The 54,516-nt window shown below is 66.0% G+C and carries 61 protein-coding genes and 1 pseudogene (1 of these 62 only partly in view); 26 read left to right on the top strand and 36 right to left on the bottom strand.

What is annotated here, in order from left to right:
- Positions 1-493: tripartite tricarboxylate transporter permease (locus AC1DN0_RS18860; protein ID WP_477145901.1), on the top strand; the 493-nt coding region annotated here is incomplete at its 5' end.
- A gap of 362 nt (positions 494-855) precedes the next feature.
- Here the strand turns inward: AC1DN0_RS18860 and AC1DN0_RS18865 are convergent.
- Together AC1DN0_RS18865 and AC1DN0_RS18870 are read right to left on the bottom strand one after the other, a co-directional pair.
- Positions 856-1,077 carry a hypothetical protein gene (locus AC1DN0_RS18865; protein ID WP_035860877.1) on the bottom strand — a complete coding sequence of 74 codons (222 nt, stop codon included), beginning with the start codon at positions 1,075-1,077 and terminating at the stop codon, positions 856-858.
- Positions 1,078-1,251: 174 nt separating this feature from the next.
- Positions 1,252-1,443, bottom strand: coding sequence for a hypothetical protein (locus AC1DN0_RS18870; protein ID WP_441635058.1), 192 nt, complete (start codon positions 1,441-1,443; stop codon positions 1,252-1,254).
- A 177-nt stretch (positions 1,444-1,620) separates the two neighbouring features.
- On the opposite strand from AC1DN0_RS18870, the gene AC1DN0_RS18875 reads away from it, so the two are divergent.
- Complete coding sequence (locus AC1DN0_RS18875; protein ID WP_035860875.1) at positions 1,621-1,890, top strand: hypothetical protein; 270 nt, start codon at positions 1,621-1,623, stop codon at positions 1,888-1,890.
- 207 nt (positions 1,891-2,097) lie between these two features.
- Positions 2,098-2,340, top strand: coding sequence for a hypothetical protein (locus tag AC1DN0_RS18880; RefSeq protein ID WP_276288522.1), 243 nt, complete (start codon positions 2,098-2,100; stop codon positions 2,338-2,340).
- 58 nt (positions 2,341-2,398) lie between these two features.
- Here AC1DN0_RS18880 and AC1DN0_RS18885 read toward each other — a convergent pair whose 3' ends face one another.
- Positions 2,399-2,599, bottom strand: coding sequence for a hypothetical protein (locus AC1DN0_RS18885; protein ID WP_035860872.1), 201 nt, complete (start codon positions 2,597-2,599; stop codon positions 2,399-2,401).
- A gap of 485 nt (positions 2,600-3,084) precedes the next feature.
- Between AC1DN0_RS18885 and AC1DN0_RS18890 the strand changes: the two genes are divergently transcribed.
- The 3 genes from AC1DN0_RS18890 (at position 3,085) to AC1DN0_RS18900 (ending at position 4,014) form a co-directional block, all read left to right on the top strand.
- Positions 3,085-3,384: an isochorismatase gene (locus AC1DN0_RS18890; RefSeq protein WP_477111686.1), complete on the top strand. Its 300-nt coding sequence runs from the start codon at positions 3,085-3,087 to the stop codon at positions 3,382-3,384.
- Positions 3,385-3,457: 73 nt separating this feature from the next.
- Entirely contained in the window at positions 3,458-3,679 is a 222-nt protein-coding gene (gene infA, locus AC1DN0_RS18895) for a translation initiation factor IF-1 (RefSeq protein ID WP_006157957.1), read from the top strand.
- A gap of 80 nt (positions 3,680-3,759) precedes the next feature.
- Positions 3,760-4,014, top strand: a complete 255-nt coding sequence (locus AC1DN0_RS18900; protein WP_035860870.1) for a hypothetical protein — start codon at positions 3,760-3,762, stop codon at positions 4,012-4,014.
- Positions 4,015-4,077: 63 nt separating this feature from the next.
- Here the strand turns inward: AC1DN0_RS18900 and AC1DN0_RS18905 are convergent, their stop codons facing one another.
- The 6 genes from AC1DN0_RS18905 to AC1DN0_RS18930 all read right to left on the bottom strand — a co-directional run bounded on the left by AC1DN0_RS18905 (position 4,078) and on the right by AC1DN0_RS18930 (position 6,910).
- On the bottom strand, positions 4,078-4,452 hold the full coding sequence (locus AC1DN0_RS18905) for a hypothetical protein (RefSeq protein ID WP_441635063.1): 375 nt from the start codon (positions 4,450-4,452) through the stop codon (positions 4,078-4,080).
- A 134-nt stretch (positions 4,453-4,586) separates the two neighbouring features.
- Complete coding sequence (locus tag AC1DN0_RS18910) at positions 4,587-4,871, bottom strand: hypothetical protein (RefSeq protein ID WP_035860866.1); 285 nt, start codon at positions 4,869-4,871, stop codon at positions 4,587-4,589.
- A 99-nt stretch (positions 4,872-4,970) separates the two neighbouring features.
- Positions 4,971-5,312 (bottom strand): hypothetical protein, encoded by a 342-nt coding sequence (locus AC1DN0_RS18915; RefSeq protein WP_441635065.1) that lies wholly within the window; start codon positions 5,310-5,312, stop codon positions 4,971-4,973.
- Positions 5,313-5,411: 99 nt separating this feature from the next.
- Positions 5,412-5,696, bottom strand: coding sequence for a hypothetical protein (locus tag AC1DN0_RS18920; RefSeq protein ID WP_035860860.1), 285 nt, complete (start codon positions 5,694-5,696; stop codon positions 5,412-5,414).
- 60 nt (positions 5,697-5,756) lie between these two features.
- Complete coding sequence (locus AC1DN0_RS18925) at positions 5,757-6,608, bottom strand: trypsin-like peptidase domain-containing protein (protein WP_441635096.1); 852 nt, start codon at positions 6,606-6,608, stop codon at positions 5,757-5,759.
- 98 nt (positions 6,609-6,706) lie between these two features.
- Positions 6,707-6,910: a cold-shock protein gene (locus AC1DN0_RS18930; RefSeq protein WP_006157950.1), complete on the bottom strand. Its 204-nt coding sequence runs from the start codon at positions 6,908-6,910 to the stop codon at positions 6,707-6,709.
- Between the two features lie 309 nt (positions 6,911-7,219).
- On the opposite strand from AC1DN0_RS18930, the gene AC1DN0_RS18935 reads away from it, so the two are divergent.
- Positions 7,220-7,459, top strand: a complete 240-nt coding sequence (locus tag AC1DN0_RS18935; RefSeq protein ID WP_441635067.1) for a hypothetical protein — start codon at positions 7,220-7,222, stop codon at positions 7,457-7,459.
- Positions 7,460-7,617: 158 nt separating this feature from the next.
- Positions 7,618-8,496 (top strand): lipid A biosynthesis lauroyl acyltransferase, encoded by an 879-nt coding sequence (locus AC1DN0_RS18940; RefSeq protein WP_441635069.1) that lies wholly within the window; start codon positions 7,618-7,620, stop codon positions 8,494-8,496.
- A 35-nt stretch (positions 8,497-8,531) separates the two neighbouring features.
- On the opposite strand, the gene AC1DN0_RS18945 is transcribed toward AC1DN0_RS18940, so the two are convergent.
- On the bottom strand, positions 8,532-8,726 hold the full coding sequence (locus tag AC1DN0_RS18945; protein WP_441635071.1) for a hypothetical protein: 195 nt from the start codon (positions 8,724-8,726) through the stop codon (positions 8,532-8,534).
- A 168-nt stretch (positions 8,727-8,894) separates the two neighbouring features.
- Positions 8,895-9,248: a hypothetical protein gene (locus tag AC1DN0_RS18950; protein ID WP_441635073.1), complete on the bottom strand. Its 354-nt coding sequence runs from the start codon at positions 9,246-9,248 to the stop codon at positions 8,895-8,897.
- A 317-nt stretch (positions 9,249-9,565) separates the two neighbouring features.
- On the opposite strand from AC1DN0_RS18950, the pseudogene ligD reads away from it, so the two are divergent.
- Positions 9,566-11,901: pseudogene (gene ligD / locus AC1DN0_RS18955) on the top strand (DNA ligase D).
- Between the two features lie 137 nt (positions 11,902-12,038).
- Here ligD and AC1DN0_RS18960 read toward each other — a convergent pair.
- The 3 genes from AC1DN0_RS18960 to AC1DN0_RS18970 all read right to left on the bottom strand — a co-directional run bounded on the left by AC1DN0_RS18960 (position 12,039) and on the right by AC1DN0_RS18970 (position 15,197).
- Positions 12,039-13,076, bottom strand: a complete 1,038-nt coding sequence (locus AC1DN0_RS18960) for an alpha/beta fold hydrolase (RefSeq protein ID WP_477143749.1) — start codon at positions 13,074-13,076, stop codon at positions 12,039-12,041.
- A 109-nt stretch (positions 13,077-13,185) separates the two neighbouring features.
- On the bottom strand, positions 13,186-14,169 hold the full coding sequence (locus tag AC1DN0_RS18965; RefSeq protein ID WP_441635079.1) for a glutathione S-transferase family protein: 984 nt from the start codon (positions 14,167-14,169) through the stop codon (positions 13,186-13,188).
- Between the two features lie 38 nt (positions 14,170-14,207).
- Positions 14,208-15,197, bottom strand: a complete 990-nt coding sequence (locus AC1DN0_RS18970) for an alpha/beta fold hydrolase (RefSeq protein ID WP_477145902.1) — start codon at positions 15,195-15,197, stop codon at positions 14,208-14,210.
- A gap of 165 nt (positions 15,198-15,362) precedes the next feature.
- Between AC1DN0_RS18970 and AC1DN0_RS18975 the strand changes: the two genes are divergently transcribed.
- Complete coding sequence (locus AC1DN0_RS18975) at positions 15,363-16,280, top strand: LysR family transcriptional regulator (RefSeq protein WP_441635083.1); 918 nt, start codon at positions 15,363-15,365, stop codon at positions 16,278-16,280.
- Between the two features lie 155 nt (positions 16,281-16,435).
- On the opposite strand, the gene sodB is transcribed toward AC1DN0_RS18975, so the two are convergent.
- Complete coding sequence (gene sodB / locus AC1DN0_RS18980) at positions 16,436-17,017, bottom strand: superoxide dismutase [Fe] (protein WP_006157940.1); 582 nt, start codon at positions 17,015-17,017, stop codon at positions 16,436-16,438.
- Positions 17,018-17,171: 154 nt separating this feature from the next.
- Positions 17,172-18,557 (bottom strand): exodeoxyribonuclease VII large subunit, encoded by a 1,386-nt coding sequence (gene xseA, locus AC1DN0_RS18985; RefSeq protein WP_441635086.1) that lies wholly within the window; start codon positions 18,555-18,557, stop codon positions 17,172-17,174.
- Positions 18,558-19,610: 1,053 nt separating this feature from the next.
- Between xseA and AC1DN0_RS18990 the strand changes: the two genes are divergently transcribed.
- The 7 genes from AC1DN0_RS18990 (at position 19,611) to AC1DN0_RS19020 (ending at position 24,916) form a co-directional block, all read left to right on the top strand.
- A complete protein-coding gene (locus AC1DN0_RS18990) occupies positions 19,611-20,231 on the top strand; it encodes a MotA/TolQ/ExbB proton channel family protein (protein ID WP_477145903.1) in 621 nt (206 codons plus the stop codon).
- Positions 20,232-20,237: 6 nt separating this feature from the next.
- Entirely contained in the window at positions 20,238-20,666 is a 429-nt protein-coding gene (locus AC1DN0_RS18995; RefSeq protein WP_035860827.1) for an ExbD/TolR family protein, read from the top strand.
- 178 nt (positions 20,667-20,844) lie between these two features.
- Positions 20,845-21,954: a tetraacyldisaccharide 4'-kinase gene (gene lpxK / locus AC1DN0_RS19000; protein WP_441635089.1), complete on the top strand. Its 1,110-nt coding sequence runs from the start codon at positions 20,845-20,847 to the stop codon at positions 21,952-21,954.
- Entirely contained in the window at positions 21,935-22,123 is a 189-nt protein-coding gene (locus AC1DN0_RS19005) for a Trm112 family protein (RefSeq protein ID WP_043344047.1), read from the top strand. The genes lpxK and AC1DN0_RS19005 overlap by 20 nt, the downstream gene beginning before the upstream one ends.
- 12 nt (positions 22,124-22,135) lie before the next feature.
- Entirely contained in the window at positions 22,136-22,945 is an 810-nt protein-coding gene (kdsB, locus tag AC1DN0_RS19010) for a 3-deoxy-manno-octulosonate cytidylyltransferase (RefSeq protein ID WP_035860822.1), read from the top strand.
- Between the two features lie 358 nt (positions 22,946-23,303).
- A complete protein-coding gene (gene adk, locus AC1DN0_RS19015; protein WP_035860819.1) occupies positions 23,304-23,969 on the top strand; it encodes an adenylate kinase in 666 nt (221 codons plus the stop codon).
- A gap of 188 nt (positions 23,970-24,157) precedes the next feature.
- Positions 24,158-24,916, top strand: coding sequence for a 3-hydroxyacyl-CoA dehydrogenase (locus AC1DN0_RS19020; protein WP_441635092.1), 759 nt, complete (start codon positions 24,158-24,160; stop codon positions 24,914-24,916).
- A 6-nt stretch (positions 24,917-24,922) separates the two neighbouring features.
- Here AC1DN0_RS19020 and AC1DN0_RS19025 read toward each other — a convergent pair whose 3' ends face one another.
- Positions 24,923-25,786, bottom strand: coding sequence for an MmyB family transcriptional regulator (locus tag AC1DN0_RS19025; RefSeq protein ID WP_477103370.1), 864 nt, complete (start codon positions 25,784-25,786; stop codon positions 24,923-24,925).
- A gap of 203 nt (positions 25,787-25,989) precedes the next feature.
- Between AC1DN0_RS19025 and AC1DN0_RS19030 the strand changes: the two genes are divergently transcribed.
- Entirely contained in the window at positions 25,990-26,748 is a 759-nt protein-coding gene (locus tag AC1DN0_RS19030) for a class I SAM-dependent methyltransferase (RefSeq protein WP_441637400.1), read from the top strand.
- 19 nt (positions 26,749-26,767) lie between these two features.
- On the opposite strand, the gene AC1DN0_RS19035 is transcribed toward AC1DN0_RS19030, so the two are convergent.
- Positions 26,768-27,673: a LysR family transcriptional regulator gene (locus AC1DN0_RS19035; protein WP_035860810.1), complete on the bottom strand. Its 906-nt coding sequence runs from the start codon at positions 27,671-27,673 to the stop codon at positions 26,768-26,770.
- A 95-nt stretch (positions 27,674-27,768) separates the two neighbouring features.
- On the opposite strand from AC1DN0_RS19035, the gene AC1DN0_RS19040 reads away from it, so the two are divergent.
- Positions 27,769-28,791: a bile acid:sodium symporter family protein gene (locus AC1DN0_RS19040; protein WP_477145904.1), complete on the top strand. Its 1,023-nt coding sequence runs from the start codon at positions 27,769-27,771 to the stop codon at positions 28,789-28,791.
- A 73-nt stretch (positions 28,792-28,864) separates the two neighbouring features.
- Here the strand turns inward: AC1DN0_RS19040 and AC1DN0_RS19045 are convergent, their stop codons facing one another.
- Both AC1DN0_RS19045 and tsaE read right to left on the bottom strand, forming a co-directional pair.
- A complete protein-coding gene (locus AC1DN0_RS19045) occupies positions 28,865-30,364 on the bottom strand; it encodes an N-acetylmuramoyl-L-alanine amidase (protein ID WP_441637403.1) in 1,500 nt (499 codons plus the stop codon).
- Positions 30,358-30,870 carry a tRNA (adenosine(37)-N6)-threonylcarbamoyltransferase complex ATPase subunit type 1 TsaE gene (tsaE, locus tag AC1DN0_RS19050; protein ID WP_477145905.1) on the bottom strand — a complete coding sequence of 171 codons (513 nt, stop codon included), beginning with the start codon at positions 30,868-30,870 and terminating at the stop codon, positions 30,358-30,360. Before tsaE ends, AC1DN0_RS19045 begins: the two co-directional genes overlap by 7 nt.
- Positions 30,871-30,886: 16 nt before the next feature.
- On the opposite strand from tsaE, the gene queG reads away from it, so the two are divergent.
- Positions 30,887-32,110 carry a tRNA epoxyqueuosine(34) reductase QueG gene (queG, locus tag AC1DN0_RS19055; protein WP_477111687.1) on the top strand — a complete coding sequence of 408 codons (1,224 nt, stop codon included), beginning with the start codon at positions 30,887-30,889 and terminating at the stop codon, positions 32,108-32,110.
- On the opposite strand, the gene AC1DN0_RS19060 is transcribed toward queG, so the two are convergent.
- Positions 32,103-32,996, bottom strand: coding sequence for an AEC family transporter (locus AC1DN0_RS19060; protein WP_441635249.1), 894 nt, complete (start codon positions 32,994-32,996; stop codon positions 32,103-32,105). The two genes, queG and AC1DN0_RS19060, sit on opposite strands and share 8 nt — an antisense overlap.
- A gap of 123 nt (positions 32,997-33,119) precedes the next feature.
- Here AC1DN0_RS19060 and AC1DN0_RS19065 point away from each other — a divergent pair, with 123 nt between their 5' ends.
- Both AC1DN0_RS19065 and AC1DN0_RS19070 read left to right on the top strand, forming a co-directional pair.
- A complete protein-coding gene (locus tag AC1DN0_RS19065; protein ID WP_441635251.1) occupies positions 33,120-33,746 on the top strand; it encodes a chalcone isomerase family protein in 627 nt (208 codons plus the stop codon).
- Between the two features lie 139 nt (positions 33,747-33,885).
- On the top strand, positions 33,886-34,854 hold the full coding sequence (locus tag AC1DN0_RS19070) for a tripartite tricarboxylate transporter substrate binding protein BugE (RefSeq protein ID WP_477103373.1): 969 nt from the start codon (positions 33,886-33,888) through the stop codon (positions 34,852-34,854).
- A gap of 97 nt (positions 34,855-34,951) precedes the next feature.
- Here the strand turns inward: AC1DN0_RS19070 and AC1DN0_RS19075 are convergent, their stop codons facing one another.
- From AC1DN0_RS19075 to AC1DN0_RS19130, 12 genes are all read right to left on the bottom strand, one after another.
- Positions 34,952-35,953 (bottom strand): Bug family tripartite tricarboxylate transporter substrate binding protein, encoded by a 1,002-nt coding sequence (locus tag AC1DN0_RS19075; RefSeq protein WP_441635255.1) that lies wholly within the window; start codon positions 35,951-35,953, stop codon positions 34,952-34,954.
- A gap of 76 nt (positions 35,954-36,029) precedes the next feature.
- Positions 36,030-36,731: an AroM family protein gene (locus tag AC1DN0_RS19080; protein ID WP_441635287.1), complete on the bottom strand. Its 702-nt coding sequence runs from the start codon at positions 36,729-36,731 to the stop codon at positions 36,030-36,032.
- The gene (locus tag AC1DN0_RS19085; RefSeq protein WP_441635257.1) at positions 36,731-37,654 is read right to left on the bottom strand and encodes a DUF1177 domain-containing protein; all 924 of its coding nucleotides are present in this window, start codon (positions 37,652-37,654) and stop codon (positions 36,731-36,733) included. The genes AC1DN0_RS19080 and AC1DN0_RS19085 overlap by 1 nt, the downstream gene beginning before the upstream one ends.
- A gap of 53 nt (positions 37,655-37,707) precedes the next feature.
- A complete protein-coding gene (gene pepE, locus AC1DN0_RS19090; protein WP_477111688.1) occupies positions 37,708-38,412 on the bottom strand; it encodes a dipeptidase PepE in 705 nt (234 codons plus the stop codon).
- Between the two features lie 22 nt (positions 38,413-38,434).
- Positions 38,435-39,223 (bottom strand): IclR family transcriptional regulator, encoded by a 789-nt coding sequence (locus AC1DN0_RS19095; protein WP_441635261.1) that lies wholly within the window; start codon positions 39,221-39,223, stop codon positions 38,435-38,437.
- Between the two features lie 172 nt (positions 39,224-39,395).
- A complete protein-coding gene (locus AC1DN0_RS19100) occupies positions 39,396-40,325 on the bottom strand; it encodes a carbohydrate kinase family protein (protein ID WP_441635263.1) in 930 nt (309 codons plus the stop codon).
- Between the two features lie 41 nt (positions 40,326-40,366).
- Positions 40,367-41,998, bottom strand: coding sequence for a glucose-6-phosphate isomerase (gene pgi, locus AC1DN0_RS19105; protein WP_477103384.1), 1,632 nt, complete (start codon positions 41,996-41,998; stop codon positions 40,367-40,369).
- A 76-nt stretch (positions 41,999-42,074) separates the two neighbouring features.
- Positions 42,075-43,565 carry a glucose-6-phosphate dehydrogenase gene (gene zwf / locus AC1DN0_RS19110; RefSeq protein WP_441635291.1) on the bottom strand — a complete coding sequence of 497 codons (1,491 nt, stop codon included), beginning with the start codon at positions 43,563-43,565 and terminating at the stop codon, positions 42,075-42,077.
- A 67-nt stretch (positions 43,566-43,632) separates the two neighbouring features.
- Positions 43,633-44,610 carry an ABC transporter substrate-binding protein gene (locus AC1DN0_RS19115; RefSeq protein ID WP_441635265.1) on the bottom strand — a complete coding sequence of 326 codons (978 nt, stop codon included), beginning with the start codon at positions 44,608-44,610 and terminating at the stop codon, positions 43,633-43,635.
- A gap of 39 nt (positions 44,611-44,649) precedes the next feature.
- A complete protein-coding gene (locus AC1DN0_RS19120) occupies positions 44,650-45,663 on the bottom strand; it encodes an ABC transporter permease subunit (protein WP_441635267.1) in 1,014 nt (337 codons plus the stop codon).
- A gap of 84 nt (positions 45,664-45,747) precedes the next feature.
- Positions 45,748-47,391: a sugar ABC transporter ATP-binding protein gene (locus AC1DN0_RS19125; protein WP_477145906.1), complete on the bottom strand. Its 1,644-nt coding sequence runs from the start codon at positions 47,389-47,391 to the stop codon at positions 45,748-45,750.
- On the bottom strand, positions 47,378-48,637 hold the full coding sequence (locus tag AC1DN0_RS19130; protein ID WP_477145907.1) for an ROK family protein: 1,260 nt from the start codon (positions 48,635-48,637) through the stop codon (positions 47,378-47,380). Before AC1DN0_RS19130 ends, AC1DN0_RS19125 begins: the two co-directional genes overlap by 14 nt.
- A 237-nt stretch (positions 48,638-48,874) precedes the next feature.
- On the opposite strand from AC1DN0_RS19130, the gene AC1DN0_RS19135 reads away from it, so the two are divergent.
- The 4 genes from AC1DN0_RS19135 (at position 48,875) to plsY (ending at position 52,550) form a co-directional block, all read left to right on the top strand.
- The gene (locus AC1DN0_RS19135) at positions 48,875-49,354 is read left to right on the top strand and encodes a methylated-DNA--[protein]-cysteine S-methyltransferase (RefSeq protein WP_276286799.1); all 480 of its coding nucleotides are present in this window, start codon (positions 48,875-48,877) and stop codon (positions 49,352-49,354) included.
- Positions 49,351-50,301 (top strand): site-specific tyrosine recombinase XerD, encoded by a 951-nt coding sequence (gene xerD, locus AC1DN0_RS19140; protein ID WP_477111689.1) that lies wholly within the window; start codon positions 49,351-49,353, stop codon positions 50,299-50,301. Before AC1DN0_RS19135 ends, xerD begins: the two co-directional genes overlap by 4 nt.
- A gap of 37 nt (positions 50,302-50,338) precedes the next feature.
- Positions 50,339-50,830 carry an aminoacyl-tRNA deacylase gene (locus AC1DN0_RS19145; RefSeq protein ID WP_441635275.1) on the top strand — a complete coding sequence of 164 codons (492 nt, stop codon included), beginning with the start codon at positions 50,339-50,341 and terminating at the stop codon, positions 50,828-50,830.
- Between the two features lie 1,102 nt (positions 50,831-51,932).
- Positions 51,933-52,550 (top strand): glycerol-3-phosphate 1-O-acyltransferase PlsY, encoded by a 618-nt coding sequence (gene plsY / locus AC1DN0_RS19150; RefSeq protein ID WP_441635277.1) that lies wholly within the window; start codon positions 51,933-51,935, stop codon positions 52,548-52,550.
- Positions 52,551-52,630: 80 nt separating this feature from the next.
- Here plsY and AC1DN0_RS19155 read toward each other — a convergent pair whose 3' ends face one another.
- The 3 genes from AC1DN0_RS19155 to AC1DN0_RS19165 all read right to left on the bottom strand — a co-directional run.
- Positions 52,631-52,924, bottom strand: a complete 294-nt coding sequence (locus AC1DN0_RS19155; RefSeq protein ID WP_441635279.1) for a GYD domain-containing protein — start codon at positions 52,922-52,924, stop codon at positions 52,631-52,633.
- 230 nt (positions 52,925-53,154) lie between these two features.
- Complete coding sequence (locus AC1DN0_RS19160) at positions 53,155-54,432, bottom strand: ATP-binding protein (RefSeq protein WP_441635281.1); 1,278 nt, start codon at positions 54,430-54,432, stop codon at positions 53,155-53,157.
- Positions 54,429-54,516 carry the final stretch of a response regulator gene (locus AC1DN0_RS19165; protein ID WP_441635283.1) on the bottom strand. Its footprint extends 644 nt past the window's final position, so 88 of the gene's 732 nt are visible here — the last part of the coding sequence; the start codon falls outside the window, past its right edge; the stop codon is at positions 54,429-54,431. The genes AC1DN0_RS19160 and AC1DN0_RS19165 overlap by 4 nt, the downstream gene beginning before the upstream one ends.

Raw genomic sequence — 54,516 nt, forward strand, 5'->3', positions numbered from 1 at the left:
CATCCACAACATCCAGCCGGGCCCGCAGGTCATGACCAGCAACCCCGCGCTGTTCTGGGGCCTGATCGCCTCGATGTGGATCGGCAACTTCATGCTGATCATCCTGAACCTGCCGCTGATCGGGATCTGGGTCAAGCTGTTGCAGGTGCCCTACCGCTTCCTGTACCCGGCCATCCTGACCTTCTGCTGCATCGGCGTGTACTCGGTCAACAACCAGACCTTCGACGTATTCACGGCGGCTGGCTTCGGTGTGATCGGCTACCTGTTCATCAAGCTCAAGTGCGAGCCCGCGCCGCTGCTGCTGGGGTTCGTGCTGGGGCCGATGATGGAGGAGAATTTCCGCAGGGCGCTATTGCTTTCACGTGGCGAATTCACAGTGTTCGTGACCCRTCCGCTGTCGCTGGGATTGCTGATTGCCGCGGCGCTGCTGGTCTGCATTGTGGCGCTGCCGTCGATCAAGGCCAAGCGCGAGGAAGCATTCCAGGAGGAATGACACGGGCCGGCGGGTGCCTGACTGGTAACAGCGCTAGGGAAAGCACAGGCACGCGCCTACACTGAAGAGGTGCCGGTCCGGCACTGTCGGTCACCGAGGGGGTACTTCATGAATTATTGTCCCAGGCCGCCTGGTCAGCGGAAAACGCCGGCCACGCCCTGGAAGACGCACTTCCAGCAACCCGGCGAGAAAGGCCGGACCTCCCAGCCCGGCCAGTTCGATCCGCGAACCGAGCAACCCGCCGACAAGAAATAGCATCAGCGATGCGATAGCGTTTTCAGGCCCGTGCCGCCATGGCTGCGGGCCTTGTCGTTTTATCGCGCGCAATATGCTCTCCGGCGGCACGGCCGGTCATGTTCCCGCTACGACGCACTGTGCGCTTCCGCGCGGTCATGTCCCGCCCAGGTCAGGCGCCATCCGGAGGTGGCCGTCTTGGCCACCAGGCCCGAATCCTGAAGCAGCAGCAAATGGTGACTTAGCTTGGATGCCTCGGCATTGCCCAGCGCCTTGGCGAGTTGAAGATCCGTCATCATCGCCTGGCTGTCGGACCGCAGTGCTGACAGCACCCGGTCCGCGAAGGACATGTCACGCCTCATCTTGCACTCCCGCTATTTTTGAACGCCCTGACAGCTGACTAGCGAACGTCGCTTCATCAAGCAATGCCAGGCGCTGGGCGCGCGCATAGCGGCAGCACCCGGGCCTCCCGCCAAGGGGCAGGAATGGCAAGGTCCGGCCGAACCGCTTCAGTCCCGTCCAGATTACTTCTTCTTGCCCGTTGCGCCATCATTGCCGACGCGCGACTGGACTGCACCGAACGGGGCGGCAGGGGCGACCGGCTTCTTGGGTTGCTTGGGCTTCTTGGTTTCGCGATTGCCGCGTAATTGACCTTTGGCCATGGTGATGCTCCACGAGTGGTTACTGCATTGCTTGCCAGGCGGCAGATCCAGCATACCCGCTTACTCCCGCATTCAGGGAATTATCACGCGCACCGGGAAGCGTTTCGCACCATGAAAATCGCCATTCGTTATCGCTATCGCGCGATAACAGCATCGCCTTCCATTATGCGGAAAAGTAAATCGGACACCACCGGGCAAACAGCGTATGCTCGTTGAAGAAAGGAGATCAACATGTCTCAAAATCATGCGATCTACAAGGGGTTCAAGGTTTCGGCCAATGTGCGTCGCTCGTTCGACGACAGTCCCGATGCCGAACTCGCGCGGGCGAAATTTCTCGCGACAGTGACCATCACCCAGGTCAGCGGCGACAGCGGTTCGCTCAGGCTGGTGCCCCCGCTGCTCCAGCATATCGCGCAGACGCCGCACGATGCCATCGACCTGGCCGTGTCTTATGCCAGGACCGTCATCGACGATATGTCCACCTTCGTCAAACGAAAGTAATCCCGCCCCGCGCTTGTTTCTCCCGTCCGATGCCCGCGCGCTCCAGCGATGCCCCACCGGCGTCTTTCCACGACGCGGCATCCACGCACGGACTTCGCCCCGGCCCCTCGATTCGCCCGGAATTGCAGTCCATCGCGCGGCCGCCCTGACCGGCACAGCCGCAGCCACGCCCGGCAACACTTCCCCACGAAAACACAGGAGACGACCATGGAAAGACAAATCAAGAACAAGGCGGAGTTGCGCGCGATGATCCGCGCAGAGCAGCAAAAATGGACGGAGTGCAACGGTGCCTGCTTTGGCGACGTATGCTGGCAGGCGCCGGATGCAGGCGGATGCAACTGGGACCTCTCGACCATGGAAGGCGGCGACAGCGCCGCCTGCCTGGAGAAGATCCGGCCTTTCACGACCGCGCTGCGCGAGCAGTACAACATTCCCAACGAAGGGAAATAAGGCGGGCGAGCGCCTGGCGTGCTGAATCCGGAATGCGTTGCAGACGGGATTCAGGACTTTATTCGACCAGGCGCTCGATCCGTGCCTTGGCGTTTTCCAGCGCGTCGGCCTTGGCCAGTTCGCGGGTGCCGAATGCGCTGCCCTGGTTTTCGAAGCGGCCGTGCGTGTCCAGGGTGTAGATCCAGTGCCATTGACCGAAGGTGCGCTGCGTCAGCTCGAAGTTGACGTAGTGCCCCTTATAGAAAAAACTCTCCGGCATCGTCCACCTCGCGCTGTTGCGGCCTGCCCGGCGCCCGGCCCCGGCATCCCTGGGATACGATTGGCGGCGCTTCGCCACGAAAGTGCCGCAAGCGGCGCCACGCGCAACGCCTTGCCTATCGTACGCCCAAATCCGGACGCAAGCGCCGATAGACGGAAAATGGTATCATTGCCAGTCTTGGCCGTTTGCCGACCGCATCTAGTCATCGGCGCCAACGTGCCGGTCGCCGTACATCATCAGAACATTAACGGCGGCCTGTCGGGCGTACACCCGATTCGTTCAGGGCGGCAACCGCCCATCACCCTTCCGACCCGGCGGCATGTCCGCTCCGCAACCTGTGCGCATGTACCTGGCGCATCAGCCTGCGCAAGCACGGTCCACTCATCACCAGCCACCTTCCTAGCGCAACAGCGCCGGGCCTGACGCGGCTGGCAACTCAATCACGGCGACCGATCGCCCCAAGAGAGCACGCGGCGCATCATGAGATGCGCTCAACGTTGCCTCAGATCGTCCGCCCGCACAAGGGCAGCACTTTGAATCAAAGCTTCAATCAAGGCATCAACCGCAGCAACAGCGGCAATCCGTACACCGTATCGGTGTACCCAATCCAACAAGAGCCAGGCGTGTGGTTTGCGACCTACCTGATCGCCGAATACAAGAACGGCTCCGAATGCATCGTTGCCAACGTTTCGATGCGCCATGCCACGCATGGCACCGAAGCCCAGGCAAAACAGGCCGCCCGACGCGCGGCCGAGAGCGTCGCTGCCGGCATGCGCCTGCAATAAGCCGGCCACATAAAAGCAACCCGCATGCGTCTAAACCTAATGTGCAGCAGCACTTGCTGCAAAAGGATCATCCTTGGCTAAAGAAGAACTGGTGGAATTTGGTGGACAAGTATCGGAAGTATTGCCGGACAACCGCTTCCGCGTCATTCTGGAAAATGGTTTCCAGGTGTGGGCATATTCGTCCGGCCGCCTGAAGAAGAATCGCATTCGTATCCTGGCCGGCGATCGCGTGACGCTGGAAATGTCGCCCTACGACCTGACCAAGGGCCGCATCAATTACCGTCACAAGTATTGAGACCAAGGCCAGACACGCTGCCGCGCCGTCAGGCTGTAGACCCGCGGCCCCCTCCCAACTCTCTTATGAAAGGAAGAAACATGTCGATCAGCGAAGAATGGGAAGAGATGCACCTGACGCCGGGCGGCTGGGTAGGCGGAAGCTACCGCCACGTGCCYGGGCCCGAGGTCACGGTGGAACGCCCGGCCGATGAAGTGCTTACCGTACGCAGGCATGTCGCCGCCACCTACTGCGGCCCGTCGCGCGCAACCGAAGACAGGACGCCGCGCACGGAAGACATGGCACTGATCGAAACGCTGCTGGCACGCTTCGGCAGCCCGGCGTTCGGGGTCTAAGCTCCGATTACGCCTGGCCACGGCGCGCAACGCGCCCGTGCCTTCGCCGTGAGCGGCGGAAGCTCAGCCGGGAAAACGCATGCGTGGGACGCTGGCACCAACGCGAGAGCCGACCGGGCGCAATTCGCCCTCCCAGGGTTCCGCGTCCAGGTCCAGCACGAAGTCTCCCTCGCCGGCCTTGTCATACAAATTGTCACGAATCGCCTGCCCGATCGCCAGCCGGCACAACGCCTCGAAGCTGTCGACGGCCGTGCCGGCCAGGGCTGCCTCCCTGGCCTGAACCCCGAACGAGCGCCTGCCGTCGCCGACGAAGCTGGTGAAACGCACGCCTGTCGGATGGCTGGAGTCCAGAAAGCTGACAGCCACGTGGTAGGCGATGCCTTTGCCTTGCCCCGGTAGCGTGCAGAGGAAATTGGATGGTGTGGCAACCTTGTTCATGACGTATGCGCCCTCGGGCCGGCGCGATGCGCACGGCAATATTTGACAGGTAGACCCGACGCCACGGGCATCGCACCGGACGTCGCGCTGGGCAACGCCGCGCCGCTGCGCCGGAATCATCTCCGGCACAACCCTTAGAGCGTGGTCACCGACTCACCGGGTATCAGCCCGTTGATAATATCTTCGCCGAACTTCACGGCCCCCCTGCGCGCCGTACCGATATTCTCCCACGGCGTGCTTTCCAGGCGAAACACGCGAGTGCGTTCGCTGCCGGGCCGATGACCCTCGATGCAAATGACCACCGACGCAGTAAAGCTGCGGTCAGGCTTGGTCCTGGGCCACGATTGCGCGGGTTGAATCTTGTACACCAGGGGATAGAGGTCGAATCCCTTGTAGCTGGCGGAAGGCGTATTGTTCATGTAGTGCTCCAGGCGGCTGGATGCCGCCGATGCGGGCCTCGTAAAAATTCGCACACACTGGACAATGCCGGGACCCATTGCGCGGCCGCGCGGGGCAAGCTAGGGAGCCATCAGGCGATCGACGACAATCGCGATCGCTTTCCCTGGCCTGTCCTGCTTGCAATGGACACCAAGGCGTGCGCGCAAAAACCGGTCAAGGCTGCGTTGCAGTTGATATAAGGCGCGCTGGTCGGCACTGCTCAGCTGTTCCGCGACTTCCTGCGCCATCTCGATTTCAAGCGTCCTGGCGGACCAGGCAAGGCTTCCGGCATCAGGGATCTGCCAGTTCGCGGTGACTACGCGCTGTCCTGTCATCCAGGTCCTGACATCTTGCCCGGTGATCTCATCAAGCACGGGCTTCACGAAGGCAACGAGATCTATCATGGCACCGGCCAGGCGCATAAGCGGCCCGTCGCCTGGCCGATGGGCGATACAGCCGCGGCGGGCGAACCCGCTCCACCCTCGCACCACAGCGGACCCTGCCGCATATCGCGACAGGCGTCAGAGCGATACGACGGATTGCCCGGGGATCGCGCCGTTGATGATGTCCTCGGCGTATCGGACGACACCACGGCGCGCGGCACCGATATTGTCCCAAGGCACTGTATCCAGGCGGAAAGTACGGGCTTTCTCGCCCTCGGGTTCACCACCTTCCCGGCAGATCACAACGGCGGCATCGAAGGTCCTGTCGGGCCTGCGCTCCGGCCACGTGCGCACCACCGCATGCTTGAATACGAGGGGGTACAAATCGAACCCTTTGTAGCTGGCAATCGGATTGGCGTCCATGATGCGCTCCGCAGTTACATTGATCCCCACTCTACTCCTATAGGCGCAGCATCATCACCTTTATTTTGGCGGCTCTGGAGATATGGAAGGCGCCGGGGAAGGCGACCCGGCGGACGGCGTGGCTGGCGTGGCGGCAACAGGTGCGGCCGCGCCCGGAGCCGTCCTTGCTGGCGCCGCCTTCGCCGGCTCGGTCAGGGTCAGCAGCATGTCCGCATACCAGGCCGAATTCAGTCCGAGCACCTCGTCCTCCGCCAGGTCGCGCGAACCCACGTCGAAGCGGGCAGAGTGAATACCCAGCAGCATCCACGGCAGGTCCAGTTTCTCGCCCCGGCCATCGCGCATGCGCGAGACCACCAGCGCACCGCTCGTGCCGCGATGGGTCCTTGCATCCGTGAGGAAAAAACCCTGGCCCTGGAAACGCAATCCGTAAGCGGATGCGACCACCGCCTGGCGCGCCACCGGCAGATGATGAAGCGCATCATGAAAACCCAGCGGGAATCCCACGATCAACAGCGAATCGCCCACCTCGACGTGGTCCGACGGCCGCGCCAGGTGCTCCGGCGTGAAAGCCCTGTAGACAAGCTTCGGCGGCAGCGCCTTGCGCTCCAGCTCCACCACCCCGACGTCGACCGGACCGCCGCCATCCTCGCCTTCCCGCCAGACCGCAAGGCCATCGCGGTACAGCGGAATCGAAAAGCCGATCGAGTCGGCCATGTTCTCCGGCTGGCTATGCAGTTCGATCTCGATGCGGTCGGGGTGATGTTTGCTCGGCTCGTCGAGCAGCACATGGCGGCTGGTCACCACGAAGAGCCGCCCGTCGCGCTCGAAAAAAAAGCCACTCGCATTGGTGAGCGGTTGCTGGCCGTCGAAAGACGAGACCCGGACGGCGGCAAGAAGGATGGATTCGACCACAGGCATGATGATTTGGCGCAGGCGCCTCGCTGATTCCCGGTCGGTAAAAAAAAGCCCCGCTAGGCGGGGCTTTTTCTAGGCGATTCGATTCGGCTCGATCAGATCGGCTCGATCTTGGTCGCTGCGGGGCCCTTTTGGCCAACGCCTGCGACGTAACGCACCTTCTGRCCTTCTTGCAGCGACTTGAAACCGCCGCCTTGAATTTCCGAGAAATGCGCGAACAGGTCGTTGCCGCCTGCGTCAGGGGTGATGAAGCCGAAGCCCTTGGAGTCGTTGAACCACTTGACGGTACCGGTTTCCATGCTGGATATCCTTTAAACCTTAAAAGTTCTGGATGAGCCTGTTGCTCACCAGGCATGACGATCAAGGAAGGAACATGGAGCAAACGAACCGCCGCTTGGAGGGACGATCCATAACATCTGAGTAACCGCTTGAAAGATCCTGCATCAACAACAATACAGGCATGGAAGGGGCATGTCAACGTGCCCGCAAAGAAAGTGCGCCAAGGATGGCGGGTGGGCCCGATTTAGCGTCCGGGCACCCCTCGCCCACGACGGTTTGTGGCCACATGAACGTGCTACAGTCACCCACCTACCGCTGCCGGATTCCGCATGTCGCCTTGCCCAGCCTGCCTCGCCATCGAAGCCAACCGCGGTGGTTCGCCGGGGCATGCCATGCTCAGGATCACCGACACGCAGCGCATCAAGGTGCCACGCCGCCCCGCGAGCACTATCAGCACTTTCGTGTGCCAGGCTTGCGCCACCAGCTGGATCTACCGCGACGAAAAGAACGTCGATACGCAGGGCTGGCAACTTGCCCTGCAACAAACGCTGGCTCAGGACCTGCGGTGACATAGGCCGGCAGGGCCATTTCCCATCGTCGTCGGCACGCTGCTCCCGCTGGCCCTCACCACTCACTGCCGCGATCTCACTGAGACCGTGCCGCACGCCCGCGCAAACCGCGCTGCGGCGGCGCGAAGCACGCGGCGCGGTAATCTTTCAGGACCTGGATGATCCAGCGCATCGGACTCTTTTTCACCATCAGCCTGCTGCGTTTGCTCGCCGCACTACCCTACAGCGTGTGCGCACGTATCGGCATGGGCCTTGGCGCCCTGCTCTATCGCATTCCGAGCCGGCGCCGCAGCGTCGTGCAGACCAACCTGCGGCTGTGCTTTCCGGATGCTAGCGAGTCGCACCGGCATGCTTTGGGCGAGGCACATTTCAGCCATGTGATTCGGAGCTACCTGGAACGCGGCGTGCAATGGTATGGCGACGCCGGCAGGCTGAACGACCTCGTCGAACTGGACTCCGCCATCGAACTCGGCAATGCCGACGCCGGCCCGACCATTTTCCTGGGGTTCCATTTCGTGGCGATCGAGGCCGGCTGCATGTTCTATTCGACCAGGCACCCGGTGGCCTCGCTCTACTCCAAGATGTCCAACCCCTTGCTGGAACAGTTGGCTAGGCAGCAGCGCGGCAGGTTCGGCACCGAGATGATCCCGCGCAACGGCAGCGTGCGGCAGGCACTGCGGGCGCTTAAATCCGGCACGCCGCTGATGCTCGCCGCGGACATGGACTTTGGCTTGCGCGACTCGGTATTCGTGCCGTTCTTCAACGTCCAGGCCTGCACGCTTACMTCGGTATCCCGCCTCGCCGCGCTTAGCGGTGCGCGTGTCATACCGTTCACAACCTCGGTCCTGCCCGGCTACCGCGGCTACAAGCTGAAGATATTCGATGCGATGGCGGGCTATCCCTCGGGCGACGAGAAGGCCGACGCGCTGCGCATGAACGCATTCCTGGAAACCCAGGTGCGCGCCATGCCGGAGCAATACTACTGGGTGCACCGCCGCTTCAAGCACCGCCCGGATGGCGAGGCCCCCGTCTATTGAGACGGCACCGCTCCACCAGTGCGAGCAGCCGCCGTTTAGTCCTGGTGGCCGTCCATGCTCACGCGATAGAGCGTGGCGCCCACCTTTTCCAGCAGCGCCCGCGCCGCGTCGGAAAACGCCTCGCTGGCTAGCAGCGCTGCCAGCCCCGCCACGGCGTCGTCCACCGATAGCTCGACCGTCTCGTCATTGGCAATGCGTTCGAAGGTGCTGATCACTACTGTCGGATCCATCCAGATTCCCCTGCAAAGGTCGAAGTCCGCCGCCTGGGCATGATGCCTACGCTGGCAAGCAGCGCGAATGGTAGCACCGCCACGCCCTCTGCCGGCATCTGGCTAGCCGCCATGGCAATGCGGCACCGCCCGGGCCGCAGCGCAACAGCTTGTCGTGGACAGGATTTGTCAGTGCCTTGCGGGCAACGCGCGCAGCCGGCGATTCACCTCGAGCAATGTCTCGCAATCGTCGCTGCCGGCGGCAGTGCGCTGCTGGATATACGTCGTGATGGCAAGCAGGGGACGCTTGCGCTCGCTGCACGACGAAGCGCCGGAACGGGCACAAGACACCGCCACCTCCCTATCCAGGCTATCCCGCACGATCGCGATCAGATCCCCGCACTGCGCCGCCTCCACGGAAGACGCCGGCTCGGCCACCTCGGCGCAGGCGACGCCTGCCCGCAGGCCGAGTGCGACGGCGGCAATGCCGAGCGCCACCTGCCATGCCTGGCGGGCCGATGGCTTCCTGGCTATCGTGGACATTATCAAAGCGGCGGCAGCGTGGCATATATTGCAAACCGTGGCCCGCGGTGGTTGTAGAAAATACAAACTGGGGGATCCTTGTCCGGTAAGTGCCTGCCAGCGGCCTGGCAGGCGGGGCCGCTCGCGCGCCCTGGGCGCGGCACAAGCGCAGGTGCCCCGTCTCCATGCAGGATTCATTCCCTTGGCTAACATCTTCAGATGTGCCGGGCACGATTGCTGCGACGCATTGCGCACAACCCTGGCGGCCGGGCTGATTCCCCCGCTCCCCCGGCCGCCTTGCTCGGACTATCGCTRACCTGCCTTCCAAGGTGTACGAGATGCCAGGACCATTGGAAAAATACCGCCAGAAACGCAACTTCAGCGTCACCAGCGAGCCCAGGGGGACAAAGGTCAAGCCTGCCGCCAGGCTGTCCTTCGTTGTGCAAAAACACGCGGCCCGGCGCCTGCACTACGACTTTCGCCTGGAACTCGACGGTACGCTGAAAAGCTGGGCGGTGCCCAGGGGGCCAAGCCTGGACCCCGCCGACAAGCGCATGGCTGTGCAGGTCGAGGACCATCCGCTCGACTACGGCTCCTTCGAGGGCGTGATTCCTGCGGGGCAATACGGCGCGGGTGAGGTCATCGTGTGGGATCGCGGCACCTGGGTGCCCACCGGCGACCCGCATGCGGGATACCGCGAAGGCAAGCTGAAGTTCTCCCTGCATGGAGAAAAACTGCACGGGCACTGGACGCTGGTACGCATGGACGCAAGGCGCGACCAGGATGCGGACAAGCCCGCCTGGCTGCTGATCAAGGAGCGCGACGAAGAAGCGCGCGCGGCGGCGTCATTTGACATCGTGCAAGCACTGCCCGACAGCGTGCTGCCCGGCCAGCGCAAAGCCAGCGCGAAGCCAGCGGGCAGATTGGCGCAAAACGCGGAACGCAAGGCCGCGCGTGCCGTCAGCCAGGCCACGGCCTCCCTGGGTCCCGACGATATGCCGTCCGCCGCCAGGTCGGCCGCCCTGCCTCTCATGCTGGCACCGCAACTGGCGACCCTGGTCGACAAACCACCGGCGGCCGATGACGAATGGCTATACGAGATCAAGTTCGACGGCTACCGCCTGCTCGCCCGCGTCGAAGGCAAGAAGGTACGCCTGTTCACGCGCAACGGCAACGACTGGACCAGCAAGCTGCGCGGACTGGCGCAGGCTGTCGCAGGCCTTGGCCGCCGGTTGCCTGCAAACTCCGGCTCGAAGGCGTGATCGGCAAGCGTGCCGATGCGCCCTACGTGTCGACACGCTCACGCGCCTGGATCAAACTGAAGTGCACGCAGCGCCAGGAGTTCGTGGTGGTCGGCTATACCGATCCCGCCGGCTCCCGCCAGGGGATCGRCGCGCTGCTGCTCGGCGTGCATGACGAGCGCGGGCGGCTGCGCTATGCCGGCAAGGTCGGGACTGGCTTCGATGCGGATACGTTGTCCAGCCTTTCGCGCAGGCTCGTTGCCCTGCGGCAGGATGCCTCGCCGCTGGATTCCGCTTACGCGGGCCAGCCGGCAGGCAGGATGCCATCGCACTGGGTGAAACCAAAGCTCGTGGCCGAGATTTCCTTCGGCAACTGGACGCAGGAAGGCCGTGTGCGCCATGCCGTATTCCACGGCCTGCGCACCGACAAGCCGGCCACCGCGGTCGCGGTGGAACGCGCTGCGCAGATCGGGCCGGATGGCAAGCGGAAGCACAAGAACAAGCCTGCGACACGCTCCACCGGGACAGCCAAGGCAACGCCCGAAGCATCTGCCGCACCGCGCGCGCGCATCAGCCATGCCGGGCGCGTCATCGATGCCTCGACCGGACTGACCAAAGGCGACCTCGTGGGGTACTACGAGGCCATCGCCCCGCTGCTGCTGCCGCATCTGCGCGGACGGCCCGTGGCGCTGGTGCGCGGCCCCAGCGGCATCGACGGCGAGCTGTTCTTCCAGAAGCATGGGGATGCATTGCGCATGCCCGGCATCAACACACTCGATCCCGCGCTATGGCCGGACCATCCGCCGTTGCTTGAAATTGCCACGGAAGCGGGCATCGTCGCGGCAGCCCGGTTCAACGTGATCGAGTTCCATACATGGAATGCCAACAAGCGCGCGCTTGGCAGGCCGGACCGGGTGGTCTTCGACCTGGATCCCGGCGAAGGGGTGCCGTGGAACCACGTACGCGAAGGCGCCGCGATGATGAAAACCGTGCTGGATGAGCTGGGCCTGCGCAGCTTCCTGAAGACCAGCGGTGGCAAGGGCCTCCACGTAGTAGTACCGATCTCCGCGCGCCACGACTGGGAGACCGTCAAGGAATTCGCCAGGCAAGTCGTGTTGCACATGACCAGCATCGTGCCGGAACGCTTCGTGGCCAGGAGCGGGCCCCGCAACCGCGTCGGCAAGACCTTTATCGACTACCTGCGCAACGGTTTCGGCGCCACCACGGCGGCCGCCTTTTCCGCGCGGGCGCGTCCCGGGCTTGGCGTTTCCGTGCCACTTGACTGGGACGAGCTGGACAGCATCGAATCCAGCGCGCGGTGGACCGTCACCAATCTGCACGAACGCCTCCGCGCGCGGCAGGAGGATCCCTGGGCCGGCTATGCCACCACCAGGCAGACACTGACCAAGCCGATCAAGCTGATGATGCTCTGAGCGGCCCTGCCGGTCCCTGCCTGATGGCCAGCAGCCGGAGCACGCTCCATGGATTGAGCAGGCATAGCCCGCGTGCCGCAAGCAGGCCGAGGCACTTTACCTGCCGGCGACTTGCCGGCGCTCTCCCGCGGTTCGCGCTACCGGCTCGCGGGCAATGCCGCAAGCCCATCGAGCAGCGCCTTGTGGAAGGCCTGGGGATCCTGCATCTGCGGCGCGTGGCCCAGGTCCGGAAACTCGACCAGTTTCGCATTCGGCAGCGCCTTCAGGGTGAGCTGCGCCAGCGCCGGATAGTTGCCGACTTTCGCGCGGACTTCGGGCGGTGCGGCGTCCTTGGCGATCGCCGTGGTGTCCTTGTCGCCGATCAGCAGAAGGGTCTGCGTCTTGAGCCCGCCCAGCTCGTATACGACGGGCTGCGTAAAGATCATGTCGTAGATCAGCGCGGAACTCCAGGCCACCTGCTGCTTGCCCGGACCGCGGTTCATGCCCGCCAGCATCTGCACCCACGGCTCGTACTCGGGACGCCACGTGCCCACATAGTAGGTTGCCTGCTCGTAGCCGCGAATCTTGTCGGCGCTGGTGGCCAGCTCGCGTGCGTACCATTGGTCGACCGACAGCGATGGCACGCCCTTCGCCTTCCAGTCTTCGAGGCCTATCGGGTTGACCAGCGCAAGCTGCTCCGTTTGCTGCGGGTACATCAGCGCATAGCGCATGGCCAGCATGCCGCCAGTCGAATGGCCGATCACCGTGGCCTGGCCCACGCCGGCCGATTCGAGCAAGGCGTGGGTATTGCGCGCGAGCTGCTGGAAGGAGTACTGATAGCGCGCCGGCTTGCTGGACTTGCAAAAACCGATCTGGTCAGGCGCGATAACACGATAGCCGGCCGCGCTGAGTACCTTGATGGTGCCGTCCCAGGTCGCCGCGCAGAAGTTCTTTCCGTGCAGCAAAACCGCGGTGCGGCCGTTGGCATGCTCCGGCTTGATGTCCATGTAGGCCATATGCATCGCCTCGCCCTGCGAGGTGAACGCGAACTGCCGGACCGGCGCCGGGTAGTCGAAGCCTTGCAGTTCCGGCCCGTATGCCGGGCCATCGTCGGCCGCGGCGGCCAGCACGGCCGGAGACGTGGCGGCGATGGCCGCGATGAGGATGGCGAACAAGGATTGGCGACGGAACATCATGGCGGCTGGACTCGCTGGCGAAGAGAAGGTCGGAAAGCGCAAGCACGCGGGCGAGCTCGCGAAGTATGAACGAGAGCGCTGTGCAACAGATGCCGCGCGCGCCGATGACTCATGACGCCAGCCGTGCGCGGTCCGGCGGCGAGGCGAAATCAAGCACAGGACCCGCCGGCACTACGCCTGACGGATTGATCGAGAGATGGCTCTCGTAATAGTGCCGCTTGATGTGCTCGATACTGACCGTCTCCGCGATGCCGGGAAGCTGGTAGATATCCCGCGTGTAAGCCGCGAGGTTCGTGTAGTCGGCGATGCGGCGCAGGTTGCATTTGAAGTGGCCGACATAGACCGCATCAAAGCGGACCAGCGTTGTAAACAGGCGGATATCGGCCTCCGTGAGAGCATCGCCGGTCAGGAAGCGTCGCGTCCCCAGGCGTTGCTCAAGCCAGTCGAGCGTCTCGAACAGCGGCGCGACCGCCTCTTCGTAGGCGCCTTGCGTGGTGGCGAATCCGGATTTATAGACACCGTTGTTCACGGTGTCGTACACCCTCGCATTGATCTCGTCGATCTCGGTGCGCAATGCCTCCGGATAGTAGTCGCCGGCCCTTGCGCCCAGCTGATCGAAGGCCGTGTTGAACATCCGGATGATCTCCGACGACTCGTTGCTGACGATGGTCGATTGCGTCTTGTCCCACAGCACGGGCACGGTAACGCGTCCGGTGTAGTCCGGGGCGGCCGCGGTATAGACCTGGTGCAGCATGCGCGCGTCGTTGACGGTGTCGGGGACCACGCCCGGGCCCTCGGCAAAGGTCCAGCCCTCGCCCCGCATCAGCCAGTGGACGGTGGAGATGCTGATCATGTCTTCGAGCCCTTTCAGGGCACGCATGATCAGCGTGCGGTGTGCCCACGGGCATGCCAGGCTCACGTAGAGATGATAGCGGCCGGCTTCGGCCCTGAAGCCGCCAACGCCGCTCGGGCCGGCCGCGCCGTCGGGCGTTACCCAGTTGCGGAAGGCCGCGTCCTTGCGGACGAAGCGGCCCCCGGTGGATGCGGTGTCATACCAGCGGTCTTGCCATTTTCCGTTGACGAGCAGTCCCATTTCGATACTCCAGGTGGCGCGATGATGCGCCAGATTTTTCAGTCGGCGCCAACTGCTTGCGACGGTGCATTGATAAAGCTCACGATGGCCGGGATGGTCTGCCCCGGCGCTTCTTCCATCAGCCAGTGTCCCGAGCCCTTGACGATCACGCCTTGCACATGGGTGGCGACAAGGCGTGCCTGGTCGATCAGGAAATTACCCGACGCCTYCTCGCCGGCCAGCACCAGCATGGGCATCGGCAGCGGCTGCTTCGCCAGGGCTGCGAAGTCCTCGGCATCCCGCGGGAACGCATGGAAGAATTCGAAGCCCGCGCGCATCCGGCCAGGCCGGGCGTAGGCCGCGGCGTAGCGCTGCCGGCTGGCTTCCGGCACCGAGTGCGCCGGGTCGGCGGCAAAGTCGTTCCAGAAATGCTCGAAGTACGTGCGCTCGCGTCCCTTCACCAGCTTCTCCGGCGTATCGCCGTAGAAATTGAAGTGCCACTTGTCGCGCAGCAGCCAGACCTTCTGCCAGTCGCCCACGCCGGGCAGGAACGCATCCATCAGCGTCACGCTCTCCACTTCGTCCGAGTATTGCGCCGCGTAGGCGTAGGCCACCATCAGGCCGATATCGTGGCCGACGATGTTGACCTTGCGGTAGCCAAGCGCCTGGACCATTGCGTGAATATCCTGCGCGAGGTTCTTCTTCTCATAGCCCGACGGCGTGACTTCCGACGCGCCGGCGCCGCGCAGGTCCGGTGCGATCACGACACGCTTGTCACCGAGCCGAGTCATCAGCGGCAGCCACATATGGCTGGTTTCCGCGTAGCCGTGCAGCAGCACGACGGGCGTGCCGCTGCCTTGCCCGGTTTCAAGATAGTGCAACGTGACGCCATTTGCGTGGATCGTATGTGGCCGGACCGCGCTGCTGCCGGCGCGCTCCGCCGCGCTGGCGGGCGCCGCAAAGGCGAACGCAGCGAATGTGAGCGCGGCTACGCCGGACATGAGTACCGCGACGCTGATACGGCGTGCCATGCAGTGGATGAGGGTCATGACGTTCTCCGGTGACAGCGCCGCCGCAGGACTGGTTGCCTGGCCGATGGCACCGCAAACAAAAGGGGTTTCGGGAATGCGATGAATTGCTGTGCATGAATACTGCCCCGGCGGCGCCGTTTTGCCGTACGATTTTCCCGATGAACTCGTTCGACGGAATTGAACATGTTGTCGGAAGACGAACTGGCGTTACTGGAAGCCATCAGGGAAAGTGGCAGCCTGTCCCGCGCGGCAGCCCGCCTTGGCAAAGCGCCATCGACCATCTCACATGCCGCGCGGCAACTCGAAGGCCGCTTTGACGCCCTGTTGTTCGACCGCCGCCGCTACCGGCTGCAGCTGACGCCGGCCGGACACCTGCTGGCCGACGAGGCCGCAAGGCTGATGCAGGACGTAGCCCGCATGACGCAGCGCGTGCGGCAGGTCGCCAGCGGCTGGGAAGACCGCTTGTGGATCGTCACCGACGAGGTGCTGGAGTTCGAATTGCTGATGCCGGTGATCCACAGCTTCGACACGTTGCAGTCCGGCGTGGCGATTCGCCTGACCCACGAAGTCCTTAGCGGCACCTGGGAAGCGCTGCGCGATGGCCGCGCGGATGTGATCGTGGGAGCGACCAACGAGCCGCCCGCCATTCCGGGACTGCGCTGGTTCGAACTGGGCGTGGTGGAGTGGGTATTCGCCGTGGCGCCGCGCCATCCGCTCGCCAGCGTGGAAGGACCGCTCACGCGGGAACGCATCTCGGCACACCGCGCGGTGGTGGTAGCCGATTCATCGCGCGGCACGGCGGGACGCGCCTACGGCCTGGTCGGCGGGCAAGCCTCGCTGGCGGTGCCGAGCATGCGCGCCAAAATTCTGGCGCAGCGCGAAGGGCTCGGTGTCGGCTGGCTGCCGCGGTACCGGGTGGCGTCGCTGCTCAAGCGTGGCGAACTGGTGGAAAAACGCACGGCCGATCCGCGCGAGCCCAATACGCTCTACGTCGCCTGGCGGGGCGACCATGAGGGCCGCGCGCTGCAATGGTGGCTGGATCAGTTGAAGCAGCCGCGCCTGGCGAAGCGCCTTGTGCAAGGCATGGACCTGTTCGCCTGAGCCGGCGGGACGGCTGAACGCGAACATCGCGGCGCAACAACGGAAAAGGGCCCCGATGGGCCCTTTTTCCGTTTGCCGTTTGCCGTTCCGTGGCGCGGTTCACGCAGCGGAGTTGTCCGGTGCGCAAGCCGCCGCCGCTCGGCGGCAGCGCGAAATCAACCGGCGAAATTCTTGCTGGCGAAGTCCCAGTTCACCACATTCCAGAATGCCTCGACGTACTTCGGACGGGCATTGCGGTAGTCGATGTAGTAAGCGTGTTCCCACACGTCGCAGGTCAGCAGCGGCTTGGCATCGGTGGTCAGCGGAGTGGCGGCGTTGGAGGTCGAGACCAGGTCCAGCGAACCGTCGGCCTTCTTCACCAGCCAGGCCCAGCCCGAACCGAAGGTACCGACCGCGGTCTTGGTGAATTCTTCCTTGAACTTGTCGAAGGAGCCGAACTTGGCGTTGATGGCATCGGCCAGAGCGCCGGTGGGCTGGCCGCCGCCGTTGGGCTTGAGCGAATCCCAGTAGAAGGTGTGGTTCCACACCTGGGCGGCGTTGTTGAAGATGCCGCCGGAAGACTTCTTGACGATCTCTTCGAGCGTCGAGTTTTCGAACTCGGTGCCCTTGATCAGGTTGTTCAGGTTGGTGACGTAGGTCTGGTGATGCTTGTCGTGGTGGAACTCCAGGGTCTCCTTGGAGATGTGCGGGGCGAGCGCATCATGAGCGTAGGGCAGCGGGGGGAGAGTATGTTCCATTGTTCTGTCTCTTTCTGTGGGGTTGAAGATCAGGAATTGTCGATTGTAGGGGACTTGCCATACCCGCGCAAACGCGGCAAACAAAGCCCCTTCGATCATATTAGTTTGATCGATATGCGAGCGCTGTCGGTGGCCCGCCGACGCGCCGCCACGCCTACAGCTCGGCCAGCCGGGGCTGCACGCTGGCGATGCCGGCGTCGGCCACGCCTTCGGCCAGATGGATTTCGATCGTGGAGCCCGCATGCAACTCGGCCGGCGAGCGCAAGGCGCGGCCGCGCTGGTCCAGCAGCACGGCGTAGCCCCGCTCCAGGGTGCGCTGCGGGGCCAGCAGTTCCAGCGAGCCGGCGGCGCGCTCCCAGCGCTGGACGGCGCGCTCGTGCTGGCGCTGCGTGGCGTCGCGCAGCCGCAGGGCGGCCCGGCGCAGGTCGGCCTGGGCCAGCGCAAGGTCGGGACGCCCGGCCGCCCAGCGCATGGCGAGCACCTGCTGCCGGTGCCGCTGGGCCGCCACCGTATCGCGCAGCGCGGAACGCAGGTGGCGCATCAGGTTGTCGACCTGCAGGCGGCGCTCCTGCAACTGGGCCTGCGGGCTGCGCAGCCGGCGGGCCAGCCAGTCCAGGTTCTGCGCGCGCCGGTCGAGCTGGCGCTGCATGCCCTGGGCCAGCGCATCGCGCGCGCGATTGGCCTGCATCAGCATGTGGGCGCGGTCCGGGCTGACCAGTTCGGCTGCACCGGTAGGCGTCGGTGCGCGCACGTCGGCGACGAAATCTGCAATGGTGAAGTCGGTTTCATGGCCAACCCCGGATACCACGGGCACGGCGCAGCGGGCAATCGCCTGCGCCACGCTTTCCTCGTTGAACGACCAGAGGTCCTCGATGCTGCCACCGCCACGGCACAGGATCAGCACGTCGCACTCGTCGCGCTCGCTGGCGGTATCGATCATCGCGGCGATCCTGGCCGCCGCGCCGGCACCCTGGACCGGCACAGGGTAAACCACGACCGGCACATGCGGTGCGCGCCGGCGCAGCGTGCTGAGCACATCGCGCAACGCGGCAGCCTGCAGCGAGGTGATCACGCCGATGGTGCGCGGATGGGCGGGCACGGGCCGCTTGCGCTCGGGCGCGAAGAGCCCGGCCTGGGACAGCTTTTCCTTCAACCGCAGGAATGCTTCATAGAGATTGCCGAGACCCGCGCGGCGCATGGCCTCCACGCCGAGCTGCAATTCGCCGCGTGCCTCGTACATGGACACCAGCGCCCTGACCTCGACCGCCTCGCCCTCGCGGGGCATGAAGCCGACATGCTGGTTGCGGCCGCGGAACATCACGCAGCGGATCTGGGCGCGCGCATCCTTGAGCGAGAAGTACCAGTGGCCGCTCGCGGCGCGTGTGAAGTTGGAGATTTCGCCCCGGACCCAGGTAAGTGGAAAGTTGCGTTCCAGCACCTGGGCGATAGCGTGGTTGAGCTCCCCGACAGGGATCGCTTCGCGTGCGCCGGGAGGCGCCACAGGCTGCGGTTCACGCGAAAAGTTCAGCGGTTCTGACATGGCGCACGGCCGGGCAAGCGGCGTGGAATGGACATGTCCACAGCATAACCTGTCTGTCAAGCCTCCCTGCATTCGCGATGCAGCCACCCCGCCAGACCGCGTGACTTGACACAAGCCTTTGATTCTTATGCCCTTTCCGCCGTCTTATTTTTTAGGCAATGTAAGCAAACCCCWTATGCGTCAACGACTTACCGGAAGCACCCCCGGCTTGTTCACAAAGTTATCCACATTTTTTCTGGACAACCTTGCTGGAAGAGTCCTGCCTGTGGATAACCCACTGAAAGTCACTGACACAGTGCCGCCGATTGGCTAGGCGCGCCTTTTGCGGCGCTTTTTCGAGGCTCCACGTCCCGACACCCGGGAAGTCGGCCGGGCTGCCGATATGGCCCCGTTAAACAAGCTCTGCCCATTTTTTAATCAACAACAATGAAGTACTTTCCAATCAATGGGTTACACCGCTTCTCAGATAGTTTTCCACAACCCGTCCACAAGACTGTCCCGGATGAATGTGGAAAGGGGGAGACTTGGCCGGATTTTTCCCTTTTCGGAGGCGGACAGCTCTCTGGCGGCCCCATCTGGCGCGCTCTGCACATTATTTAAGCATTCCCTCTACCCCTCTTTTAAATCAATGAGTTAGGTGTCCTTTCAGGCTTCTGTCCACAACCGGTCCACAGCACTGTCCTGTTTTAATGTGGATAGCCGACGCCTGAGCGTTGGCCGTTTCCCGGCCGGTCGGAGGACGTCTTCGCCATTCGCTGGCTGCCCATTTTTTAAGCGATATACAATTTTTCCTTTCGAATCAGTAGCTTGACCTCTTTGTCAGCCCACTGTCCACAATTCATCCACAGCACTGTCCCTGTTCCATGTGGACATCCCGCCAGTCGACGCCCCGGGCACCACGGCGCGCGATGCGCTTCCGATACAACACGGTGCTGCGTCTTGCCGCGCCCGGTGCTGCGGGTTAGAGTGGCGCCTGATTTTTTCGAACACAGCCAGCACGCGAACGGTCGCGGCGGCTGGCATGAGAGACAGGCTGTCGAATCGGGGTCCCACGTGTTTTCTATCATTCAAGCGGCCGGCTGGCCGATCTGGCCCTTGTTGCTGGCTTCGGTCATCGCTCTCGCGCTGATCGTCGAACGTTTYCTTWSCCTCAAGCGCAGCAAGGTSYTGCCGCCCAAGCTGTACGACGAAGCCCTGTCGGTGGCACAGCAACGCCGTGCCACGCCGGAGGTGGTCAATACGCTGGAACAGAATTCCCCGCTGGGCCGCGTGCTGGCCGCCGGCCTGCGCCATGTGGTGCTGCAGCCGCATACCTCCCGCGATGCCGCCAAGGAAGTGGTGGAAGAGGCTGGCCGCGCGGTGGCGCACGAACTGGAGCGCTACCTGAACGCCCTCGGCACCATCGCCTCGGTGGCGCCGCTGATGGGCCTGCTGGGCACCGTGATCGGCATGATCGAGATCTTCGGCAGCCAGGGCGGATCTGGCGCCAGCCCCGAGCAACTGGCCCACGGCATCTCGGTGGCACTCTATAACACCGCATTCGGCCTGATCATCGCGATCCCGGCATTGATCTTCTGGCGCTACTTCCGCCGCCGCGTGGACGATTACGTGGCGGAACTGGAGTTCCGCGCCACCGCCTTCCTGGACGCCATCCTGCCGCAGCGCCGCGCCTGACCCGCCATGCAATTCCGATCCCGCCAGCGGCGCGAAGAACCGGAGATCAACCTCATCCCGTTGATCGACGTCCTGCTCGTGATCCTGATCTTCCTGATGATCACGACCACATACTCGCGCTATACCGAGTTGCAGATCCAGTTGCCGACCGCCGACGCCGAAAAGGCGCAACAGCGCCCCGGCGAGATCGTGGTGTCCGTGTCGGCCAAGGGTGTCTATTCGATCAACAAGCAGGTCATGGACCAGCAGGACGTGACCAGCCTGGCCCAGCGCCTGCGCGAGGTTGCCGGCCCGGCCGACGGCCAGCCGCCGGTGCTGATCGTCAATGCCGATGCGCAGGCCACGCACCAGTCCGTGATCAATGTCATGGAAGCCGCCCGCCTGGCCGGACTGCCCCGCCTGACCTTCGCCACGCAAAGCTCGCAGGCGCGCTGAACCGGCCCGACACCCAATATCCGATTCCCGCAAGCCGCGGCTTGCGGGGGGCGCAGCAAGGTGCCCATAATGGCTAGGTAGCATGCCGGTGCTGCCCGCCCGGGGCGCCGGTTCGCAGCGCGCTCGCTTCCCGCCCTTCACAACGCAACACTACCGCCCAGCCCAGCCAACCACGCCCATGTCCGCTCCCCGCCACGCCCTTGCCGACTTCGTGACCGCCCAATGGCAGCGCCGCGGCTGGTTCGCCTGGCTGATGCTGCCGCTGTCGTGGCTGTTCGGCCTGATCAGTGCCTGGCGGCGGCTGGCATATCGGCGCGGCTGGTACCGCTCGACGCGGCTGCCGATGCCGGTGATCGTTGTGGGCAATGTGACGGTGGGCGGTACCGGAAAGACGCCGGCGGTCATCGCGCTGGCTCATGCGCTGGCCGAGGCCGGCCTGCGCCCGGGCGTGGTTTCGCGTGGCTACGGCGTCACGCTCAAGCACCCGCGCCGGGTCAAGCCAACCTCGCAGGCCAAGGACGTGGGCGATGAGCCGCTGCTGATCGCTCGCGCCACCGACGTGCCGGTCTGGGTCTTCCCCGACCGCGCGCTGTGCGCGCAGACCATGCTGGTGTCGCATCCCGGCATCAACGTGCTGCTGCTCGACGATGGCCTGCAGCACTACAAGCTGCAACGCGATTTCGAGATCGTGATGTTCGATACGCGCATGGGCGGCAACGGCCTGCTGCTGCCGGCGGGCCCGCTGCGCGAATCGCTCTCGCGCCGGCGCGACGCCACCCTGATCAATGACCCCGACTTCCGCGCCAGCCCGGACAAACCGGATGTCTATGGCATGCGCCTGGTGCTCGACGACGCCTGGCAATTGGCCGACCCGTCCATGGCCAGGCCCTTGTCCGAGTTTGCCGGGCAGCGTGTGCTGGCCGCCGCCGGCATCGGCAACCCCGAACGCTTCTTCGCCAGCCTGCGGGCCGCCGGCCTGGCGCCCGACACCATGCCGCTGCCGGACCACTACGACTTCGCCGAAGACCCCTTCGCCGGCGATCCCGTCGCGCGCGCAGCCGACGCCATCCTGATCACCGAGAAGGATGCCGTAAAATGCGAGCGCCTCAGTGACCCGCTCGACCCGCGGATCTGGGTCGTCCCCACCACGCCCGTGATCGACGCGGGCCTGATCGACAAAATTCGCCGCGCCGTCGCCGCGCACGCCCAGGCCGCGCCCGCCGCGCAGGGTGCCGCGATCGCCGCCGGCCACACCAAGGAAACGCAAGATGGACAACCGGCTGCTTGAAATCCTGGTCTGCCCGCTGTGCAAGAGCAAGCTGGAACACGACCGCGCCGCCCAGGAACTGATCTGCCAGGTCGATAAACTGGCCTATCCGATCCGCGATGGCATTCCCATCATGCTCGCCGATGAAGCACGCCAGACCGTGCCCGGCAGGCTGGTCTCGCCGGAATAAGCGGGTCGCATCATGTCGCTGCCAGCTTTCACTGTCGTCATCCCCGCCCGCCTGGCCTCGACCCGGCTGCCCAACAAGCCGCTGGCCGATATCGGCGGCAAACCCATGATCGTGCGCGTGGCCGAGCGGGCTCATGCCTCTTCTGCGCAGCGCACGGTAGTCGCCACCGATGCGCCCGAAGTGGCGTCGGCCTGCGCGGCGCACGGCATCGAGGCTGTGCTTACGCGCGCCGACCATCCCTCGGGCACCGACCGCCTGGCCGAAGTGGCCACGCTGCTGGGCCTGGCGGATGACGCCATCGTGGTCAATGTCCAGGGTGACGAACCCTTGATCGAACCGGGCCTGATCGACGAGGTGGCGCTGCACCTGGCGCACCACGCCGATTGCGCCATCGCCACCGCCGCCCATCCGATCGGCGATATCGCCGACGTCTTCAATCCCAACGTGGTGAAGGTGGTGTGCGATGCCGGCGGCCGCGCGCTGTATTTCTCCCGCGCGCCGATCCCCTGGGCCCGCGATGCCTGGGCCGGCGTGCCCGCCGCGGCGGCTGCGACCGCGCAGGTGGCATTGCCCGCCATGCCGGTGCTGCGCCACATCGGCCTTTATGCCTACCGCGCGGGATTCCTGCGGCGCTTCCCAACGCTGGCGCTGTCGCCGGTGGAGCAGACGGAAGCGCTGGAGCAGTTGCGCGCGATGTGGCATGGCGAGCGGATCGGCGTGCTGGAGACGGCGGCCGCGCCTGCGCCGGGCGTCGATACGCAAGCCGACCTGGAACGCGTGCGCGCGCTGTGGGCGCAGGCCATGGCGCAAGAAGGACCTTGAGTGCACTTGGGGTGGCCGCCGGGCACCATGGCCATCCCGCAAGCCACAACATAAGTCATGACAGATGTCACCGCAGCGGCAAGCCGATTTCGCGCCGCCTCATGGCATAATGCTCGGCGATACAGAGCCGTCGGGCGCCCGGGCGCCCGGCCAAGGCTCGGTGGGGAGATGAAGAGTGAGCCCGTTCGGTACCCGCCCGCCGCCAGAGGCAGCGGCTAAAGCGTGCCGACCGTCAACAGACCAGACTCCGATCCGGGGCGCGCCGACCTGATGGCGCGGTAAGCCTCGCGTCAAGTTTCGGCGTTACCCTCCTTCCATTCCCCCTGCCATACCAGATTCAAAACTCTGAGGACCCGTAATGCGTTTGATCCTGTTGGGCGCACCTGGCGCCGGCAAAGGCACGCAAGCCCAGTTCATCTGCGAAAAGTTCGGCATCCCCCAAATCTCCACCGGCGACATGCTGCGCGCCGCGGTGAAGGCCGGCACGCCGCTAGGCGTGGAAGCCAAGAAGGTGATGGATGCGGGTGGACTGGTGTCGGACGACATCATCATCGGCCTGGTCAAGGACCGCCTGCAGGCGGCCGATTGCAAGGACGGCTATCTGTTCGACGGCTTCCCGCGCACCATTCCGCAGGCCGAAGCCATGAAGGAAGCGGGCGTGGCGATCGACTACGTGCTGGAAATCGACGTGCCGTTCGACGCCATCATCGAGCGCATGAGCGGGCGCCGCGCCCACGTGGCGTCGGGCCGTACTTATCACGTCAAGTACAACCCTCCCAAGACCGAAGGCCTGGACGATGTCACCGGCGAACCGCTGATCCAGCGCGACGACGACAAGGAAGAGACCGTCAAGAAGCGCCTCGATGTCTACTCCCAGCAGACCCGTCCGCTGGTGGACTACTACTCCAGGTGGGCCGCCGATGGCGATGCGTCGGCCAAGGTTTCGCCGCCACAGTACCGCAAGATCGCGGGCGTTGGCAGCGTGGAAGACATCACCGCGCGCGTGTTCGACGCACTGAAGTAATCTGCGCGCCGCAAGCGCTGCATGAAACAAAGAAAGCGACCTACGGGTCGCTTTCTTTGTTTCTGGGCAATGAGGGCCGGCCTTTGAGCGCGGATTGACGTTTACGTAAACGTTATGTCACCATCCCGTATCCGCAGCACCAGAAAATCAAAGAACCACACACTCAAGTTCAAGCGAGGAAGACAAGCATGGAAATCCGCGACAACGTATTTATCGTCACTGGTGGCGCCTCAGGGCTCGGCGAGGGCAGCGCCCGCATGCTGGCGGCCGCCGGCGGCAAGGTGGTGATCGCCGACCTAAACGAGGCCGCCGGCACCGCGCTGGCGGCCGAACTGGGCGGACGCTTCGTGCGCTGCGACGTCAGCAGCGAGGCCGACGGGCAAGCCGTCGTGGACGCCGCAACCGCGCTGGGCCGCCTGGCCGGCCTGGTCAATTGCGCCGGCATCGCCACCGCCAACAAGACTGTCGGCAAGAACGGCCCGCATCCGCTGGACGCCTTCGACAAGACCATCCGCGTCAACCTGATCGGCACCTTCAACATGATCCGGCTCGCTGCCGCGGCCATGGTGCGCAACACGCCCGACGCCGAAGGCGAGCGCGGSGTGATCATCAACACCGCYTCGGTGGCGGCSTTCGACGGCCAGATCGGCCAGGCCGCCTACGCCGCCTCCAAGGGCGGCGTGGTCGCCATGACCCTGGCCATTGCCCGCGATCTGTCGCGCGACGGCGTGCGCTGCATGACGATCGCACCGGGCATCTTCGAAACGCCGATGCTGCTGGGCATGCCGCAAGAGGTGCAGGACGCCCTTGGCAAAATGGTGCCGTTCCCGTCGCGTCTCGGCCGCCCGGCAGAGTACGCGAAGATGGTCGCCGCCATCATCGGCAACACCATGCTCAACGGCGAGGTGATCCGGCTCGACGGTGCCATCCGCATGCAGCCGAAGTAAGGCGCGTCAGCTTTCTTCCGCCAGCGCCCGCGCCGGCATCAGCATCACCAGCGTCAACCCCGGCGCGGCTGCCGGCACCAGCGTGAGCTGCTCGAAGTGCAGCAGCCCGCGCCGCGGATGGCGAAAGCCGCGGCGGCCGCCCTGGCGTTCCTCCACGTCCTGCGACAGCCAGTCCGTGCGGAACACCTGGCTCTCGGCAATCAATCCTTCCACCAGCGCCCGCGTCGGCGGGTCTTCGGCATGGCGGATGCTGTGCGCGCGGAATTCCGCCACCAGCCGCGCCGCCCGGTGCGGCCAGTCGTCCACCAGTGCCTGCAAGCCCGGTGACAGGAACATGCTGCGCAGCAGGTTGCGCTCGGCGCTGGCGGGATCGAGCCAGCCGACGAACAGGTCGGCCGCGGCGGCATTCCACGCCAGCGCGTTCCACTGCCGGTCCAGCAGATAGGCCGGTCCGGCGATGGCTTCCACGCTGGCCAGGACCGTGGCCGGGACGTGTTCGTCCTGCGCCTGCATCGGATCGCGCCGTCCGGCCAGCTCGAACAGATAGGCCCGCTCCGCGCGCGTCAGCCGCAGGGCGCTGGCCAGGCTGGCGAGCGCGCGCGCCGACAGCGCCACGGGCCTGCCCTGCTCCAGCCACGTGACCCAAGTAGCGCTGAGGCCCGACAGCTGCGCCAGTTCCTCGCGCCGCAAACCCGGCGTGCGGCGCCGGCGGCCCGGTGCCAGCCCGACTTGTTCCGGGGCCACGCGCTCGCGGTGCGCGCGCAGGAAGCTGCCCAGCACGGCCTCGCGCGTGAGTTCGCGTGCGCTGGCGGCATCGGGTGCGGCGGCGGACTGGCCGGACGATTCGGCTGTTGTGTCGTGATCGATCATGAGCGTGAGCGGACTGGGCGGAACGGGCAGGTAGCACCCCGCCAGGATGGAAACTGGTGCGTTTTATACCAGGATAAAAGCCTGACTTGTACCGGGAGAACAGCCTGCTACAGTACGTCGAACCCGTTAAGCGGGCAAGCACCGAATCCCTGCAAATCCCTTCACTAGAATTCACCAGCGGCCATCGCCGCCAGGAGAGCCTCATGCAACAACAAGAACTCGTTGCCGCCCAGTTCGGCGCCACCGCCAGCGCCTACCTCACCAGCGCGGTCCACGCCCAGGGCGCCGACCTGCAACAGCTTGCGCAGGAGCTGGCAAGCCTGCCGGCGGCGCGGGTGCTGGATCTGGGTTGCGGGGCCGGCCATGCGAGCTTCACGGCGGCGGGTGTTGCAGCCGAAGTGACGGCTTACGATCTGTCAGCCGAAATGCTGGCGGTGGTGGAAGGGGCAGCCCGCGACAAGGGCCTGGCCAATATCCGCACCCGCCAGGGCACGGCGGAATCGCTGCCCTTCGGCGATGCCAGCTTCGATGCGGTGATCTCGCGCATGAGCGCCCACCACTGGCGCAACGTGCCGGCAGCGCTGGCGGAGATGCATCGCGTGCTGAAGCCGGGCGGCAAGATCGTGCTGATCGACATTGCCGGCTCGGAAGACCCGCTGCTCGACACCTGGCTGCAATCGGTGGAACTGCTGCGCGATCCTTCCCATATCCGCGACTACACCGGGCCCGCCTGGCAAGCCATGCTGGAGGCCGCAGGCTTCAGCGCCAGCGTGTCCCCGGTCTGGCGCATCGAGCTTGAGTTCGCCACCTGGGTGCAGCGCATGCGCACGCCGTCCGTGGCGGTGGCCGCGATCCAGCATCTGTGGCAACTGGCGCCGGCGGAAGTACGTGACCACTACCTGGTCAAGCAGGATGGCAGCTTTGCGCTGGAAGCGGTGATGCTGACGGCCTCGCGCAGCTAAGCCTGCCGGCCGCCGATGGCTACGGCATGGCTGGCTCGGCCGGCAGCGGCAGGCTCCGCACCATCTGCCAGACGGCCGCCGCCGATGGCGACAGGGAGCGGTCTTCCCGGCACACCATGACGATGCGGCGTTCCTCGCGCGGCGTCAGCGGCCGCCAGACCAGCGGCGACGCGGCGGGCAGCGGGAGCGAGAACGAGGGCAGCACCGAGGCGCCGATGCCGGCCTCGACCATGCCGAACACGCTGGCCGAATGCCCCAGTTCCTGCACCACGTTGGGCGATATGCCGTGACTGGCGAAGATCCGGTCGATCAGGGGCCGGCTGCCCGAGGCGAAATCGAGCAGCACCAGCGGCATGCCATCGAGCGCCGACCACGGCACGGAATCGGCGTCCGCCAACGGGTGATCGCGCCGGCACACAAAGCAGAACGGATCGGTGGCCAGCGGCGCGATGGTCAGCCCTTCGGGCGCCTGCGGATCGATCAACACGCCGAAATCCACCGCCCCCGCCCGGATCTGCTCCAGGCCGTCGGCCTGCACGTTATCGCGAATGCTGAGGCGGATATCCGGATACTGGCGCGCGCAGGCCGATACATAGAGCGGCATCAGGCGGGCCGAAATCGTGGGCGCACTGGCAATCACGACGCGACCGCGATAGCGCTCGCCAAGTTGCCGCGTTTCTTCCAGCGTGTCGTCCAGCTGGCCAAGCAGGCGTTCGATCGCGGGCGCCAGCGCCTGCCCCGCATCGGTCACCACCACCTCCCGCGTGGTGCGGTCGAGCAACCGTACCCCAAGTGCTTCCTCAAGCTCCGCCACGCCGCGGCTGACCGCGGGCTGGGTCAGGCCGACGGCATCCGCGGCACGGCTGAAACTGCCATGCCCGACCACGGCAAGAAAGACGCGCAACTGGCGCAGGGTGTAATTCATGCGTCTATGAGATGAATGGATACGATAAATGAATTTGCATTCTAGGCTTCGCTAGCGTCCAATACTAGGCGAAACCCTAATCCAACCTTGCAGTCATGTCCGCCATCCTCTCACCCTTCAAGAAAATCTACGACCTGATCGACGGATTCGTATTGATCATGCTCACCGCCATCGGCATCGCGCTGCTGGCACCGGAACTCGGCACCGGCGACGGCCCGCTGCACCTTGGCATGGTGWCCAACCTGGGCGTGGCCCTGGTCTTCTTCCTGCACGGCGCCGCCCTCTCGCGCGACAAGCTGGTGGCGGGCGCGCGCCACTGGCGCCTGCATGCCTTCGTGCAGAGCTTCACCTATATCGTCTTCCCGGTGGTCGGGCTGGCGCTGATGTTCGGCCTGCGCAACGCACTGCCCGCCGAACTGCTGCTGGGCGTGTTCTACCTGTGCGCGCTGCCGTCGACTGTTTCCTCCTCGGTGGCGATGACCTCGATGGCGCGCGGCAACGTGCCTGGTGCAATCTTCAATGCCACCATCTCCGGCCTGATCGGCATGGCCGTCACGCCACTGCTGATGGGCCTGGTGATCAGCGCCAGCGGTGCCTCGATGCCGCTGGGCAAGGCGCTGACCGGCGTGGCGCTGCAACTGCTGCTGCCGTTCGCGCTGGGCCAGCTGGCCCGCCCGCTGATCGGCAGCTGGCTTGCCAAGAAGAAGCAGATCACCAGCAAGATCGACCGCGGCGTGATCGTGCTGATCGTCTATTCCTCGTTCTGCGACGCCACGGCCGCCGGCCTGTGGCACAAATACAGCTGGGAAACCATCGGTGCCGTGATGGCGCTCGCCGCCGTGCTGCTGGTGGTGATCCTGGCCACCACCACCTTCACCGCACGCCGCCTCGGATTCTCGGTGGAAGACGAGATCACCGCGGTGTTCTGCGGCTCCAAGAAGAGCCTGGCCAACGGCATCCCGATGGCCAAGATCCTGTTCGCCGGCCACCCGGCGCTGGGCCTGCTGGTGCTGCCGCTGATGGTCTATCACCAGTTGCAGCTGATCGTATGCTCGGTGATCGCCTCGCGCTACGCCAGCCGCGACGCGCTGCCCGAAGGCGCTGCCGCCCGCGCCTGAGTTTCACCGCGTAGCATGGCAAACGGCCGGCATGATTGCCGGCCGTTTTGTTTCTTGCCCCGCCCTTTACCCATTACACCGACGGATTCTTCGACAGCGGCGGATTGCGCGCGAAATAATTGCGGATGCCGCGCAGGATGGCATTGGCCAGTTGCTCCTGATGACTCTCGTCGTTGAGCTTGCGCTCTTCCTCCGGATTGCTGATGAACGCCGTCTCGACCAGGATCGAGGGAATATCCGGCGCCTTCAGCACGGCAAAGCCCGCCTGCTCCACGCTGCCCTTGTGCAGCCGGTTGATGCCGCCGATCTCCGCCAGCACGGCCTTGCCCACCTGCAGGCTGTCGTTGATCTGCGCGGTGGTGGACAGGTCCAGCAGCACGCGCGCCACCTGGGCATCCTTGTTGCCCATGTTGGCGCCGCCGATCAGGTCGGAGGCGTTTTCCTTGTTGGCCATCCAGCGCGCGGCGCTGCTCGATGCGCCGCGCTCGGACAGCGCGAACACCGAGGCGCCCTTGGCTTCCGGCGACAGGAACGCATCGGCATGGATCGACACGAACAGGTCGGCCTGCACCCGGCGCGCCTTCTGCACGCGCACATTGAGCGGCACGAAGAAGTCCGCGTCGCGCGTCATCATGGCGCGCATATTGGGCTGCGCATCGATCTTGGCGCGCAGGCGGTGCGCGATCTGCAGCACCACGTCTTTCTCGCGCGAGCCGGACGCGCCGGTGGCGCCGGGATCCTCGCCGCCATGGCCGGGATCGATCGCCACCGTCAGCAGGCGGCGCATCTTGAAGGGGCGGTCCGCCGGCGGGTTGTTGGCCGGCAGGGACGGAGGCGGATTGTTCTGCGCCAGCGGCGGGATGGATGGCGCAACCGACGGTGCCGGCGGCTTGGGCCGGGTGGCGGCCATCGGCGGCAAGGCGGGCACCGGGTTGCCGCCCTTGTCGTCGAACTTGCGCACCAGCGCGCCGATAACGTCCTCCTCGCTAGTGGCGGGCGCGCCGGACACGCCGTCCGCGCCGGCCGGCGGCTGCGTGGCGGCAAAGCGGCGCTGCTTGTCCTCGGTATCGCGCACCAGCTTCCACAGGGGGTCGGGCGGGTTGACCGGATACAGGTCGAACACGAGGCGGTTGCGGTAGCTGCCGATCGGCGCCAGCGTAAACACCTGCGGCGAGACGTCTTCCTTCAGGTCGAATACCAGCCGCACCACGCGCGGGCGGTTCTGTCCCACGCGCACGGTCTGGATATAGGGGTCGTTGGAGGTGATCTTGGCCACCAGCTCGCGCAGGGTCGGCGACAAATCCAGGCCATCGATGTCCACCACCAGGCGGTCGGGGCCGTGGACCATCTGGTGGACGGCGGCCAGCGGCGCATCGGATTCGATGGTGACGCGGGTGTATTCCTCGGCGGGCCAGACCCGCACCGCGACAATGCCGGCGCCAAAGGCGATCTGTGGTCCGGCCAGTGTCAGCACCACGGTGCCGGCACTCGCCTTGAGGCACTGCGCCAGCCATTTACGGCGGGCCAGCTGGATATCGTCGGGGCGGTCGGTGGCGATTCGCTTGATCAGCATGCGCAAAGCAGGGTAAGTCCAGTCTGAGTATAGGCACTAAGCGTAACGATACGGCGTTCGGCCGCGTCGTCGGCGTCGCTTGTGTCCGATTGGAGCAACAGGTGCAGGTCCGGTTCCCCAAGCAGGCGGCCGGCCTTCTCCGGCCATTCCACCAGGTTAACGGCCGGTTCGGCAAAACAATCGCGAAAACCGGCATCGGCCCATTCCTCCGGATCGGCGAAACGGTACAGGTCGAAGTGATAGGCGGTCAGCGGCGAGCCATCCGCGCGCGTGACCGAGTAGGGCTCGCACAGCGTGTAGGTAGGGCTGCGCACCTTGCCGRCATGGCCGAGCGCGCGCAGGATGGCGCGCGACAGCGTGGTCTTGCCGGCGCCGAGGTCGCCCGAGAGCTGCAGGTGCACGGTCTGCGGCGGCAGCTTGCGCACGGCATCGGCCAGCGCCGCGCCCAGCCGGGCGGTGGCCGCTTCGTCGGGCAGGTTGAGTGTGCGTTGTTGGAGCAGGGGCATTGCGTACAATTCGGGAATGATCGACCGAGCAACCCTGGCGCCAGCCGCCTCGCCCCCTCCTGCCAGCGACTCCGACCCTAGGGGCGAGCCTGGCACCGGGCCGTCCCTTGCACGTCCGGGCACGGACGCCGCGGGGCTGGCGGACCTGGCGCGCTCGATCCGGACCTGGGGCGCGGAGCTTGGCTTCGACGCGGTCAGCATCGCCGAAGTGGATCTCAGCCGGGCTGAGGCAGGATTGATGGCGTGGCTGGCGCAGGGCTACCACGGCGACATGGATTATATGGCGAACCACGGCCTGCGGCGCGCCCGGCCCGCCGAACTGGTGCCCGGCACGGTACGTGCCATCGTGGCGCGCATGCCTTATCTGCCGGCCGCGGGCCCCGACGACTGGCGCGCACACGAACTCGCCCGGCTCGATGACCCCGCCACCGCCGTGATCTCGCTCTATGCGCGGGGCCGCGACTATCACAAGGTGCTGCGCAACCGCCTGCAGCAGCTCGCCAGCCGCATCGAGGCCGCCATCGGACCGTTCGGCTATCGCGTGTTCACCGATTCGGCGCCGGTCATGGAGGTGGCGCTGGCCGCCCAGGGCGGGCTGGGCTGGCGCGGCAAGCACACGCTGCTGCTCGACCGCGAAGGCGGCTCGATGTTCTTCCTCGGCGAGATCCTGGTCGATGTGCCCTTCCCGGCCGACGCGCCGGAGCCTGGCCACTGCGGCAATTGCCGCCGCTGCATCGATATCTGCCCGACCCAGGCCATCCTGGAGCCTTACCGGATCGACGCGCGCCGCTGCATCTCCTACCTGACCATCGAGCACAAGGGCGCCATCCCCGAGACGCTGCGCGCGCCGATGGGCAACCGCGTGTATGGCTGCGACGACTGCCAGCTGGCCTGCCCCTGGAACAAGTTCGCCCACCGCGCCACGCTGCCCGACTTTGACGTGCGCAATGGCTTCGACGCGCCCGACATGGCCGAGCTGTTCGGCTGGACCGAGGCGGAATTCAACCAGCGGCTGGAAGGCAGCCCGATCCGCCGCATCGGCCACGAACGCTGGCTGCGCAACCTGGCGGTGGGGCTGGGCAACAGCCTGCGCGCGGCAAGTGCCAGCGGCGACGCGGCGCTGGCCGCCCGCATACGCGCCGCGCTGGCGGCGCGCCAGCCCGAGGCCAGCCCGCTGGTGCGCGAGCATATCGACTGGGCGCTGGCGCAGGATCGCGCCGCCGAGGCCCGCGCTAGCTGACCAGGGACAGCCAGAACGGCGTGGTCACGATGGCCAGCACGGTCATGACGGAAATCGTCGCCGCCACCATCGGCCCGTTGCCGCCCATGCGCACGGCCAGGATATAAGCGCTCGACGCGGTCGGCAGCGAGGCGAATAGCACCACGATCTGCGACTGCAACCCGGTCAGCGGCAACATCCGCCCCACCGCCCATGCAAAGCAAGGCATRGCCAGCAGCTTGACTCCGCTCCACCACGCCACCGGCCCCATCGCGCCCGTGGCGCCGCTCATTTGCAGGCCGGCCCCTACCGTCATCAGCCCCAGCGCGGTCGATGCGGAGCCGAGCCGGTTCAGCGTCATTGCCACCACGTCCGGCGGGTGCAGGCCGATCAGGTTGGTCAGCAGGCCGCCAGCGGTGGCCAGGATCAGCGGGTTGCGCGCCAGTTCGCGCCACAGCCGGGTTTCGCCATGGCGGGCCAGCGCCCAGACCGCGGCCACATTGCACAGCGGCACCGTGCAGCCCACGATCACCGCCATCATGGCCAGCCCCTCGCTGCCGCCCAGGCGCGCGGCTAACGCCAGCCCGATATACGAATTGAAGCGGAATGCGGTCTGCAGCCCGGAGGCGAAATCCAGCGGTTCGGGGCGCAGCACCCATTTGACGGCATAGCCGCCCACCATGCCGAATGCCGTGGTCAGCAGCGCCAGGCCGAGCATGGCGGAGGTGGAGGAGAAATCGAACTTGGCGCTGTTGGTGGACTGCAGCAGCAGCGCGGGGAACAGCACGAAGTACACCAGGCGCTCCACGCCCGACCAGAAGGCCCGATCGAACGCGGTGTAGCGCACCAGCAGCCAGCCTATCAGGATCAGGCTGAAATCAGGCACCAGCAGGAGAGCAGAAGACATCGTCTCGTTTTATTTATTGTGATGGCCGCCGCGTCACGCCAAGTGCAGACTAGGGCAGATACCAATTGGTATTGTTTCAGAAATCGACGAATATGGCACGTTCCGTCGTACCGTCCAGCTTCCATGTTTTCCCGTCGTACCCCGTCCGCGCGTGCATCGCTGCGCCGCCGCGCCAGCCAGCTGGCGCTCACCCTCTGCGTGGGCTCGGCCCTGGCCATGCCGCCGGGGCACGCGCGCGCCAACGTTGTCGAGGGGATGCGCATCGACGATGCGATCCGGGTCGGCGGCAAGGAACTGCAGCTCAATGGCACCGGGCTGCGCTCGGCGTTCATTCTCAAGGGCTATGTGGCCGCGCTTTACCTGCCGGAAAAGGCGCGCAACGCCACCGTGGTGCTGGGCGGCCACGGTCCCAAGCGCCTGCAGATCCGGCCGCTGCGCGAAGTCGCACCCGATACCTTTATCAAGGCGCTGAACGACGGGCTTCGCGAAAACCACAGCGAGATCCAGCTGCAGCGGCTATCCGACCGCATGCTCCAGCTCAGGCAGACCATGGAGCAGATGGGCACGGCCCGCAAGGGCGACGTGATCAATTTCGACTTCTCGCCCGATGGCGGCACCATGGTCGCCATCAACGGCACGCCGCGCGGCAAGCCGATCCCGGGCGAGGATTTCTACCAGGCGGTGCTGCGCGTTTTCCTTGGCGACCATCCGGTCGACCGGGAACTCAAGCGCGGACTCCTGGGCGGTTGACCGCCAAAGGCGGCCCTAAGCCCGCCCGCCAGAACTCACGCCGCCGGCCTCGCCGCTCCGCCACCGCGGATGCCTGGCCGGCGTTCTTTACCTAGGGCGGGATATCCCCGCCCGGTCTTTTGACGGGAGACACGATCTCATGCAATCCAGCAAAATCGCACTGGCCCTGGGCCTGGCAGCCGCCGCCACCCTGGCGCAGGCACAAAGCTTCCCGAGCAAGCCGATCCGGCTGATTATCCCGTTCGCGCCCGGCGGCACCACGGATATCGTGGGCCGTGGCGCGGCCGACCAGATGAGCCGCATCCTGGGCCAGCCCGTGGTGGTGGAAAACCGCGCCGGCGGCGGCGGCTCGATCGGCGCCGACGCCATCGCCAAGGCCGCGCCCGACGGCTACACCATCGGCATCTCCACTGTGTCCACCATGGCGGTCAACCCGGCTTGCAATCCCAAGCTGTCGTATGACCCGATCAAGGACTTCAAGCCCATCACCAACCTGGCCAACGTAGCCAACGTGATCGCGGTCAACCCGAATTTCCCGGCCAAGGACTACAAGGAGTTCCTGGCTGCGCTGAAGGCCAATCCGGGCAAGTATTCGTACGCCACATCCGGCACCTGCGCCTTCGGCCACATGCTGGGCGAGCAGTTCAAGGTCTCGACCAAGACCTTCATGGTCCATATCCCCTACCGCGGCGCGGGCCCGGCACTGAACGACGTGCTGGCCGGCCAGGTACCCATCATGGTCGACAACCTGCCCTCCTCGATGCCCTACATCAAGGCCGGCAAGCTGCGCCCGATCGTGGTGGCATGGAACAAGCGGATCGACGCGCTGCCGAACGTGCCGACCTTCGGCGAACTGGGCCTGAAGGAGCCGAACGACCCGGCCTGGTACGGGCTGGTGGCCCCGGCCGGCACGCCTGACGACGTCATCAAGAAGCTCAATGAAGCCGCCGTCAAGGCACTGCAGGACAAGGACTTCCAGCAGCGCCTGCGCGCCGCCGGCGCCGAACCCTCGGGCAACACCCCGGCGGAGCACGCGGCCGAGATCAAGAAGGAATTCGAAAAGATGAAACACCTGGTCAAGGTGCAGAACATCAAGCTGGAGCAGTGATACCGCGCCTGCCTGCATGAACGCCAGGCTTCAGCGCATCGTTGGCCCCCGATACGGGGGCCTTTTTATTTGGCGGGCATTTGCGCCCCGGTGCCGCTTATTCGAGCGTGACGTTGGCGGACTTGATCACCCCCGCCCACATCTTGCGGTCCTGCGCCAGGAAGCTGGCGAAGTGCTCAGGCGTATCGCCCACCGGTTCGGAGCCGAACTCCGCCAGTTTCTTCTTCACCTCCGGCCGCGCCAGCGCTTTCACCAGTTCCCTGTTGAAGCGCTCCACAACCGGCTTTGGCAGGTCCCTGGGGCCGAAAATGCCCTGCCAGGTGGGCATGTCGAAGCCCTTGAGGCCGCTTTCCGCCAGCGTCGGCACGCCGGGCAGCAACGCGGAGCGCGTGCTGCCGGTGACGGCCAGCGCCTTGACCTTGCCAGCCTGGACCAGGCTGGCTGCCGTGGTGATATTGTCCACGGTCATGGCGATATGCCCGCCCATCAGGTCGGTGATGACCGGGGTGGCGCCCTTGTACGGCGCATGGACCATGTCGATCCCGAGCCGGTGCAGCATGGTCTCGGCGATCAGGTGATTGGAGGTGCCGACGCCCGACGTGCCGAAGGTGGCCGACGGGGTCCGCTTCACGTAGGCGACGAAGTCGGCCATGTTCCGCACCGGCAAGGTGGGGGCGACGATCACCACATTGGGTTGCGTGGCGAGCATCACGATGGGCGTGAAATCCTCCACCTTGTAGGGCGTTCCCTTGGGATTGAGCAGATGGCTCACGGCCATCGCGCCGGCGGCACCCATGCCGATGGTGTAGCCATCCGCCGGGGACTTCGCAACCTTGTCGGCGGCGATATTGCCACCGGCGCCGGGCACGTTCTCCACCACCACGGGAACCCCCAGGCTGTCCGACAGCGGCGCCTGCACCAGCCGCGCCAGCAGGTCCGCCGAGCCGCCCGGCGCAAAACCGACCAGCAGCCGTACCGGCCTTGCTGGCTTCCACTCCTGCGCCTGCGCAACCGATACCGTCGATACCGCGGCCATGCCTACGCCCACCATCAGCAAGCCGCGTAGCAGCGGCCGCATGCGTTTCACCAGCTTTTCCATCTTGAGTCGCGCTCCAGCTATGTCATGGGCAATGGGTAACAGGTCTGCCGGGTTGCCCGCACCCCGGTTAGTCGGCTTATGCCCGCGCGGCATCAGTGCGATCGAGCACCTGCGCCAGCACGGTGGCCACCATGCGGTTCGACAGCAATACCGGTGCCTGCGCATGCCGCGCCACCTCAAGGCGCATCGCCTCGGTGAAGCCCATGCAATGCATGACGATCAGGTCGCAGCCGCGCAGGGCTTCGCCGGCCTGCGCGAAGCGTCCGCTCATGGCATCGAGATAGGGCGAGGCGTGGGTCACGCGCAGCTCGCAAGGCACCGGCTGGATCAGGTGAAAGTCCTTCACCTGCGCTTCCAGCGGCAGCACGATGCCAAGACGCTTGCAACCTGATGCAAGCGCCACGGTGAGGTGATCCACCACCTGCTGCGGTTCCACCACCAGCGTGTTCAGCGGCGGCAGCGCCGTGCCGGTGCATAGCGGCACCAGCACATCGAAGCGGCCGTCGTCCAGCGATTGCAGCAGCCGCGCGAGGCGCGCTTGCGCAACGGGCTTGCCGACCACCGCCTGGCTGCCGTCGCGCATGCGGGTGGCAAAGCGATACTCGCCGGCGCCCGGCGCCATTGCCGCGATGCCGGCGGCGTCCAGCGCGTCGAGAATGCCGAACTCCTCCGCCGCCACCGGCATGCGAAGGTCGGCCATCATCTGCGGCACCACATCCACACGCGGCGACTGCCCGATGGTGACGAATCCCACGCGCGGTTCACGGCGGGCCGGCATCATGCTTCACGCCCCACCGTTTGCAGATGCGCCAGCGAGCCGTAGCGGCGCAGCAATTCGGCCCACTCGGCTTCATCGTAGAAGGCGCAGTTGCCAGGGCCGAACAGTTTGGCCACTTCAATGCAGAAGCGCGTGGCCACGTCGAGGTCGAAGGCGTTGGTCACGCCGGTGGCGCAGCCCGGCACCGTGGTCTGCGCGGTCAGCGCCACGCCGATCACGGGCGCGGTGGTGACGATGCCCGGCTGCATGATGGAGTTGACGTGCCAGAGGCCGTTTTCATATGGCGTGATGTCCTGCGTGGTCAGCGGCAGCACGGCCGGCAGTTCGCCGCTGACCCAGCCCATCACGTCCAGCATGCGCTCGGGCAGGCGCAGCAGCCAGCCCTCCTTGGCCACCGGCGTGAGCGCCACGCCGCGGCGGTTGACGAAGCGGTTGCCCCGCGTGGTGTCCACCGACAGGATGGCGGCCATCCCGGCATGCACCTCATGCGACATCATCCTGCGCATTGCGAAAGGCGATTTCATCATCGGCACCGGATGGTGCGGCCGCGTGGCCGCGTGCGGGCAGATATGGGTGTGAATCCGCACCGGCCCAGCCAGCACGTCGCCGGTGGCAGCCATGTCGGCCAGCTTGAGCGCGGCGGCAATCGCAACGATGGCGCCATCCGCATCCGAAACCAGCCCGGTCACGGCCGGGCGCGCACCCACGCCCCCGAGCCGCCCGACCAGGCCAAGCGCGGGCAGGCCCGGGTCCCGGCCCGGCAGCGTGCAGGCGAGGAAATCCGTGTACAGCCCGCCCTCTTCCACGCGCGTGACAGTGACATCGGCCACGCCGCGCGCACGCAGCAGCGCGGCGACCGTCTGGCCGTCGACCGTTGCCGCCGAGAGCAACTCGATCGACTCAATAACCTGCTTCATCGACATCCTGCCTGACCTCCCGCGACTCGCGCGCTCATTTCCAATTGGCCCTGCCCTGCTTACTCTGGAAGCACCAGTGCGCCCGGCGCAACGTCCCAGGTGGACGGCCCCTTGAACCAGCGCGCCTGGTGCGGCCCGCCCATGTCGAACCGCTCGCCGGAAACGCGCAACCAGTTGCCCTCCGGCAAACCCAGTATGGGCATATGCGGCGCCAGCGTGGTGAACTCCGCCAGGCGCTGATCGCGCGTTTCCCCGCGGAAACCAGGCACGGTGAGATTGAAGTAGTGCGGATTGATCTGGAACGGCACCAGCCCGAGCGCGTCGAAGCCGCCCGGATAGACCACCGGCATGTCGTTGGTGGTGCAAATGCTCGGGCAAGCCAGATTGGATCCCGCGCTCCAGCCCAGATAGCGGGCGTGCCCGGCGGCAACGCGCGCGGAGATCGCGGCGAGCAGTCCGCGCTCGCGCAGGCATTGCAGCAGGCGGAAGGTATTGCCACCGCCGACCACGATCAGCTCGGCCGTGTCGATGGCGGCAATGGCGGCCCCTGCATCGGCCGCGCGATGCAGCGAGTGCGTGGCCAGGCCCAGCGGCGACAGTGCATCGCGCACCAGGGCTTCATAGTCGTCCCATTCGCGCGTCACGCCCGCGAAAGGAATGAAGCATGCCTGCCGGCGTCCGCCAGCCAGTTCGGCGATCGCGTCGTGTGCATGGACGAGGTAGCCCTCGTCGCTGCTTGAATTGCTCAGTAACAGTAATTCCATGGGAGTGTGGGGATCTTCTGCGTTATTCATCCGCGGGTGCCGGCGGGTCGCGCCACAGCGGGTCGCCAATGCGCTGGCCGAGGGCAGCTACCGCCTCCACCAGCGCGTCGCGCAATGCCTGCGCCTGCGCCTGGCCGACCTGCATGGCGGTAAAGGACAAGCACAGGCCGCGCAGGTCGCCCGACGCCGGATCGGCAATCGTGGTGGCAACCGCGCCGATGCCCGGCATGCCTTCGTTGATGGCTATCGCGCTGCGCTCCGCGCGCGCGGCCGCCACGCGCTCACGCAATTCCCCCACCGTCGCGGGGCAACCGGCCGGGGCATCCGGCAGCTTCTTGCCGGCCAACTTGCCGTAGCGCTCGCTGAACGCCTCGCCGGACAGGCGCGACAGCAGCACGCGCCCCATCGCCGTGGTGAAGGCGGACCGGCGCGTACCGGGCGGGGACAGCACCTGGACGGGATTGCTGCCGTTCAGGCGCTGCAGCACCACGGTGTCGGTGCCGTCGAGCATGGAAAGGTAGGCGGTRAAACCGGTGGATTCCGAGAGCGCCGCCAGCAGGTCACGGCATTGCTCGTCGAAGGGATGTGCCTGGGTGGCCGCTTGCGCCGCGCGGATCAGCAGTACGCCAGGGCGATAGCGCCGCGTGGCTGGATGCATCTCCAGCAGGCGGTATTTCACCATTTGGGCGAGCAGGCGCGACGCGGAACTCTTGGCCAGGCCGAGTTCGTCGGTGATGTCGTTAAAGACAATCTCGTGCCGGCCCTGTTCGAACAGGCCCAGCACGCTTTCGACGCCTTCAAGAATGCTCATGCGGGATCTTTCCCTTCGGGCCGCACCCGTCACCCGGCGGTGCGGCCGGCTAGAATTTCTGGTTCCGTTTTTTGGAACCTTGGTTCCGTTAAATGGTTGTTCGGAAAAATTCTAGCTGTATTGAAGGAAAGATTCAACAGATGCTGCGCCGTATGGCGCCGTTCCGGCCCCGTCAGGCCGGAACGGCCATCTTGCCCAGCAGCGCCTCGACCTCCGCAACCGTGGGCGAATACGCCCCCGCCCGCGTAGCCGCCACCGCCGCGCTAGCCGCCGCCCATCGCGCCTGCCGCGCCGGTGTCGCCCCGGGATCCAGCAGCAATCCCGCCATCCACCCTCCCATGGCGGCATCGCCGCAGCCCACGGTGTCGACCACATCGACGGCAAACACCGGCTGTTCGCAAACCGCATCTCCATGCAGCAGCGTCATGCCATCGGCGCCGCGCGTCAGCAGCACGCTCGCGCGCGGGGCCAGCGCCCTGAGCGCGGCCAGCGCGGCGTGTTCATCCAGTGCCGGATACAGGCCGCGCAGGTCCTCGTCCGAGACCTTGATGTAGTCCGCCAGGCCGGCGAGATGCGCAAAGACCGCCTGGTACGCCGGCGCGCGCATGGGCATGCGGAAATTGGGGTCGAAGGCGATGCGCTTGCCCGCCGCCGCTGCTTGCGTGGCTTCTTCGCAAAGGCGCGCGGCCAGCGGCTGGCGCGCCAGGCTCAGCGAGCCGAAATGCACCGTGCGCGCGGCCTGGCGCCAGCCCTGCGGCAAACGCGCGGGATCGAAGTAGAGATCGGCGCTGTCGTCGCCCACGAAGAAGTACTGCGGCGGGTGCTGCGCGCCGACAAAAGCCAGCAGCGGCGAGCGTTCGACGCGCTGCAGGAAACGCAGGTCAAGGCCGGCGTCCTCGCTGGCCAGGGCGAGCTGGTCGCCCAGCGCGTCGCAACTGATCGCGCCGGCGAACGCGGTGGGAATGCCCAGCCGCGCGCCCACGCGGGCTACGTTCCAGCATGAGCCGCCGGGCAGGCCGAGCCAGTCCTGACCGCCCTGGTGGACCATATCGGTCAACGCCTCGCCGAAGACGACGTACGCAGGCCATGGTGTCGTTGTCATTGCATCCTCTACTGTGTTGGATAGCGGCCGCGCGCCGCGCCTCAGCCTTGCCACGCCGACGCCGCGGCCAGCGCGCGCCGGATCAGGCCGGCGGTGGAAGCATCGTGGGGCCGCACCGGTCCGCCGTCGAGCTCGCAGGCGATCGGCCCAGCCAGTTGCTTGCCGAGTTCCACGCCCCACTGGTCGAACGAATTGATGTTCCAAAGCACGCCCTGCACGAAGGTGCGGTGCTCCGAGAGCGCAATCAGCGCACCCAGGTGCCAGGGATCGAGCCGCTGCAGCAGCAAGGTATTGCTGGGCCGGTTGCCCTCGAACACCATGTGCGGCACCAGCGCCTCGTCCCGCACGCCCAGCGCCCTGACCTCCTCGGCGGTGCGGCCGCGCAGCAGCGCCTCGCCCTGCGCGAAGCAGTTGGCGAGCAGCTTGCCATGGTGGCCGGGCATCGCGTACGCCGGTTCGAGCGCGGCGATGAAATCCACCGGCATCCAGTGCGAACCCTGGTGCACCATCTGGAAGTAGGCATGCTGGCCGTTGGTGCCGGTGGTGCCCCACACCACGGGCGCAGTGCCTTGCGCGGCGGCGGCGCCGTCGAGCTGCACGGACTTGCCGTTGCTCTCCATCTCAAGCTGCTGCAGGAAGGCCGGCAGCAATTCGAGCGGCTCGCAGTACGGCGCCACGCAGCGGCTGCCGGTGCCCAGGAAGCTGCGATACCAGACATCGAGCAGGCCGAGGATCATCGGCATGTTGCGCGGCGCGCCGGCCTCGGCAAAATGCCGGTCCATGGCGCGGGCGCCGTCAAGCAACTGGCGGAAGCGATCGAAGCCGACCACCAGCGCAATCGACAGGCCCACCGCCGACCACAGCGAGAAGCGCCCGCCCACCCAGTCCCAGAACGGGAACATGTTGACGGGATCGATGCCGAACGCCACCACGGCCTCCCGGTTGGTGGAAACCGCGACGAAATGGCTTGCCAGCTGCGCCTGCGGCACGCCGTGGCGCAGGAACCAGGCGCGCGCGGTCTGCGCGTTGGCCATGGTCTCGAGCGTGGTGAAGGTCTTGGAGCAAACCACCACCAGCGTGCTGGCGGCATCCAGCCGCGCGAGCACCGCGGCGAGATCGCTGCCGTCCACGTTGGCGACGAAATGCATGCGCGGCCCTTCGCTATCCAGGTGCGCGAGCGCGCGGCAGACCATGCGCGGACCCAGGTCCGAGCCACCGATGCCGATATTGACCACATCGGCAATCACGCGGCCATTCCAGCCGCGCCATGTGCCGCCGCGCACCGCGCCGGCGAAGCGTTCCATCTGCGCCAGCACCGCGGCCACGTCGCCGGCCACCGGCACGCCCTGCGCATGGAAACCATCCTCCGGCCACGCGCGCAGCGCCATGTGCAGCGCGGCGCGGCGCTCGGTGGTATTGACCGCTTCGCCGCGGTACATCGCATCGCGCCGCGTGGTTACGCCCGCCTCGCTGGCGAGTTCGAACAACAGCGCCATCGTGGTGTCGGTGACGCGGTTCTTGGCATAGTCCAGCGTCAGGCCGGCCGCCTCGGCCACGAAGCGGGCACCGCGGGCTTCGCCCTGCTCGCCGTCGAACCAGTCGCGCAGGTGGGCATCGCGGATGACTTGGGCATGCGCCTGCAGCCGTTGCCAGGTGGGCAGGTGGTGGGACATATTGGACATCGGTTCAACTCCTGTACTCGCCGCCGCCCTGGCCATGGCAAGGGCGGCGGTATCCCTCAAGCTGACTTCACAGCTCTTCATGCCAGACCGCGCCATCGCGCGAAGGCAGCGCGCTCGACGCGGCCGGCCCCCAGGTGCCCGCGGTGTAGAGCTTGGGCGCGAGATTGCTCTGCGCCCATGCCTGCTGGATGGGCGCGACCCAGCGCCAGGCCTGTGCCTGTTCGTCACGCCGCACGAAGAGCCCGAGACGGCCCCGGATCACGTCAAGCAGCAGGCGCTCGTAAGCCCCGGTCTTGCGCTCATGGCGACCGCCCTGCCCGCGCGGCAACATGCGTTGCAGATCCAGCGTGGCGGGCTGCAGCGCCTGGGTGTCGCCAGGATGCTTGACCAGGAAATGCAGGCGGATGCTTTCCTCCGGCTGCAGCGTGATCACCAGCCGGTTGCCGGGCTCGTGGTCGAGCGGGCGCGGGAACAGGGAATACGGCACGTCGCGGAACTGGATCACGATCTCCGCCACGCGCGACTGCATGCGCTTGCCGGTGCGCAGGTAAAACGGCACGCCGGCCCAGCGCCAGTTGGCGATCTCCGCCTTGATGGCGACGAAGGTTTCGGTCTGGCTGTCGGGCGAGACGGCCGGCTCGTTCACGTAGCCCGGCACCGCATCGCCGCTCGCCGCGCCGCGGCAGTACTGTCCACGTACCACTTTCTCGGCCACCTCGTTCAGCGCGATCGGCTTGAGCGCCTTCAGGATCTTGAGCTTCTCGTCGCGGATGGCGTCCTCGGACAGGCTGGAGGGCGGCTCCATCGCCACCATGCACAGCAGTTGCAGCAGGTGGTTCTGCACCATGTCGCGCAACGCACCGATGCCGTCGTAGAACGCGCCACGCTTTTCCACACCGATTTCCTCGGCGATGGTGATCTGCACATCGCGCACCCATTCGCGCCGCCACAGCGGCTCGAACAGGACATTGCCGAAGCGCATCGCCATCAGGTTCTGCACCGATTCCTTGCCCAGGTAATGATCGATGCGATAGATCTGGTCTTCGGCAAAATGGCGCGCCACCGCGGAGTTGATCGCGTCGGACGAGGCCAGGTCATGACCCAGCGGTTTCTCCAGCACGATACGCACGCCGGCGTGATTAAGCCCCGTGCGGGCCAGATGGTCGCAGATCGGCACGAACAGGTGCGGCCCCGTGGCCAGGTAGAACACCACCACCGGGGCGGCGCGCGCGCGCACCAGTTCGGCCAGGGAATCGAAACCGTCCGGCGCGTTGGCATCCACCTGCAGGTAAAGAATGCGCTCGGCAAACGAGCGCCATGTTTCGTCGGCCGCGGCCGCCGGCAGCGCGGGACGCACCTTGGCCTCCAGCATGGTCAGGTAGGCTTCCTGGCCGAGCGGCTGGCTGCCCAGCGCGAGGATGCGCCCGCGCGGATGCAGCGAGCCCACGCAGTGCGCGTCGAACAGCGCCGGCAGCAGCTTGCGCGTGGCCAGGTCCCCGGTGCCGCCGAACAGCACGAAGTCGAATTCGGGTACTGCGCCTACAGCATTGCTTTGCATCATGTCACCAGTCGGTTGGTTATTCGATTCATCGGTTTGAAGCGGGTTGGCGTGGCCGCTGGCCACGCTAGCGCGGCGCGGACCAGCCCTTGTAGTCGTTCACATTGGCGCGCGTAACCAATGCAGGCGGCAGCAACACGGTGCGGCTTGCGGGCGGCCTGCCGTTCATCAGCCCCACGCCGATCTCCACCGCGGTGCGCGAGATGGCCCAGGGGTCCTGGCTGGCCGAGGCCTCGACCAGGGTGTTGGCCTTGAGCGCGGCCTCGATATCGGGCGCGCCGTCGACCGAGGCGATCAGGATGCCGCGCCGGTTCAACTGGCGCGCGGCCAGGTCGGCGCCGACCGCCTGCGGGTCGTTGATGGTGAACACCGCATCGACCTTGGGGAAACGGGTCAGGTAAAGCTGCATGACGTTCAGCCCGCCCTCGCGCGAGCCCTTGGCATCCTGGTCGTCGGAGAGCACATGGATACCGGGGTGCTTGCCCAGCACGGTCTTGCAGCCCTTCACGCGATCCAGCACCGCGGACACCGGCGGGCCGTTCTGAATGATCAGGTTGCCGCGCCCGCCCAGCCGCTCGGCGAGGAAGCCGCAGGCAAGCTCGCCGGCCTGGGTGTTGTCGGTCTGCACCGTGGCGTCGGCGCCCGCCGCCGCCACGTCCACCGCCACCACCACGATGCCGGCCTTGCGCGCCTTCTTCACCGCCGGTTCGATGGCACGCGCATCGGCCGCGTTGATCAGGATCAGGTCCACCTTGGACACGATGAAACTGTCGATATGCGAGAACTGCTTGTTGAGGTCGTAGTCGGCGGACAGCACCGTGACCTTGACCTCCGGGTTGATCTTCCTGGCCGCGGCTTCGGCGCCGTGCGCCAGCGCGACGAAGTACGGATTACCGAGCGAGCCGAGCGTGACGCCGACCTTCTTCAACGGCTTTTGCGCGGCCGCGGGCGCCGACGCCGGGTCCGGCGCGCCCTGCGCCGCCGCGCCGGTGCACAGTACGCTCATTGCCGCCAGCGTGAGTGCCGCCAGGTAATGCTTGGACATGTCGTGTCTCCAGTAGCCGGTGTGTTCAGCGCAAGCGCATCAGGTACGTGCCGAGCCCTTGCGGCGGTAGCGGTCGAGCGCCACCGCGCCGATGATCACCAGGCCCTTGATGATGTACTGCCAGATATCGGACACGCCCAGCAGCACCAGCCCGTTGGACAGCACCGCGATGATCAGCGCCCCCACCAGCGTACCGACGATCGAGCCGGTGCCGCCGACGAAGCTGGTGCCGCCAAGGATGACCGCCGCGATCGCGTCGAGCTCATACGACTGGCCCAGTTGCAGGCCGTTGGCGGCGTACAGCCGCGAGGCGGACATCACGCCGCCGAGGCCGGACAGCAAACCCGAGACCGCATAGACGAACAGCAGCACGACCCACACCTTGATGCCGGACAGCCGCGCCGCTTCCGCATTGCCGCCCACCGCGTAGATCTGCAGGCCCAGCACGGTACGGCGCAGCACGAACCACGACACCCCCACCACGGCGAAGGCGATGATCACCAGCCAGGGCACGCCCAGCACCTCTGCGTTGCCGATGAAGGCGAAGCCGATATCCGGGTTGTAGATCGTGCTGTCGTTGCCGACCAGCCGCGCCAGCCCGCGCACGGCGGTCAGCGTGCCGAGCGTAACAATGAACGGCGGCAGTTTCATGAAAGCGACCAGGGCCCCGTTGACGATGCCGAACAGCAAGCCGCACAGCAGCGCGGCCGGCACGCTCAGCATGCCTAGCTGCGGCGACAGCGATGCCAGCATCGCCACCACCGCGGAGATCGACAGGATCGACCCCACAGACAGGTCGATGCCGCCAGTCAGGATCACGAAGGTCATGCCTGCGGCCAGCACCATATTGATCGAAGCTTGCTGCGCGATGATCGACAGGTTCTGCCAGCCGGCGAAGTTCTCGGTGAGCACCGTGAAGCCGATGCACAGCAGCACCAGCACCGGCAGCATGCCGAGCGCGCGCAGGCGCTCCTGCGTGGTGATGCGGCCGAGGGACGCCGACGGCGCGGCCGGACCGGAGGAAGGAACGGGACGGGTGATGGATTCGTGCATGGTTGTCTCCTGCGCCGGCGGCTGCGGGGATCTGCAGGGCGGCGTCAATATCTCTTGCGGGTGGCGGAGAGGCTCCGCCCTGTCTCAGTGCAGCATGCTGCTTGTTGCGTTGCCCGCGGCGGCATTGACGGCCGCGGCCAATGGCGTGCCAGTCCAGCCCGCCGCCGGCTGCGCCGCGCCCGTCGCCAGCGCAATGATGCGTTCCTGGGTTTCGGCGGCGCTGCTGGCAGGGCGGACCTCGCCGGCCAGCGCACCTTCGCGCATGACCAGTACGCGATCGCACAGGCCCACTACTTCGGGCAGCTCGCTGGAGATCATCAGGATCGCCACGCCGCTCTCGGCCAGCGCGTTGATCAGGCGGTAGATTTCCGACTTGGCGCCGATATCCACGCCACGGGTGGGCTCATCGAGGATCAGCACGCGCGGCTGGATTTCCAGCAGCCGCGACAGCATCACCTTCTGCTGGTTGCCGCCCGACAGCGCACCCACATTGACCTGCGCATGCGCGACGCGGATGCCGAGCGTGTCGATGGCCTCCGTGGTCCGCCGGCGCGCGGCCGGCCGGTTCAGGCGTCCAAGCCCGAGGGCATCGCGCGCGGCCACGATAAGGTTGATGTTCTCGAGCACGCTCTGGTCGAGAAACAGGCCTTGCAGCTTGCGGTCCTCGGTCAGGTAGGCAATGCCGGCATCGATGGCCTGGCGCGGGCCGCCGGGTGGCAGCGTGACCATCCCGGCCGGGCTTGCAATGCGCACCTCACCGCGCGTACGCACATCGGCGCCGAACACCAGCCGCGCCAGTTCCGTGCGGCCCGCGCCGACCAGGCCCGCCAGTCCCAACACCTCGCCGGCACGCAGATCAAAGCTGCAGCCCTTGACGCGGCGCCCGTCCGCTATATCGCGCACCGACAACATCACCTCGCCCTGGCGCGACTGGCCATGCGTCTTGGTATAGAAGCCCGACAGGTCGCGCCCCACCATCATCTTGACCAGCGCCGCCTGCGACAGGTGATCGCGGTCCAGCGTGCCGACGAAGCAGCCGTCGCGCAGCACCGTCACGCGATCGGCCAGTTCGTCGATCTCGGCCATGCGGTGGCTGATATAGAGGATCGCCATGCCTTCGCCGCGCAACTGGCGGATCAGCGCGAACAGGCGGTCCGTCTCGTGCGTGGACAGCGGCGTGGTGGGTTCGTCCATCACCAGGATGCGCGCTTCGAAGTGCACGGCACGCGCAATCTCGACCAGCTGGCGTTGCGCGATCGACAGGCTGGAGACACAGGCAACGGGCGAGAAATCCGCGCCGAGCCGGGCCAGCGTCGGCTCGCAGGCGCGCGCCATTTCGCCGCGCGCCACCAGCCCGCGCCGTTGCAGCGCGCGGCCAAGGTAGATGTTCTCCGCCACGCTCAGGTTGGGCGCCAGGCTCAGCTCCTGGTAGATCACCGCCACGCCGAGGTCGCGCGCGGATTGCGGCCCGTCGATCTCCACCCGTTGCCCGTCGATATGGCATTCGCCGCCGGGATCCGCGGTGTAGGCACCGGACAGGATCTTCATCAGGGTCGACTTGCCGGCACCGTTTTCACCCATCAGGGCATGGACCTCGCCGGCATAGGCGGTCAGCTCGACATTGCGCAGCGCGCGCACGCCGGGGAAGGTCTTGCAGATATTGCGCAGCGCCAGCAAGGGCGGCCTGGCACACGCGCCGGAAAAATCGGACAGGTCAGACGATGRCATGGTTGGCCTCCGGAATCATGGCGGATGCGCCCCTGAGCATTTCGGCCCGCGGCGAGAAGTTCATGAACATTGGCAGCGAGGCGGCACCCACCGCGCCGGCGTTGGCACCGAAGCAACCACGCACCACGCGCGGCGGGCGCCGCGCCTCCGGCGCGCCCTCGTCCAGTTCGGTCTGCAGGCGCCCGATCAGCGCCGCCACGAGGCCGGCATCGATGTCGGCGTCAAGGATGATCAGCGGCACGTCGAGCACCGCCAGCGCGGACTGCATAGCCGGCGCGAGCGCGTCGATGCAGTCTTCCAGCCACTCCCCCACCGCCGGATGCTGGTTGCGCACCTGCGCTTCCAGATCCGCGTGGCCGTCGATGGTCACACCGTGATGGCGCAGGTGCCGGGTCAGCGCATTGAGCGAAGCGCGTGCCAGCAGGATGTCGCGCCGCTTGCCGGTGCGCGGCGCCGAGGCCAGCGTGCCCGGCTGGACCGGCATCATGCCGATATCGCCGGCATTGCCCGACACGCCGCGCACGCAGTCGCCGTTGAGCGCCACGCCGCCGCCGATGGCCGGGCCGAGGAAGACATAGAGGAAACTCTGCGCGTGGTGGCGGCCGTAGAACAGTTCGGCCACGGCGGCGGCGGTCCCGTCGTTCTCGCCGAACACCGGCATGTCCGTGGCGTCCGCCAGTTCGGCGGCGAAGTCCACCGCATCCCAGGCGCGGAAGGTGGCTTGTGAAGCCTCGTCCTGCAGATCCAGTTCGCGCAGCCAGGCGCCGAGGTTGTAGGGCTGGGCCACGCCGATGCCGAGCAGGCGCTTGCGTTCGGCCGGCGTCAGCTGCGCGCGCAGCGCGGCCACGTCGCCGCGCACGATCTCGAGCGCCTGATCCGGGTGCGGCAGGATCATCTGGTGGGCGCGGGTGGCGAGGATCTCGCCGCCGAAATCCACCATCACGCACTCGATGCTGGCGCGGTCCAGCCGCACGCCGATGCCGAACGCCCCCTTCGGCTGCAGGCGGATCAGGCTGGCCGGCTGGCCACGCTGCCCGTCCTGCCTGCGGCCGGCGACTTCGATCAGGCCATCCTCGGTCAGCGTCTGCACGATGCTGCCCACCGCCGTGTTGGTGAGCTGGGCCATGCGGGCGAGATCGGCCTTGGACGCCTCCCCGGCCCGGCGCAGCGCCAGCAGCAGCGCGCGCTCGTTGTACAGCCGCAGGCTGGCGGAATTCACGCCGCGGCCGGCCTTGGCACTGTTCATATCGTCTCCGGTGTTGTTCTGGGCGCCGCCTGGATCACAGGATGGATTCGCCGCTGCATTAATTAATTCAGTTTGAATTAAATAATACGGAGAGGCAGAACTCAAGGAAGGGGAAACCCGCAGGCAAGCGGTTGCATGCCTCCACCAAAGCGCCGCCCGAGCGCCTCGCACGCCACCGGGCATCCCACCGGCTCCGCCATGCTCTAAAATCCAGGCTCGCGCCTTCCGCACCCTGCCATGGACTCCATCTTCGACGCCATCCTTCCCGCGCCTTTCGGCAAGATCGGCGTGCGTACCGACGGCGAAACCATCCGCGAGATCGTCTACCTGCCCGAGAGCATGAAGCTCATCGAACCCGCCAATGCGGTCGCGCGACGGCTGGCGCGGCAACTCGAGGCCTACTACGCCGATCCGGATGCCCCCTTCGATATCCCGCTGGCGCCGGTCGGCAGCGCCTTCCAGCGCCGGGTATGGCAAGCCATCGCGAGCGTGCCGCGCGGCAAGGTCACCACCTATGGCGCCGTGGCGCGGCAGATCGCCAGCGCGCCGCGCGCGGTCGGGCARGCGTGCGGGGCCAATTACTTCCCGGTGGTGATTCCCTGCCACCGCGTGGTCGGCGCCAGCGGCATCGGCGGCTTTGCCAACCACCAGGGCGATGGCTTCTTCCTTGACATCAAACGCTGGTTGCTGATCCACGAAGGGGTGATGCTGGCATGAACGATCTCGCCTCCGTCGAAGGCGGCACCGAAGCCCAGGACAGCCCCGAGCTGCTTGCCGACCTGGACCTGGTCCACCGTTTCTGCGATGCGCTGTGGCTGGAAGACGGGCTGGCGCGCAACACCATCGACGCCTACCGGCGCGACCTGACGCTGCTTTCGCGCTGGCTGCATGGCACGGCTACGGCCACGCTGCTGGGGGTGAACGATGCCGCCCTCAATGGCTACTTCGCATCGCGCCACCTCGAGACGCGCGCATCGTCGGCCAACCGGCGGCTCACCGTGTTCAAGCGTTTTTACCAGTGGGCGGTGCGCGAGCACATGATCACGGCCGATCCCTGCCTGCTGCTGCGCCCGGCCAAGCAGCCGCCGCGCTTTCCCAAGACGCTGACCGAAGCCCAGGTCGAAGCCCTGCTTGAAGCGCCCGACACCGCCACTCCGCTCGGCTTGCGCGACCGCACCATGCTGGAGCTGATGTACGCCAGCGGATTGCGCGTGTCCGAGCTCACGCAGATGAAGACCATCGAAGTCGGCCTCAACGAAGGCGTGGCGCGCGTGGTCGGCGGCAAGGGCAACAAGGAACGGCTGGTTCCCTTCGGCACCGAAGCCGGCGACTGGCTACGCCGCTACCTCGCCGAAGGCCGGCCCGCGCTGCTGGGCGAGCGCGCCTGCGACGCGCTGTTCGTCACCCAGCGCGGCGAGGGCATGACGCGGCAGGCCTTCTGGCACCTGATCAAGCGCCACGCGCGCGACGCCGAGATCTACGCGCCGTTGTCCCCGCATACGTTGCGGCATGCCTTTGCCACCCACCTGCTCAACCACGGCGCAGACCTGCGCGTGGTGCAGTTGCTGTTGGGGCATGCCGATATTTCCACTACGCAGATCTATACGCATGTGGCGCGCGAGCGCTTGCGGGATCTGCATCAGCAGCATCATCCGCGCGGGTAGGTTTTTTTGCGCGGTCATTGCGAACAGTCATTCCATCATGAGCAAGTCCAAACACGTTTCGGAAACCCCCGCTACTCAGTTCCTCAAGCAGCATGGCGTTGCCTTTGGCGAACATGCCTATGACTATGTCGAGCATGGGGGCACCGGGGAGTCGGCGCGCCAGCTTGGCGTGGATGAACATGCCGTGATCAAGACGCTGGTGATGGAGGACGAGAAGGCGCAGCCGATGATCGTGCTGATGCACGGGGATTGTTCGGTGTCGACGAAAAACCTGGCTCGGCAGACGGGGCGCAAGAGCGTGCAGCCGTGCAAGCCGGAGGTGGCGCAGCGGCATAGCGGGTATATGGTGGGGGGTACTTCGCCGTTTGGGACGCGCAAGCGGATGCCGGTGTTTGTGGAGGCTGGGGTGCTGGCGATGGGGCGGATCTATATTAATGGGGGGCGTAGGGGGTATCTGGTTAGTATTGATCCGCAGGTGTTGGTGGGGTTGGTGGGGGCTGAGGTGGTGGAGTGTGCGTTGGTGGATTGAGGGGGACTTGGTTGGGGTTGGGGGGCAAAACCGTTGGTTTTTTATTGCGGGGTTGGGATTGGTTTTGGCGGTGTTGGTTGTTGGACCCAACAGCGTACGACATCCCCCTGCGGGGGACGCCGGTCACTCTTCTTTGCCTCGGCAAAGAAGACTAACGAGAAGAAAGCCGACCCTGCCGGGGGCAGAGCAATCAGGCTGTTCGGCGGCGGTGATTCCGTCGTGCGGGCAGTGGCTTCGGCTGACATGTCCTACCGGTTTCCCCGCTGCACCACTGCGCGCCACACGGGTTTCGTGGTGCAGCCCCTGATGGCGGATGCCCTGCCCATTCGGCCATCTGCCGTACGCGGTGCAAACGGCCGCGAATCTTCGAGATTTACTGGTTTCGTGGTTTTGTCTCTGACGGCAAGCGCAGTGATTGTTCAGTCCCTGCCGTTCGCGGAGGTGGGCGCTGCGCAATTTCGCAATGATGGGTTTCGTGGTGGGCGCGGTGGCCCGTGCTCAATTGCCGGCAGCCTCGCTCATGAAGTGGCAGCGAACCGCCCAACACCGTCGCCAGATCCTTCCGTCTTCGCTGACCGGGCCACGGTGCCCACCCAGAAACGAAGACGGTTGTATTCAGTCACGGCCAGCGCCGGTACGGCAGGGTGTCAATTGGCACGCTATTCGCCGTCAGAGACAAAACCACGAAACCAGCAAGGCACGATACGCTGCAGCAATTCGCGCCGCGAACGGCAGATGTGGGAGCAGGCACCGCGCACGAGGTCAGGGGCCCCACCACGAAACCCATGGGTCATGCGATTGCGCTGCCCTTCGAGTCAGTAAGGCACGCCAGCCAACACTCAGGGCCGTACGACGCAACCACCGAGGCCCACAAGCCTGATTGCTCTGCCCCCGGCAGGGTCGGCTTTCTTCTCGTTAGTCTTCTTTGCCGAAGCAAAGAAGAGTGACCGGCGTCCCCCGCAGGGGGATGTCGTACGCTGTTGGGTGCAACAACCAACACCGCCAAAATCAAAAGCCAACCGTTTCGCACACCGCCATAGCCCGCCCCCCACCCCCCTTCCACGCTACAATCCCGCCAGCCTCAAATACCCGGTTCCCCCAAATGGCCAACCTAATCTTCACCCTCGCCGCCTACCTGATCGGCTCCATTTCCTTCGCCGTCGTGGTCAGCAAGGCCATGAACCTGCCTGACCCGCACACCTACGGTTCCGGCAATCCTGGCGCCACCAACGTCCTGCGCAGCGGCAACAAGAAAGCCGCCGTACTGACGCTGATCGGCGACGCCTTGAAAGGCTGGCTGGCGGTCTGGCTGGCGGAGCGTTTCGGCCCGGCCTACGGCCTCGACGACACCGGTATCGCGCTGGTGGCCGTGGCGGTCTTCCTGGGCCACCTGTTCCCGGTCTTCTTCCGCTTCGCCGGCGGCAAGGGCGTGGCTACCGCAGCCGGCATCCTGTTCGCCATCGACCCGCTGCTAGGTGCGGGCACGATGGCCACCTGGCTGATCATGGCATTCTTCTTCCGCTATTCGTCGCTGGCAGCGCTGGTGTCCGCGGTCTTCGCGCCCTTCTTCTATGTGCTGATGCAGGGCGTGGACGTGATCGCCGGCGCGGTCTTTGCGATCAGCGTATTGCTGGTGGTTCGCCATCGCCAGAATATCGGCAAGCTGCTGGCGGGCAAGGAAAGCCGCATCGGCGAAAAGAAGAAGGTGCCCGGCGCCTGAAGGCGGAACGCATCCAAGGCCAAGAAGAAAGCCCGCACGATGCGGGCTTTCTTCTTGGCGAGCCGGTATGAGGAATGCGCTTACGGCATCTTGCCGAGGATGCCATCCATCTCGTCTGCGGAGAAAGCACGCAGCGTCTGCGTGCGCACATTGCCCGCCATGCCCAGGGACAGTCCGAACGCGGTCATGGTAGCTTCGTCGGGCGCGGTAAAGGTCACTACAAGGTCATATTGCCCGAGCGTCCAGTAGATATCTTTCATGTCGATGCCGTTTTTCTTCGCCATTTCGCGAACGGCAGCGGCGCGCTTGGTTGTGTCTTTTACGGTACGGATTCCCTGGTCGGTAAAGTTTAAGAGTGCTACGAAAGTTGCCATGATGCGTCTCCTGATCAACTGGAATGGCACTACGCGTCGCCAAAGCGCACAGAGCAAGTAAGTGCTGCAATCTGCGTACCATGCGAGACATCGTCTGGCCCGCGTGGCCATGACGCCAGGCGGAAGCGCCCGCGGCGGGAGAATTTACCCGAAAGTGTTCCAGGATTGAGACACTCCGGACGCCGCGGCAGGTGGCCGGCGCGGCGCCGAAGCTGCATTTGGAGCGGCGTTCAGGCTGCCTGTGCCAGCGCCGCGAACGGAAACACCATTTCCACCCGCAACCCGCCCTCGGCACGGTTTTCCAGCACGAGCCGCCCGCCCGCCTGGCGCACCAGCCGGTCCACGATGGCCAGGCCCAGGCCCGAATGCGCATTGCCGCCGCGCGCCGGATCCAGTCGCACGAAAGGCAGCGTCACCTTGTCCATCGCTTCCGGCGGAATGCCTTCGCCGTGGTCTTCCACCCCCATATGCCAGCCATCGGCCTGGCGCGAGGTACTGAGCAGCACCGGCGGCGCGCCATAGGCATACGCGTTGTCGATCAGATTGCCAACGATGCGGTCGAGCTGGGTGGCAATCAACCGGAATCCTTCGCCTGCCATCAGCGACACTTCCACCGGCTTGTCCTGCTCCGCCAGCGAAGCGGCCAGTTCACCGATGCGGCGGTCCACCGGCACCGGCCGGGCGGCAGGCTCGCCGCTTTGGGCGAAGGTGAGGAATTGTTCGACGATGGCGGACATGGAYTCGACGTCACGCGTCACGCCAGCCGCCGCCTTGGGATCGGCCAGCATCTCGGCGCGCAGCCGCAGCCGCGCCAGCGGCGTCTTGAGGTCATGGGCGATACCGGCCAGCATGGTGTTGCGTTCCTGGTCGATGCGGGTCAGGTCGGCCATCATGCGATTGAAACGCACGATCAGCTGGCGCAACTCGTGCGGGCCGCGTTCGCGCAGCGGCTCGACGGTGTGCTGGCGCGACAACTGCTCGGCGGCCGCGGCCATGTCGCGCACCGGGCGCTGGATCTGCCAGGCGATCAGCAAGGCCACCGCCATGGCCACACCGACCACCAGGATCACGCCGGGCAGCAGGCGATTGTCGGGCGGCGGGTTGACCACCCACAGCACCGGCATCGCGATCCAGTCCTGCCGCTGGGGTAGCTTGATCCAGATGCGCGACGTCTCTTCTTCTTCGAGCCGCACCTGGGTACCGGCCGGCATGCGCTGCGCGAACTTCTCGACCAGCCGGCGCGCCCTGCCCTTGGCCGCCACGGTATGCTCCGCCGCGCTGGCCTCGCTGGCCACTTCCACCAGGCTCGGCAGCCTGGCCGGAGGCTGCGCGGCGAGCGCGCGCTGGATGCTCTCGAACTGGAACATCATCTGTTCGACGGAGTAATCCACCTGCTGCTGGCGGCGATCCATGCGCAGGATGGCAAGCCAGGAAAAATGGCTCAGTACCAGCACGGCTGCGATCAGCAGCGCGATGCGTCCGAACAGCGTATCGATGCGCAGCTTCATTGCGGTATGTCGTCTGCTTCGTCAGGCACGAAGGTATAGCCTCGCCCCCGCACGGTCTGGATGTAGCGGGGACGCTGGGCGTCC

The organism is Cupriavidus sp. 05N39 (genome assembly GCF_056397325.1).

What these genes read in the sequence shown, in the direction of transcription:
- AC1DN0_RS18865 (WP_035860877.1), bottom strand. Translation starts at nt 1,077, where the DNA reads ATGTCCTTCGCGGACCGGGTGCTGTCAGCACTGCGGTCCGACAGCCAG.
- AC1DN0_RS18870 (WP_441635058.1), bottom strand. Translation starts at nt 1,443, where the DNA reads ATGCTGGATCTGCCGCCTGGCAAGCAATGCAGTAACCACTCGTGGAGC.
- AC1DN0_RS18875 (WP_035860875.1), top strand. Translation starts at nt 1,621, where the DNA reads ATGTCTCAAAATCATGCGATCTACAAGGGGTTCAAGGTTTCGGCCAAT.
- AC1DN0_RS18880 (WP_276288522.1), top strand. Translation starts at nt 2,098, where the DNA reads ATGGAAAGACAAATCAAGAACAAGGCGGAGTTGCGCGCGATGATCCGC.
- AC1DN0_RS18885 (WP_035860872.1), bottom strand. Translation starts at nt 2,599, where the DNA reads ATGCCGGAGAGTTTTTTCTATAAGGGGCACTACGTCAACTTCGAGCTG.
- AC1DN0_RS18890 (WP_477111686.1), top strand. Translation starts at nt 3,085, where the DNA reads ATGCGCTCAACGTTGCCTCAGATCGTCCGCCCGCACAAGGGCAGCACT.
- AC1DN0_RS18905 (WP_441635063.1), bottom strand. Translation starts at nt 4,452, where the DNA reads ATGAACAAGGTTGCCACACCATCCAATTTCCTCTGCACGCTACCGGGG.
- AC1DN0_RS18910 (WP_035860866.1), bottom strand. Translation starts at nt 4,871, where the DNA reads ATGAACAATACGCCTTCCGCCAGCTACAAGGGATTCGACCTCTATCCC.
- AC1DN0_RS18915 (WP_441635065.1), bottom strand. Translation starts at nt 5,312, where the DNA reads ATGCGCCTGGCCGGTGCCATGATAGATCTCGTTGCCTTCGTGAAGCCC.
- AC1DN0_RS18920 (WP_035860860.1), bottom strand. Translation starts at nt 5,696, where the DNA reads ATGGACGCCAATCCGATTGCCAGCTACAAAGGGTTCGATTTGTACCCC.
- AC1DN0_RS18935 (WP_441635067.1), top strand. Translation starts at nt 7,220, where the DNA reads ATGTCGCCTTGCCCAGCCTGCCTCGCCATCGAAGCCAACCGCGGTGGT.
- AC1DN0_RS18945 (WP_441635071.1), bottom strand. Translation starts at nt 8,726, where the DNA reads ATGGATCCGACAGTAGTGATCAGCACCTTCGAACGCATTGCCAATGAC.
- AC1DN0_RS18950 (WP_441635073.1), bottom strand. Translation starts at nt 9,248, where the DNA reads ATGTCCACGATAGCCAGGAAGCCATCGGCCCGCCAGGCATGGCAGGTG.
- AC1DN0_RS18960 (WP_477143749.1), bottom strand. Translation starts at nt 13,076, where the DNA reads ATGATGTTCCGTCGCCAATCCTTGTTCGCCATCCTCATCGCGGCCATC.
- AC1DN0_RS18965 (WP_441635079.1), bottom strand. Translation starts at nt 14,169, where the DNA reads ATGGGACTGCTCGTCAACGGAAAATGGCAAGACCGCTGGTATGACACC.
- AC1DN0_RS18975 (WP_441635083.1), top strand. Translation starts at nt 15,363, where the DNA reads ATGTTGTCGGAAGACGAACTGGCGTTACTGGAAGCCATCAGGGAAAGT.
- sodB (WP_006157940.1), bottom strand. Translation starts at nt 17,017, where the DNA reads ATGGAACATACTCTCCCCCCGCTGCCCTACGCTCATGATGCGCTCGCC.
- xseA (WP_441635086.1), bottom strand. Translation starts at nt 18,557, where the DNA reads ATGTCAGAACCGCTGAACTTTTCGCGTGAACCGCAGCCTGTGGCGCCT.
- AC1DN0_RS18995 (WP_035860827.1), top strand. Translation starts at nt 20,238, where the DNA reads ATGCAATTCCGATCCCGCCAGCGGCGCGAAGAACCGGAGATCAACCTC.
- lpxK (WP_441635089.1), top strand. Translation starts at nt 20,845, where the DNA reads ATGTCCGCTCCCCGCCACGCCCTTGCCGACTTCGTGACCGCCCAATGG.
- AC1DN0_RS19005 (WP_043344047.1), top strand. Translation starts at nt 21,935, where the DNA reads ATGGACAACCGGCTGCTTGAAATCCTGGTCTGCCCGCTGTGCAAGAGC.
- kdsB (WP_035860822.1), top strand. Translation starts at nt 22,136, where the DNA reads ATGTCGCTGCCAGCTTTCACTGTCGTCATCCCCGCCCGCCTGGCCTCG.
- adk (WP_035860819.1), top strand. Translation starts at nt 23,304, where the DNA reads ATGCGTTTGATCCTGTTGGGCGCACCTGGCGCCGGCAAAGGCACGCAA.
- AC1DN0_RS19025 (WP_477103370.1), bottom strand. Translation starts at nt 25,786, where the DNA reads ATGATCGATCACGACACAACAGCCGAATCGTCCGGCCAGTCCGCCGCC.
- AC1DN0_RS19030 (WP_441637400.1), top strand. Translation starts at nt 25,990, where the DNA reads ATGCAACAACAAGAACTCGTTGCCGCCCAGTTCGGCGCCACCGCCAGC.
- AC1DN0_RS19035 (WP_035860810.1), bottom strand. Translation starts at nt 27,673, where the DNA reads ATGAATTACACCCTGCGCCAGTTGCGCGTCTTTCTTGCCGTGGTCGGG.
- AC1DN0_RS19045 (WP_441637403.1), bottom strand. Translation starts at nt 30,364, where the DNA reads ATGCTGATCAAGCGAATCGCCACCGACCGCCCCGACGATATCCAGCTG.
- queG (WP_477111687.1), top strand. Translation starts at nt 30,887, where the DNA reads ATGATCGACCGAGCAACCCTGGCGCCAGCCGCCTCGCCCCCTCCTGCC.
- AC1DN0_RS19065 (WP_441635251.1), top strand. Translation starts at nt 33,120, where the DNA reads ATGTTTTCCCGTCGTACCCCGTCCGCGCGTGCATCGCTGCGCCGCCGC.
- AC1DN0_RS19070 (WP_477103373.1), top strand. Translation starts at nt 33,886, where the DNA reads ATGCAATCCAGCAAAATCGCACTGGCCCTGGGCCTGGCAGCCGCCGCC.
- AC1DN0_RS19075 (WP_441635255.1), bottom strand. Translation starts at nt 35,953, where the DNA reads ATGGAAAAGCTGGTGAAACGCATGCGGCCGCTGCTACGCGGCTTGCTG.
- AC1DN0_RS19080 (WP_441635287.1), bottom strand. Translation starts at nt 36,731, where the DNA reads ATGCCGGCCCGCCGTGAACCGCGCGTGGGATTCGTCACCATCGGGCAG.
- AC1DN0_RS19085 (WP_441635257.1), bottom strand. Translation starts at nt 37,654, where the DNA reads ATGTCGATGAAGCAGGTTATTGAGTCGATCGAGTTGCTCTCGGCGGCA.
- pepE (WP_477111688.1), bottom strand. Translation starts at nt 38,412, where the DNA reads ATGGAATTACTGTTACTGAGCAATTCAAGCAGCGACGAGGGCTACCTC.
- AC1DN0_RS19100 (WP_441635263.1), bottom strand. Translation starts at nt 40,325, where the DNA reads ATGACAACGACACCATGGCCTGCGTACGTCGTCTTCGGCGAGGCGTTG.
- pgi (WP_477103384.1), bottom strand. Translation starts at nt 41,998, where the DNA reads ATGTCCCACCACCTGCCCACCTGGCAACGGCTGCAGGCGCATGCCCAA.
- zwf (WP_441635291.1), bottom strand. Translation starts at nt 43,565, where the DNA reads ATGCAAAGCAATGCTGTAGGCGCAGTACCCGAATTCGACTTCGTGCTG.
- AC1DN0_RS19115 (WP_441635265.1), bottom strand. Translation starts at nt 44,610, where the DNA reads ATGTCCAAGCATTACCTGGCGGCACTCACGCTGGCGGCAATGAGCGTA.
- AC1DN0_RS19120 (WP_441635267.1), bottom strand. Translation starts at nt 45,663, where the DNA reads ATGCACGAATCCATCACCCGTCCCGTTCCTTCCTCCGGTCCGGCCGCG.
- xerD (WP_477111689.1), top strand. Translation starts at nt 49,351, where the DNA reads ATGAACGATCTCGCCTCCGTCGAAGGCGGCACCGAAGCCCAGGACAGC.
- AC1DN0_RS19145 (WP_441635275.1), top strand. Translation starts at nt 50,339, where the DNA reads ATGAGCAAGTCCAAACACGTTTCGGAAACCCCCGCTACTCAGTTCCTC.
- plsY (WP_441635277.1), top strand. Translation starts at nt 51,933, where the DNA reads ATGGCCAACCTAATCTTCACCCTCGCCGCCTACCTGATCGGCTCCATT.
- AC1DN0_RS19155 (WP_441635279.1), bottom strand. Translation starts at nt 52,924, where the DNA reads ATGGCAACTTTCGTAGCACTCTTAAACTTTACCGACCAGGGAATCCGT.